At 44.8% G+C, this 48,877-nt stretch carries 44 protein-coding genes and 1 tRNA gene; 26 read left to right on the top strand and 19 right to left on the bottom strand.

From position 1 onward, the window contains the following. Nucleotides 1–304: 304 nt before the first annotated feature. The 3 genes from P5683_RS04265 to hisG all read right to left on the bottom strand — a co-directional run bounded on the left by P5683_RS04265 (nucleotide 305) and on the right by hisG (nucleotide 4,287). The gene (locus tag P5683_RS04265) at nucleotides 305–2,140 is read right to left on the bottom strand and encodes an N-acetylmuramoyl-L-alanine amidase (RefSeq protein WP_315639230.1); all 1,836 of its coding nucleotides are present in this window, start codon (nucleotides 2,138–2,140) and stop codon (nucleotides 305–307) included. Between the two features lie 183 nt (nucleotides 2,141–2,323). Further along, entirely contained in the window at nucleotides 2,324–3,286 is a 963-nt protein-coding gene (locus tag P5683_RS04260; RefSeq protein ID WP_006669026.1) for a hypothetical protein, read from the bottom strand. A gap of 356 nt (nucleotides 3,287–3,642) precedes the next feature. Further along, nucleotides 3,643–4,287 (bottom strand): ATP phosphoribosyltransferase, encoded by a 645-nt coding sequence (gene hisG / locus P5683_RS04255; protein ID WP_315639227.1) that lies wholly within the window; start codon nucleotides 4,285–4,287, stop codon nucleotides 3,643–3,645. A 256-nt stretch (nucleotides 4,288–4,543) separates the two neighbouring features. Here hisG and rppA point away from each other — a divergent pair, with 256 nt between their 5' ends. Next, nucleotides 4,544–5,227, top strand: a complete 684-nt coding sequence (rppA, locus tag P5683_RS04250) for a two-component system response regulator RppA (RefSeq protein WP_006626022.1) — start codon at nucleotides 4,544–4,546, stop codon at nucleotides 5,225–5,227. A 20-nt stretch (nucleotides 5,228–5,247) separates the two neighbouring features. On the opposite strand, the gene P5683_RS04245 is transcribed toward rppA, so the two are convergent. From P5683_RS04245 to P5683_RS04235, 3 genes are all read right to left on the bottom strand, one after another. Beyond that, entirely contained in the window at nucleotides 5,248–6,315 is a 1,068-nt protein-coding gene (locus P5683_RS04245; RefSeq protein ID WP_006669025.1) for an LOG family protein, read from the bottom strand. A 368-nt stretch (nucleotides 6,316–6,683) separates the two neighbouring features. Beyond that, on the bottom strand, nucleotides 6,684–7,007 hold the full coding sequence (trxA, locus tag P5683_RS04240) for a thioredoxin (protein WP_006626020.1): 324 nt from the start codon (nucleotides 7,005–7,007) through the stop codon (nucleotides 6,684–6,686). Between the two features lie 368 nt (nucleotides 7,008–7,375). Continuing rightward, on the bottom strand, nucleotides 7,376–8,539 hold the full coding sequence (locus tag P5683_RS04235; RefSeq protein WP_035760216.1) for a GuaB3 family IMP dehydrogenase-related protein: 1,164 nt from the start codon (nucleotides 8,537–8,539) through the stop codon (nucleotides 7,376–7,378). Between the two features lie 241 nt (nucleotides 8,540–8,780). Here P5683_RS04235 and P5683_RS04230 point away from each other — a divergent pair, with 241 nt between their 5' ends. The 10 genes from P5683_RS04230 (at nucleotide 8,781) to P5683_RS04185 (ending at nucleotide 23,399) form a co-directional block, all read left to right on the top strand. After that, nucleotides 8,781–8,957, top strand: a complete 177-nt coding sequence (locus P5683_RS04230; protein ID WP_315639221.1) for a hypothetical protein — start codon at nucleotides 8,781–8,783, stop codon at nucleotides 8,955–8,957. A 247-nt stretch (nucleotides 8,958–9,204) separates the two neighbouring features. Further along, on the top strand, nucleotides 9,205–10,149 hold the full coding sequence (locus P5683_RS04225; protein WP_315639219.1) for a ChaN family lipoprotein: 945 nt from the start codon (nucleotides 9,205–9,207) through the stop codon (nucleotides 10,147–10,149). 351 nt (nucleotides 10,150–10,500) lie between these two features. Then, nucleotides 10,501–10,911, top strand: a complete 411-nt coding sequence (locus tag P5683_RS04220) for a GPW/gp25 family protein (protein WP_006626015.1) — start codon at nucleotides 10,501–10,503, stop codon at nucleotides 10,909–10,911. Between the two features lie 6 nt (nucleotides 10,912–10,917). Next, on the top strand, nucleotides 10,918–13,095 hold the full coding sequence (locus tag P5683_RS04215) for a putative baseplate assembly protein (RefSeq protein WP_006669024.1): 2,178 nt from the start codon (nucleotides 10,918–10,920) through the stop codon (nucleotides 13,093–13,095). A 15-nt stretch (nucleotides 13,096–13,110) separates the two neighbouring features. Continuing rightward, on the top strand, nucleotides 13,111–14,148 hold the full coding sequence (locus tag P5683_RS04210; protein WP_315639218.1) for a phage tail protein: 1,038 nt from the start codon (nucleotides 13,111–13,113) through the stop codon (nucleotides 14,146–14,148). After that, nucleotides 14,145–15,506 carry a hypothetical protein gene (locus P5683_RS04205; protein ID WP_315639216.1) on the top strand — a complete coding sequence of 454 codons (1,362 nt, stop codon included), beginning with the start codon at nucleotides 14,145–14,147 and terminating at the stop codon, nucleotides 15,504–15,506. Before P5683_RS04210 ends, P5683_RS04205 begins: the two co-directional genes overlap by 4 nt. Before the next feature lie 22 nt (nucleotides 15,507–15,528). Beyond that, the gene (locus P5683_RS04200; protein WP_315639214.1) at nucleotides 15,529–16,914 is read left to right on the top strand and encodes a cache domain-containing protein; all 1,386 of its coding nucleotides are present in this window, start codon (nucleotides 15,529–15,531) and stop codon (nucleotides 16,912–16,914) included. 50 nt (nucleotides 16,915–16,964) lie between these two features. After that, entirely contained in the window at nucleotides 16,965–19,274 is a 2,310-nt protein-coding gene (locus P5683_RS04195; protein ID WP_006669021.1) for a hypothetical protein, read from the top strand. Nucleotides 19,275–19,323: 49 nt separating this feature from the next. Next, on the top strand, nucleotides 19,324–22,578 hold the full coding sequence (locus tag P5683_RS04190; RefSeq protein WP_006626009.1) for a hypothetical protein: 3,255 nt from the start codon (nucleotides 19,324–19,326) through the stop codon (nucleotides 22,576–22,578). A gap of 32 nt (nucleotides 22,579–22,610) precedes the next feature. Beyond that, on the top strand, nucleotides 22,611–23,399 hold the full coding sequence (locus P5683_RS04185) for an aspartate/glutamate racemase family protein (RefSeq protein WP_187757903.1): 789 nt from the start codon (nucleotides 22,611–22,613) through the stop codon (nucleotides 23,397–23,399). A 7-nt stretch (nucleotides 23,400–23,406) separates the two neighbouring features. Here the strand turns inward: P5683_RS04185 and P5683_RS04180 are convergent, their stop codons facing one another. Beyond that, a complete protein-coding gene (locus P5683_RS04180) occupies nucleotides 23,407–24,738 on the bottom strand; it encodes a cation:dicarboxylate symporter family transporter (RefSeq protein ID WP_315639210.1) in 1,332 nt (443 codons plus the stop codon). Nucleotides 24,739–24,760: 22 nt separating this feature from the next. Next, on the bottom strand, nucleotides 24,761–25,966 hold the full coding sequence (locus tag P5683_RS04175; RefSeq protein WP_008050416.1) for a transporter substrate-binding domain-containing protein: 1,206 nt from the start codon (nucleotides 25,964–25,966) through the stop codon (nucleotides 24,761–24,763). Between the two features lie 271 nt (nucleotides 25,967–26,237). Here P5683_RS04175 and P5683_RS04170 point away from each other — a divergent pair, with 271 nt between their 5' ends. The 6 genes from P5683_RS04170 (at nucleotide 26,238) to P5683_RS04145 (ending at nucleotide 30,603) form a co-directional block, all read left to right on the top strand. Then, the gene (locus P5683_RS04170; RefSeq protein ID WP_155839170.1) at nucleotides 26,238–26,378 is read left to right on the top strand and encodes a hypothetical protein; all 141 of its coding nucleotides are present in this window, start codon (nucleotides 26,238–26,240) and stop codon (nucleotides 26,376–26,378) included. An 87-nt stretch (nucleotides 26,379–26,465) separates the two neighbouring features. Next, a complete protein-coding gene (locus P5683_RS04165; RefSeq protein WP_006669018.1) occupies nucleotides 26,466–27,698 on the top strand; it encodes a family 10 glycosylhydrolase in 1,233 nt (410 codons plus the stop codon). A gap of 407 nt (nucleotides 27,699–28,105) precedes the next feature. After that, complete coding sequence (locus P5683_RS04160) at nucleotides 28,106–28,399, top strand: GAF domain-containing protein (protein WP_006669017.1); 294 nt, start codon at nucleotides 28,106–28,108, stop codon at nucleotides 28,397–28,399. Nucleotides 28,400–28,436: 37 nt separating this feature from the next. Further along, nucleotides 28,437–28,766, top strand: coding sequence for a PAS domain-containing protein (locus P5683_RS04155; protein ID WP_006626001.1), 330 nt, complete (start codon nucleotides 28,437–28,439; stop codon nucleotides 28,764–28,766). Continuing rightward, nucleotides 28,766–29,872, top strand: a complete 1,107-nt coding sequence (locus P5683_RS04150) for a PAS domain S-box protein (RefSeq protein ID WP_315639233.1) — start codon at nucleotides 28,766–28,768, stop codon at nucleotides 29,870–29,872. Before P5683_RS04155 ends, P5683_RS04150 begins: the two co-directional genes overlap by 1 nt. A gap of 191 nt (nucleotides 29,873–30,063) precedes the next feature. Next, nucleotides 30,064–30,603, top strand: coding sequence for a GGDEF domain-containing protein (locus P5683_RS04145; protein ID WP_396442553.1), 540 nt, complete (start codon nucleotides 30,064–30,066; stop codon nucleotides 30,601–30,603). Nucleotides 30,604–30,655: 52 nt separating this feature from the next. On the opposite strand, the gene ureC is transcribed toward P5683_RS04145, so the two are convergent. The 6 genes from ureC to P5683_RS04115 form a co-directional block, all read right to left on the bottom strand. After that, on the bottom strand, nucleotides 30,656–32,374 hold the full coding sequence (ureC, locus tag P5683_RS04140) for an urease subunit alpha (protein ID WP_006625997.1): 1,719 nt from the start codon (nucleotides 32,372–32,374) through the stop codon (nucleotides 30,656–30,658). Nucleotides 32,375–32,438: 64 nt separating this feature from the next. Then, nucleotides 32,439–32,801, bottom strand: a complete 363-nt coding sequence (locus tag P5683_RS04135) for an urease subunit beta (protein ID WP_006669016.1) — start codon at nucleotides 32,799–32,801, stop codon at nucleotides 32,439–32,441. A gap of 22 nt (nucleotides 32,802–32,823) precedes the next feature. Continuing rightward, a complete protein-coding gene (ureA, locus tag P5683_RS04130) occupies nucleotides 32,824–33,126 on the bottom strand; it encodes an urease subunit gamma (RefSeq protein ID WP_006619200.1) in 303 nt (100 codons plus the stop codon). A 27-nt stretch (nucleotides 33,127–33,153) separates the two neighbouring features. Beyond that, nucleotides 33,154–33,996, bottom strand: coding sequence for an urease accessory protein UreD (locus P5683_RS04125; protein ID WP_006625995.1), 843 nt, complete (start codon nucleotides 33,994–33,996; stop codon nucleotides 33,154–33,156). Between the two features lie 99 nt (nucleotides 33,997–34,095). Next, nucleotides 34,096–35,025 (bottom strand): N-acetylmuramic acid 6-phosphate etherase, encoded by a 930-nt coding sequence (gene murQ / locus P5683_RS04120; RefSeq protein ID WP_006625994.1) that lies wholly within the window; start codon nucleotides 35,023–35,025, stop codon nucleotides 34,096–34,098. Nucleotides 35,026–35,057: 32 nt separating this feature from the next. Next, the gene (locus tag P5683_RS04115) at nucleotides 35,058–35,444 is read right to left on the bottom strand and encodes a DUF3110 domain-containing protein (RefSeq protein ID WP_006625993.1); all 387 of its coding nucleotides are present in this window, start codon (nucleotides 35,442–35,444) and stop codon (nucleotides 35,058–35,060) included. A gap of 180 nt (nucleotides 35,445–35,624) precedes the next feature. Between P5683_RS04115 and P5683_RS04110 the strand changes: the two genes are divergently transcribed. After that, the gene (locus tag P5683_RS04110; RefSeq protein ID WP_008050433.1) at nucleotides 35,625–36,734 is read left to right on the top strand and encodes a methyltransferase; all 1,110 of its coding nucleotides are present in this window, start codon (nucleotides 35,625–35,627) and stop codon (nucleotides 36,732–36,734) included. A 204-nt stretch (nucleotides 36,735–36,938) separates the two neighbouring features. Here the strand turns inward: P5683_RS04110 and P5683_RS04105 are convergent, their stop codons facing one another. Then, entirely contained in the window at nucleotides 36,939–37,256 is a 318-nt protein-coding gene (locus P5683_RS04105; protein WP_196797686.1) for a hypothetical protein, read from the bottom strand. A 444-nt stretch (nucleotides 37,257–37,700) separates the two neighbouring features. Between P5683_RS04105 and P5683_RS04100 the strand changes: the two genes are divergently transcribed. Beyond that, entirely contained in the window at nucleotides 37,701–38,516 is an 816-nt protein-coding gene (locus P5683_RS04100; protein ID WP_006625988.1) for a calcium-binding protein, read from the top strand. A 49-nt stretch (nucleotides 38,517–38,565) separates the two neighbouring features. Here the strand turns inward: P5683_RS04100 and P5683_RS04095 are convergent, their stop codons facing one another. Further along, nucleotides 38,566–38,922, bottom strand: coding sequence for a hypothetical protein (locus tag P5683_RS04095; RefSeq protein WP_006625987.1), 357 nt, complete (start codon nucleotides 38,920–38,922; stop codon nucleotides 38,566–38,568). A 79-nt stretch (nucleotides 38,923–39,001) separates the two neighbouring features. Here P5683_RS04095 and P5683_RS04090 point away from each other — a divergent pair, with 79 nt between their 5' ends. The 5 genes from P5683_RS04090 (at nucleotide 39,002) to P5683_RS04070 (ending at nucleotide 43,224) form a co-directional block, all read left to right on the top strand. Then, a complete protein-coding gene (locus P5683_RS04090) occupies nucleotides 39,002–39,709 on the top strand; it encodes a YdcF family protein (protein ID WP_046321757.1) in 708 nt (235 codons plus the stop codon). Nucleotides 39,710–39,872: 163 nt separating this feature from the next. After that, nucleotides 39,873–39,960: transfer RNA gene (locus tag P5683_RS04085), tRNA-Ser, on the top strand. 195 nt (nucleotides 39,961–40,155) lie between these two features. Further along, nucleotides 40,156–40,584 (top strand): photosystem I reaction center subunit II PsaD, encoded by a 429-nt coding sequence (locus P5683_RS04080; protein ID WP_006616635.1) that lies wholly within the window; start codon nucleotides 40,156–40,158, stop codon nucleotides 40,582–40,584. 202 nt (nucleotides 40,585–40,786) lie between these two features. Beyond that, complete coding sequence (gene trpE / locus P5683_RS04075; RefSeq protein WP_006625985.1) at nucleotides 40,787–42,331, top strand: anthranilate synthase component I; 1,545 nt, start codon at nucleotides 40,787–40,789, stop codon at nucleotides 42,329–42,331. 5 nt (nucleotides 42,332–42,336) lie between these two features. Further along, nucleotides 42,337–43,224: a PhzF family phenazine biosynthesis protein gene (locus P5683_RS04070; protein ID WP_006625984.1), complete on the top strand. Its 888-nt coding sequence runs from the start codon at nucleotides 42,337–42,339 to the stop codon at nucleotides 43,222–43,224. Nucleotide 43,225: 1 nt separating this feature from the next. Here the strand turns inward: P5683_RS04070 and P5683_RS04065 are convergent, their stop codons facing one another. Then, entirely contained in the window at nucleotides 43,226–44,227 is a 1,002-nt protein-coding gene (locus P5683_RS04065) for an LD-carboxypeptidase (protein ID WP_035759645.1), read from the bottom strand. Between the two features lie 30 nt (nucleotides 44,228–44,257). Between P5683_RS04065 and P5683_RS04060 the strand changes: the two genes are divergently transcribed. Then, nucleotides 44,258–45,424, top strand: a complete 1,167-nt coding sequence (locus P5683_RS04060) for a pyridoxal phosphate-dependent aminotransferase (RefSeq protein ID WP_008050449.1) — start codon at nucleotides 44,258–44,260, stop codon at nucleotides 45,422–45,424. Nucleotides 45,425–45,622: 198 nt separating this feature from the next. Next, a complete protein-coding gene (locus P5683_RS04055) occupies nucleotides 45,623–47,266 on the top strand; it encodes a YcjF family protein (RefSeq protein WP_006669013.1) in 1,644 nt (547 codons plus the stop codon). A 7-nt stretch (nucleotides 47,267–47,273) separates the two neighbouring features. Here P5683_RS04055 and P5683_RS04050 read toward each other — a convergent pair whose 3' ends face one another. Both P5683_RS04050 and P5683_RS04045 read right to left on the bottom strand, forming a co-directional pair. Further along, nucleotides 47,274–47,813: a cytochrome c gene (locus tag P5683_RS04050; protein WP_006669012.1), complete on the bottom strand. Its 540-nt coding sequence runs from the start codon at nucleotides 47,811–47,813 to the stop codon at nucleotides 47,274–47,276. A gap of 15 nt (nucleotides 47,814–47,828) precedes the next feature. After that, a complete protein-coding gene (locus P5683_RS04045; protein ID WP_006625979.1) occupies nucleotides 47,829–48,740 on the bottom strand; it encodes an MBL fold metallo-hydrolase in 912 nt (303 codons plus the stop codon). Between the last annotated feature and the right edge of the window lie 137 nt (nucleotides 48,741–48,877).

The raw sequence follows: 48,877 nt of genomic DNA, 5'->3' as shown, positions 1-48,877 counted from the left end.
CTTAATCACTGGCTGGGGGCGGGTTTATTAATCCTCCGGTTGGGAGGCGATAAACTAGCAGAACCCCCCGACAATTATCAATTATTAATTAATCACCGGGTGAGGGCGAGTTGATTAATCCTCCGGTTGGGAAACGATAAACTAGCAGAACCCCCCGACAATTATCAATTATTAATTAATCACCGGGTGAGGGCGGGTTTATTAATCCTCTCCTAGGCAAACGATAAACTGGCAGAACCCGCCCCGACAATTAACAATTATTAATTATTAATTATTAATTATTAATTATTTGCGTTTTCGATTATTAAGAATCTGTTACCCTAGAGTGTACCCATTCCACAATAGCATCAGCCAAAGTAGTCGCTAATTTCCGCTGTTCAACCGGGTTAATAATCCATTCAAACTCTTCGGGATTAATCATAAACCCTAATTCCAATAATACCGAAGGGGTAACAGAAGGACGAGTTAGGGCGAGATTATTCCAAAAGACACCATAGGAAGGTCGATCCAATTTTTCCACCAAATAATTATGCAGAAAAACCGCTAAATTGTGGGCTTGGGGATGAAACCAAAACATCCCAACTCCCTTGGTATTGATGGCATCTCCATTATCCGGTAAGGCATTATAATGAATCGAAAAAGCCAGATCCGGCTTTTGTTGATTAATCATTTCCACCCGTTCATGAGGCCATAAATCATCATCACCCTCGCGGGTCATAAACACCGTTGCACCCCGTTTAATTAACTCACTTTGCAACAGAGAAGACATGATCAAAGCGACATCTTTTTCCGGGTATCCTGTCGGTCCTCTCGCGCCTAAATCCTCATCACTACCATGTCCGGGGTCTAGTAAAATTTTCACCCCGGTTAGAGGTCTTCCCCGGCGAATAGATGCCAGAAAACTCTGATCATCTAACGCACCCAATTCGGGGGGATGTTTAAGGGATAAAACCAAAGTTGTGCCAGCATAATTAACTTCATATCCCCACTGCTGAGAAGTTCTAAAATGGAAAGTATATTCAACCGCTGCTTGAGTTTCTCCCATGGGTGAGAGAACAGGTTGCCAGTCCATCCGTTCAATTAATGGGTTATCATCAAAGCGGATAGTATCAGTTTGGGCAGTTGTATTATGCAGAGTAATAGTTAAAGTTCGATCGCCCTGTTTAATACTAATCGGAACCGGAACTTGTAAAGGAAAATAAACCTTAGTCCATTGTCCATCTCGGCGCGCACTAGCGCTGCGAATCATGGAATTAGGAGGAATAGAACCGGAGAAAATCCGGGTTTCATCCGCTTTTATCCATCCGCCATAGTCCAGACGTAAATAATCTCCATCCCTACCAGTAATGCGCGACCGGGTTCCTTTGGGAAGCGGAGTTAGACGGGAATAAGTAGTGCTAGGTCCGGTTCTGGCGACCCCTGCATCGACAATTACTTCGGCGATTTCAAATTGAGTCGGAGACAAAATAGACACGGTTCCGGTGGCTGTTTGCGTGACGGTTTCACCATTGAGAATAAGTTGATATCGGGGTTGACCTAAATCGATCGCCTTCCGATTATTAGCAAAATCAGTATCTGGGGAAATAGTGGCGCATCCCCCGAACTTTCCCCCTATATTTATAGGTTCGTTGGTGCCAGTCAAAACCGCCTTATTATCAGGAAGTTGCCGACTTTCAGTTTGCTTAAATAGCGGGATAGTTTCCCCCCCAATATTCACGGAAACTTCGGCGTTAGGAGGTGCGATCGCACTAAAACAAAGAATTTCCCCTGGCAGTCGGGAAATGGGGCTAGAAGGGGTCAAGGATTCCGGCACAAACGCTATTCCATCGGGGATAGGTGGTTGATTAGAAAGGCGGGTAATAGTGCGGCGAATTTCCTGATCACCGTGGCGGAGGATAAATTCATTTTCCCCTAATTCCAGAGGAAAAGTGGGGGCGAAATGTCCCCCTTGACTGCGATCGATAACTTGACCATTGATTAATACCTCACCATGGGGGGCGGCGGTGCCAATTAGAAAAATGCGATCGGATATAGTCCTATGTTGGTTAGGAGGATACGCTACAAATAAAGGCTGTTCTGCTAATGCTGGAGTGATCATCACTAAAGCAAAGACTATTAATCCTAATATAATTTTTTTCATCAGTGCTAATTATTCTAATGGTGTCACTGCTATGGATTTTGTCAAAAGGCGATCGCCCTTTCCGGGGCTGATTAACCCCCCTGTTCATAGCAAATCCCTACTGCTATCCCAAATTCTAGCAGCAGGGAGTTAAGATGACCACTGTTTAGTTAATAGTTAATTCCGCAGAACCCCATTCCCCATTTACGCAATCGGTCGCGCATAGAATGAAACCCCTTGACCGATGAAATTGGGTAAATCATTAGCAAAGGCTGCTTGACTTGGATCAATCGTATAGAAATGACCATTAGTATCCAGATTAAAAGCTCTGAATACGGGTAATGCACCAGGCACGGGAGACGAAAAAACCCGAATCGAAGTTCCGGGATCATCCGGGACCCATTCTTCCAGAGTTTGCACAAAACTAATTTCCCCGGGATTGCTGGCATAGAAAAAACCACCCTGGGAGTTTCTAAAGCGTTGTAGGACTGTATCTCCCTCTGATACAAATTCAAACCCCTCATTCACAAATCTTTGTGGATTGCTGGCTAAGGTGTTTTTTTCCATTTGATCAGCCGTAAAAATATGGGAACCCGCCTCAGCATCCCAGAATCTAGCTACACCTGTCAAAGGATCGACATCGGGGCCAGCAAACTCATTAGGTCCTAAAATTCCCCCATTAGCAATATCTGGAGGGTTTAAACTTCCTAAATCAACACTAACCGCTAATTGATAGTCTTGGGGTAGTTCTCCAGTCGGGGGAAATGTGCTAGTATCCGGCAGAGGATCATAACTTGTTACCCGCACTAAATACCGGGAAACCCCATCGGCTCTCAGGGTACTCGGTGCCCCTAAACCTGTGCCAAATTCAATCTGACCTGGCGCAATAGTGGCGTTTCGGTTTCCCAAGGCGCGATCGTCATTGGCTGCGATCGGACTTTGACCAGGGAAAGGAGCAGTATCATTAGGCCCAAGTTGAAAAACTTTCACAATTGGGTCATATTGCATTGTATTAAATGCGTCTACAGCGATCGAAACATTCGCATTGGGAAAGGTAGGCTGAATAATATAATCATCGTAGCGGGTCAGTAAGGCTGGATTACGCAGAGAGGGACTAGCCGGATCGGTGGCGCTTAATTGTTCTCGGACAACTTGAGCATTAGTCATTTTTTACGACTCCTCATGATAAATATTGCACCGAATAATAGCCATAATACCGACACCTGTGGGGAGTTGGTAGTTTTAGGGATTCCATAAACTATGGCTTATACAATCATTTATACCATATTTTTGATCAGGTGAAGATTAAGTTTTTCTTAACTAACCTGACCCGCCAGTGGTTATGGTTTTCCCTGACTATGCACTCCCGTAGTCCCTGGGGGAAATGCACTATTGTTACTCCCAGGTAGTTAGTCAGGGTTTCTCAACAACTAATCACGATTCACTCAACCTCGTAAACCATCCCCACGTATGCGATCGCACTGTGAGTAAACTGTGAGTAAACTGTGAGTAATGCTCAGTGATTAGACAGCTACCAAAATCTGCGATCGCACTTGTGCAATCAACTCATTTAAACCATCAGAATTTAACCGATAGCTGAGGGGATGAGCAATCAGTTGAGCCGTACTTTGAAACAACACCTCAATTTCCACTAAGCCATTTTCCTGTAGCGTGCGACCCGTTGACACCAAATCCACGATCGCCTCAGACATTCCCGTAATCGGCCCTAATTCAACCGACCCATAAAGTGGTATAATCTCCACAGGTAAATCAATGCTCTCAAAATATTCACTCGCACAGTGAACAAACTTAGAAGCAACTCGGCTATGGGGGGGGAGTTGGACCGGACGACTATAGGGGCTAGATTTTTTCACAGCTACCGACATCCGACATCCTCCGAATTGGAGATCAACCACAGAAGCCACCTGAGAACCTTTTTCCCGCAGAACATCATAGCCCACAATCCCCAATTGCGCCTGACCATATTCTACATAAACAGGCACATCCTGGGCTCGTACCAGCAAAGCCTTAGCCGTTTTTGTCGGATCTTCAATCTGTAATTGGCGATTAGCCGAATCCAGAAAAGCGCTAAAATCCAGTCCAACCGCTTTGAACAAATCAATACTATCTTTCAGTAAAGCGCCTTTAGGAAGTGCAACAGTAATCATAATAACTTCGGAAATTTATTTAACCATGAGTTAGCTTAACCTTACTGGAACAATATTGATACAATCTTATTAAATCTTTCCGTTGCAGCCTCGCCCTCAAAGACCCTTTTCCTCTTCCTTCCCCATGTACTGTTTTGGGGTTGACAGGGAGACCTAGACCCGAAACCATGAGGCGAGTTGCTATGAGTCGCCCAGAATCACCGCTGCTTTAGCGCCGTGAGTACGTCAATATGTCAACAAATTTAGCTTAATATTCATGCGGATTCTACTTGTAGATGATGAAGTGGAATTAACCAATTCCCTCAGTCGCGCCCTCAGTCGAGAAGGTTATACAGTCGATAAGGCTTATGAAGGTATACAAGCCGGGACCCTCGCCCAAAACCATCACTATGACCTATTGATTCTTGATTGGATGTTACCCCATCAATCAGGATTAGAAATTTGCGCCCAATTGCGATCGCAGCAAAACCGCACCCCCATACTATTTCTCACCGCCAAAGATACCCTAGACGACCGGGTAAAAGGACTAGACGCAGGCGCAGACGACTATTTAGTTAAACCCTTTGAACTGCGGGAACTACTAGCCAGAGTCAGGGCGCTATTGCGTCGCCCTCCTATTTTAGATGTCGCAGTCACCTCTAACCGCCTAGAATTCGGTGATCTGCAATTCGATTGTGAAACTCAATTAGCCTATCGTGGACAAAGAGCGATCGAATTATCAGAAAAGGAAAGCCAATTACTAGAGTATCTCATGCGCCACCCCGGACAACTCCTCACCCACACCGAAATTCACCAACACCTATGGGGAGAAACAGATAAAAAACCCAGCAGCAACGTCCTAGCTGCTCAAATTCGCCTCCTGCGGCGCAAAATCGAACTACCCAACGAAGTCCCCCTCGTCCACACTGTCTATGGAAAAGGATATCGATTTGGGAATTAGTTTTTCTTGGCCTCCCCTGACTACTTCTGTTCAGGATGAGATGCACCTGGTAAATTTTGCCCCATCTTATTGATAGCAGCAATCATAAGATATAAACGCCCCACGTCCCGTTGATTAAAATAAAAAACTAAGCGGGGTAGATGTTCCGTTTCATCTCCTAATTCCTTGGGAAGGGCGGGGCTTTTTTCTATGCGTCCCCGCGAGAGAATATCCTGAAAATCTTGATTAAGATATTCTACCTGTTCATCACTCAGTTCACAATTTAGGCGCATCACAAATAAATCCCCCACATAGCGACTAGAGTGATACACCTGGTAAAAATCAGCGATCGCCGCCTCTGCTACAGCCAAACTATCTGTAATCGTGTAGATACTAGGGTCATCCTGGGAAATCAAACCCCGTCGCAAAAGCTGTTTTCTGACAAATTCTTGCCAATCATACCAATAATCTCCCCCCGGATGGTCAATCAAAATCACCGGAGCCGGGCCAAACTTTCCCGTTTGAGCCAAAGTCAAACCCTCAAAAGTTTCGTCCAAAGTGCCAAAACCACCCGGAAACATAGCCAAAGCGTCACTTTCGCGCAGAAAAAACAATTTGCGGGTGAAAAAATACTTAAACTTAATCAGCTTAGGATCTCCCTCAATGTAGGGATTAGAAAACTGCTCAAAGGGGAGTTTGATATTTAAACCAAACGATCGCTCTGCACCCGCGCCCAAATTAGCCGCTTCCATAATTCCGCCGCCAGCGCCTGTTAGCACCATAAATCCCTGCTGAGTCATCGAACGCGCTAACTCTACCGCCATATCATATTCTGGGGCTTTTGGTGAAGTTCTCGCCGAACCAAAAATGCAGATTTTGCGAACATGGCGATAAGGATAAAAAATCTCAAATCCCTGTTCCATATCCAACACAGCAGCCGAGAGAATTTTCCAGTCCAAGGACTCAATCTCCGATTGTGCTATACGCACCAGGCTAGAAAGCGATCGCAAAATCCATTTTTCGTGCTTTAATTCCGGTAGCTCATCAATGAGTTCGTTAATCTCTCTCTTGAGAGATGCCAGCGTATCTCCATTTCCAGAAGCATTCATAAAATCAGAACAACTGACAACAATTCGCCCTATATTCGCAGTTTGACCGGGCTATCTATCTACAAAATTCCACCAATCATAGCTGAAAATTCCAGGAAAAGGGGCAGGCGGGACAACCCGCTTGCCGACTCTCCACCTTGGACCTGACAGACAGGCTTTTTATTTATTGACACTCCCGCCGCCTTGACTAATGGTGCAGGTAGGATAGGGATAGTTTGCCTCATGGCGGGAAATTTCCGTAACACCTTACGCGCATTAATTAGGGGTCGAGATAGGTTGGAGAACCTTTAATCCCGCTCAAACCTGATTCTTTGGGAGCCTATCACATATAAAGCCCTTAATCTCAAGTTTCGGGTCTAGCCCATGGTTTAAAGGTACTTTTCTAATGTATTAGCAAGGGTACTTTTAGGAACCGCTCCCACCACCATATCGACCTTCTGGCCGCCTTTAAAGATCATTAATGTGGGAATACTGCGAATTCCATATTGGCTTGCTACCTGGGGATTTTCATCGGTATTGAGCTTAACAACTTTAATCTGTCCATCGTACTGCTCTGCAATTTCCTCAACTACAGGGGCGACCATGCGACACGGGCCACACCAGGGAGCCCAGAAATCCACCAGCACCGGAAGTTCGCTTTCCAGTACATCCTGCTCAAAGGTGCTATCAGTAACTTCTACGGCTGTTGACATTCCTTCCAATCCTTAATCTAAATCGTAAATCATTCTACCACCAAACCAACTGGGGCAGAATTAGCAATTTTGTCCCGATGGTTCTGATACCAGGCTGTACAAAAGACTACAGCATATCGAAGTTAATCATATCAGGCGATCGCCAAAAATTTTGGCTAACCTAAACGATTACCCAATTAAGAAACCGCCCGAACCGTAGGTCCAGGCGGAGTGTGGTGTGAGGAGTGAACGGAAACATTTGTCTCCGCCACTTCTATTGTGGCACTTTTTCCCAAATAATTCCAGTGGGTAACACTAAATTTTACGATACTTAATCAGACCACCCCCCGGAAAAATCAGCCAGTCGGGTACAGAAAGCCCAATAATTGCTACTTACCCATTCCCAATTGTTGTGCCTTTTGATAGACCTTACCCTCAGTCAACAGCGAGGGAGCAATCACCACCTCTACCTGCTGCATTTCTTTGATAGTCTTCGCTCCCAAAGTTCCCATACTCGTTTTTAAAGCTCCCAGCAGGTTGTGTGTCCCATCATCCAACTGAGCCGGACCCCGGAGAATTTGCTCTAATGTTCCCGTAGAACCCACCTGAATCCGTGTTCCCCTGGGAAGCACAGGACTAGGAGTAGCCATACCCCAGTGAAATCCCCGTCCTGGAGATTCTTCAGCACGAGCAAAGGGAGAGCCAATCATCACACCATCAGCACCGCAAGCAATACACTTACAGATATCGCCCCCAGTAATTAATCCTCCATCAGCAATCACAGAAACATAACGCCCAGTTTCCTGATAAAAATCATCACGAGCCGCAGCACAATCAGCCACCGCCGTCGCCTGGGGAACTCCCACCCCTAACACACCACGAGAAGTACAAGCCGCACCCGGTCCAATACCTACCAATATTCCCGCCGCTCCGGCTTTCATTAGGTTGAGCGCCACCTCTAATGTGACACAGTTACCTAAAATCACCGGGATAGGCATATTTGCACAAAACTGAGCCAAATCTAAGGGAGTCACCGATTCCGGGGACAGAAAAGCCGTTGAAACCACCGTAGCTTGTACAAAAAATAAGTCTGCTCCCGCTTCAGCAACAGTACCGCCATATTTACTGGCTCCGGCTGGAGTAGCACTAACCGCCGCAATACCGCCCTGAGCCTTAATTTCGGCAATCCGTTTTTTAATCAGTTCCGGCTTAATCGGTTCAGCATAGAGTTCTTGCATCAAGGTCACAAACTCCGTTTTTCCCACCGAGGCAATCCGATCTAAAATCGGGTTGGGATCTTCATAACGGGTCTGGATACCCTCTAAGTTCAGAACCCCCAACGCACCGATTTGGCTCAGTTTCACCGCCATATTCACGTCTACCACGCTATCCATGGCACTAGCAATAATCGGAATTTCTCGGTTAATATTGCCAATAGTCCAACTGGTATCCGCTAAACTTGGATCAAGGGTTCGATGGCCAGGAACTAGGGCAATTTCATCAATTCCGTATGCTCGACGAGCCTTTTTGCCACGCCCAATTACAATATCCACTTCTTTACAGGTTCCTAACACTATTTAGTTAGCCTATCAAATTATCAAAATTGGTGGCGCATATCAACCAGGAAATCTCACCTGACCCCGGCTCACTCCTCCTAGTCCCCCCGGCTACAACCCATCCTTACCACTCTTCACAGATTAATTTTGGGTTAAGTTTTGCATTTAGTGTTGAATATTTGGGGATATATCGCTAGGCTAATGATAAGTCAATCTTTTCTCTTGATAAGCGATCCCTATGAGTACCACCCGCACTGACCGCAACCACACGACTCTCCCTAATTCTAACCATGATCAAAATTTTGACTTTGACCAGTGGGTGAAAGCCGTCAAACCTCAGCTTATGGCTGCATTGCGCGCTAATCACCCCATTAGTGATATTCAGACAAATGGTAGATATCACCAAAAAAGGTAGCCATTGATAACAGGGTATTTTGATTAAAATTTATTCTGTTTATATGTGAAGACAAACTGACTCCCCAAACCGCAACTTATCAGTTGAAAATGGGGAGTTATACTTATGTCAAGATTATCGAAATGACGAAAATGTATTGGTAAACTATTTATTAAATACCATAAACTCAGCCTAAGTCTTTAGTGATGGGGATTTTGTAGCCTAGGCTACAGAAAAATTTTTAATATGCACTTATCACATCATCATAATGTCTAAAAAGCATAATATCCTGAAAGTCCAACTGATTACTCGATTCTGCACCTGTTCCCTGGGGCTGTTTTTGCTGTGTCCCCTACTATCAGCTATGTATCCATCGTCCCCGGCTTTAGCTGAGTTTCCGCGCGCGGCTTCTGTCAGTTCATCCGATCGCCAAAAGATTTTAGAATCTCTCAAAACGGCTAACATCATCTATCTGGGGGAAACCCACGACAACACCCTGGACCATCAAGCCCAATTCGAGATTTTGCAAATATTGCATCAGCACAATCCCCAAATAGCGATCGCCATGGAAATGTTCCAGCGTCCCTATCAGTCAGTGATAGATCAATATTTAGCGGGGGAGATCTCAGAAACCCAACTGGTCCGGGACACGGAATATCTGCAACGTTGGGGTTTTCCCTGGAAATATTACGCCCCCATTGTTAGATTTGCGCGGGAGAATCAACTTCCGGTTTTAGCCATTAATACCCCCACGGAGGTGACGCGACAAGTGGCGGCGGGGGGGTTAGCCAGCCTACAAACTGAACACAAACGCTACATTCCCCCCATTGAGGAAATCAAGACGGATAATGAAAACTATCGGCAAATGCTCTACAATGTCTATAGGCAACACCAACATCAAGGCAGTGAGGGCGGGTTCGATCGCTTTGTGGAAGCCCAAGTTCTTTGGGATGAAACGATGGCTGATGCGATCGCCAATTTTGTCCAAGCTAACCCAGACTTTACCGTGGTAGTTATTGTCGGAAAGGGTCATGTAGTCTACAACTATGGCATCCCCTCCCGCGTGGAAAGACGATTAGCTGATGCCAATATCGTTCAGCGATCGGTTTTATTTCAATCTCCCCACCAAGACAGTCTACCCACAAATATAGCTGATTTCATCTGGAAACACGATACACCACAAACCAAAACCACCCAGCGATATTATAGCTGAGGCGTTCAAGTGGACCTGGGGGGAATTTAAGGCTGTACAGGCTCAAAATTTGTAGCCCCTGGGACTATAAGCCTCTATGCTGTGGTGTTGTAAAGTTTCAATAAGGATATAGTTCAGATATAGTCATATCTGATAACATACGGACGCGGGAACTGTCAGAACCCAGAAAAGAAGCAGGAATCAGTTATCAAACTGCCTGGTGGTTAAAACCAGGAAATTTGACGATTCATCAATTGCCGTATTTTAGGATTATCATAACTTAATAGGCGATTGAAAGCCACTTGAATATACTCTACTTTTAAAAACTATTAACCCCGAAAACATTGACCCCAGGAATTTGAGACAATTCAGATGATTAATCAACCCCGTTTCCCGGCGCATATAGGTCAAGGATTGGCTTTTCCACTGTTCGTAAATCAGCAAGGCAATTGGGCTTTGAGTGCAGGCGATCGCAACGTCCGAGAGTCGATCTTACTAATTTTGATGACCAATATTGGGGAGCGAGTCAACCGGCCAGAGTTCGGCTGTCGTTTGTGGGAACTCAGCTTTGCACCAATCAACTCGGAAACCCTGATGTTAATGCGAATCTTCGTGCAAGAAGCCTTAGAACAGTGGGAACCGCGCATCATGCTGAGAGACGTAGAAGCGATTCCCGACCCCGATGGTGGGAGAGTAGATTTAGTGATTAACTATAGTCTCAAACCCAGTGAAGATAAGAGGAGCCTAGTCTATCCTTTCTATCTGCAAAAAGAGCCGGAATAAGCTGCCATGGTATTCAACTTTTTACCCAACCTTCCCAAAGCCAGCCTAGATGATCGGACCTATGAGGATCTGCTGCAAGAATGCTTGTTAAGAATCCCTCGCTATTGTCCCGAGTGGAGTAACTACAACCCCAGCGATCCAGGGATAACCTTGCTGGAACTGTTTGCATGGTTGATGGACCAGATGCTGAGTCGCTTCAACCAGCTTCCCAGGCGAAACTACGTCCTATTTTTAGAACTGCTAGGAATTCGCCTACAGCCTCCCAACCCCGCCCAAACGGAAATCACCTTTTATCTGGTATCAGATCTTCCCGAAGCCTATACCATCCCCGAAGGCATCGAAATAGCGACCACTAGGCTACCTGATGCGGAATCAATCGTATTTAGTACGGCTCGCCCGTTAGTTATTGGCAGACCCCTGATCGGACACATTCTGCACGCTGAAACCCCAGAAGAGACCCCAAAAATGTTGCGCGATCGGTTAACGAACTGGTGGACGAGGACAGAAGATGGCACATGGTCTGGCCCAGAACTGTCGTTGTTTAGCGATCGCCCCGAACCAGGGCAATGTTTTTACCTAGTCTTTCACCCTGACAGTACCATTGAAGGCAACGTCATCGCTCTCTCAGTCAGAGGCCAAGCAGCCACACCCACAGGGATAAACCCCGACCATCCCCCTCGTCGTTGGGAAGCCTGGAATGGGAGATACTGGCAATCAGTCCTACTGACAGAAGCAGACGACGAAAGCCAAGGCTTCAGTTTTCAAGATGTAGTCAAACAGGGTCGAAACCCCCAAGGCGGATCAGATATTATTTTGCATTTACCCGTAGAATTTCCCGTCGCCCAGTTCACCGCCTATCAAGGTCGCTGGCTGCGCTGCGTCTACACAGAACCCACCCCTGACGAATCCCCTTATAGTGCATCCCCCCGCATTGTCGGCATCAGTTCCCGTGCGGTCGGAGGAAGCACCATAGCCACCCAGTGTCAAGTAATCAGCGACGAATTACTAGGAGTGAGCGACGGGACTCCAGGCCTAGCATACCGACTCCAACGCACCCCGGTGCTGGCTCGCCTCCCCGGAGAATACCTAACTGTTACCCCGACCGGAGAACTACCTCAAACTTGGGAAGAAGTCCCGGACTTTTCCAATTCCCGACCGGACGATCGCCACTATGTGATCGACTCCCTAACCGGAATAGTACAATTTGGACCCCAGGTGAGCGAACCGACTCAACTAGTGCGAGAAACCGAGTATCGCGCTCTGTGGCAAACCACAGGCAACTCTAGGGCAGTTTTACCCGCCGACCATCAAAAGCGACAGTATGGTGCTATACCCCCAGCCGGAGCCGCTGTGCAAATGGTTCGCTATCGTACCGGAGGAGGAGTCAAGGGGAACGTCCAACCCGGAACCATCACCGTGATGAAAACTGCTGTACCCTACGTCGGGGCTGTGGTCAACCATATTCCAGCCCGATCTGGTTCCGATGCCGAATCCTTGGAGATGGCCGCCATTCGCGTCCCCCAAATGTTGCGAACCCGCGATCGCGCTGTCACCCCCGAAGACTTTGAAACCCTAGCAATAGTAGCAGGACAAGGAGCGATCGCCCGCTCTCGCTGTCTCAGGGCAAGTCCTGGGGAAGCGGGAACCGTTGAATTGCTGTTGATACCCCGCACCAGTTTGCTAGGTATCGAACAAGGAGTCGGCATTTCTCCCGATGAATTAGCCATCAGTTCCGAACTCAATCGCCAGGTTCTCAGCTACCTTGATGAACGTCGCCTGCTGGGGATACAAGTAAAATGTCGCGAACCAGAGTATGTGGGAGTCGTCGTCGCCGCCGAAATCACTATCGGAGCGCAATACAACAACCCCAACGCCCGGGAAGAGATGCGATCGCAATTGCAAATAGCTCTGTATCGGTTCCTTAACCCCATCATTGGCGGCGCTCAATCCCAAGGTTGGCCATTCGGTCAGCCCCTGTATACAGCCGATATCATCGCCCTACTACAGCAATTTCCTACTGTGATCAGCTTGGGGGCTGTGCAACTCTTTCCGATCCGCCGTCAGGGCGGGCGGTGGGTGCGGGGACAACCTACAGCCATCATTGACCCTGGTTCTAACGGCACTATCTGTTCCTGGTCTGATGTGGCAGGGGGTTGGAGTCACATTATCAATATTATCTATTAAGATGCTATCTGAATTATGGCCCTAGTTCCTGATCAACAATCTGTCCTATTAGATATTGTCTCGATCGACTTTCCCGAAACAGAACCCGCTCAGTTATCTGAATTTAATGGTACTTTCTCTCAACTGGAACCAGCAAGTCCCGCGCTCCAACTCATTCCTGGAGAAACCAGCCAAATCGTCATTGACCTGGAAAACTTAGATACCCAGCCATTACATCTCACCTGTAGCTTGTCGGGGAATTTTCCCCACCACTGGGGTAGGAGTGAATTTCCCGAAGCCGTGCTGTCACCCGGAGAACGGCGGTCAGTAGTTCTCTCTTTTGGAGTCGATCGCAATTTTTTCGAGACAGAGGAGCTTTCTATGAATACCGAGGGACTGCAACTCAACTATTCTGGTCGCTTTAATGTTTATGGCAGTTATGTTAATAACCAGTCGGACACCAATGAGCCACTTTTGGAATTTATCGAGTTTGACCTATTTGTGCGACCGCGATCGCCATATATCAACCTACTACCGCAAATTTATCGGGAAATCGATTTGGTCGGTCGATTCCTGAAAATTATTGAAACCACTCTCGACCCAGATTTGCAAATATTCAGCCATCTCTGGGCCTACCTAGATCCCCTCACCGCCCCTGAAAGTATGTTGCCATTTTTAGCCCACTGGGTTGGTTGGCAGAACATCCCAACTCTGAGTCTCCAACAGCAACGCCGTTTAATTCGCCACGCTTTAGAGATTTATCGGGCTTCGGGAACTAGGCGGGGGCTGCGGTTTTACCTACACCTCGTAACTGGTTTACCTCTTGATGAAGATTTGCCGGAAGAGTCCAAACACATTTCAATTCTGGAAAACTTTACCCAGGGGGCGGTCATGGGCAGCTCCTATCTGGGTATAGATACCATTTTAGGCGGTGGCAAACCTTTTCACTTTCAGGTCCGCCTGCTGTGCGATCCTGATACTATTGACGAGAAATTGGTTCGCACTGTTATTGAAGCACAGACACCAGCCTTCTGCACTTATGACCTAAAAATAGATTCGGACAATAATATATGATCATCACTGAGAGAAATTCCTCTGATTACCCGGCTCCAGAAATTTATCCCCTCCAACGTTTGATAGTTGACGATGGATTGCTGTTAAATGCCCAGCGTTGGCGACAATCGCACGAATACCACCGAGCGCGACAAAATCTCCATTATCAATCTCTTTACCAACCGGGGATAGTTAGGGGGTTAGGGGTGTGTGTAATCGATGCTCCAGAGAGTATATCTGCCCAATATCGAGATAATCGCTGGGTGCAAATTCAACCGGGAATTGCCATCGATTTGACCGGAAATCCGATTATTGTCGATCGCCCTATCGAGTTTCGGATTAGCTCCGAGTGTCGGACAGAACCAATTACTGTTTATTTAGTTCTCCGCTATGTGGATCCGGAAACCCTCTACCGTGCGTCAGAGCAAGTATTGGTGCCAGAAAGTTTTAGGATAGATGAAAAAAATACCCCCCCCTCAGCCCAGGAAATCGAACTGTGTCGGATCGCTATTTCTGCTAATTTCACCGAAATTAGACCCGCCACAGATGTTTTTTCTCCTGATGTAAATGAGTTGGATTTACGATACCGGGTGCGAGTCCGACCGCGCTCCCAAAAAACTCGGATACGGGTAGGGGTTTTACAGGGTACTGCTGAAGATTTTTATGTAGGGGAGAATCTATTTTATCTATTGCGATCGCTTTCAGTTTTAGCACCGATGACTATGGATGCTGAACCAGTTGAAGAAATCACCTTAACTTCCCAGGTGGCTGATATTCCGCGAGACTATAGCTTGCTATATATGAGATATTCTCAGATGCTGTCTTGGGGAGAAACAGAATACAATCATCTCAAATATTACAGCGATCGAGGCACCATACTGTTGATTGAAGCCTCATCGGTCGAAGTCAATATTGCTGATATTAATTCAGCGATCGGCGAACTTAAACAGGCTCTGAATGATATTCAATTTGCCCAAGTTTCCGAATTCAGAAGGGAATTATCCTCAGAATTAACTATCTGTGAATCCGAACTTCAAAACCGCCTAGAATCCTCCTTAGAGCCTCTGCAAAATATAGCCCATCAATATCTGGGGATTAATATATCGAGTATGGCAACCATATCGGCTCAAGACCCGATTAAAATCCATCCGTTTTTATTTGATGAATTACCAATAATTAATGGAGAGCCAACCCGACTGATAAATTGGGGCAAAATTATTATATCCATAGGCTGTCTGTCTTCGGGTTGGGGGTTAAATAGTCATCAGGGATTATCCCGAGAAACCATCCGCAGCGCCCAAGAATTAGGGATTAATATTCTTAATTTTGCCTCGGAAAATTATCATTTGTCCAACATTCAAAGAAATGCAATTAGCTAGTAATTTAACCCCAAGAAAAGCCATGAAAAAAATTATTTCTATCCGACATTTCATTCCCGCATTAGTAGTATTACCCTTGCTTTGGGCTACCATTACCACAGGAGTTTTAGCTTTTTATAGTGGCAGAAAAGCTGTCAATAGTCTCATGTCAGAATTGAGCCAAAAATCGATAAATTCCATTGAAAAACACATAGATAACTACCTGAAAGTTCCAGAAATAGTAAATACCATAAACCTGATCACGATTGAAAATAACTTAATTGATATCAATAATCGGGAACTATTAACCCGCTATTTTCATGCTCAGGTTGATGCGATCGATGGGTTATATTACATTTATCTAGGAACTGAAACCGGGGATTTTCTCGGTGTTCAAAAGCAGCCTGATGGAACCCAAGCATTGGTTATTGGAAATGCCGCCGAAGCTGCCGGTCGAAGTGTTTATCAGCTTGATTCAGCCGGAGTTCGTGCCGAAAAAATCAGAACCTTAGAAGCCCAGTACGATGCTAGACAGCGCCCTTGGTACAGATCATCTCTAGAAATCGGTGAAATAAGTTGGAGTCCCATTTATATTTTTGGCTCCACATTAGAACTAGGAATGACCTCAACAATTCTAGTTAAAAGTCCTGGAGGTGATACTATGGGAGTTGTGGGTATTGACTTGGGCTTGAAAGACCTCAGCAATTTTTTGAGAAGTTTGGAAATCAGCCCCCAGGGTATCGCATTTATTATGGATCGCGCCGGAAATTTAGTAGCCAGTTCTACAGACGAACAACCCTTTTTGAATGAAAATGGTCAACAACGACGATTACTCGCCCTCGAAAGTCAAGAACCGGTGATCCGCTCTACAGTCCAACACTTACTCGATACTGAGTTAAGCCTGAACCAAATTCAACAACCGATTTCCTCTCGCTTTCGATTGAATCGTGAACGCCAATTGCTACAGGTGACTCCCATGGAAAGTATGGGTTTGGATTGGCTAATTGTTGTGGTGATTCCCGAATCCGATTTTATGGAACTGATTTATAACAACCTTCGGTTTACGATGATTATCGGCTTGGGTGTGACGGTGGTAGCGATTACACTGGGGGGGATCGCCTCTTGGTGGATTATCAAACCCATCGATAATCTACACGCGGGAGCGAAAGCTATCAAAGCTAATTCCTTCGACCCAGAAATGCTTGAATCTACTATTTCGCGCTCTGATGAAATGGCCGAATTGGGTCAAGCCTTTGTGGAAATGGCAGCAATTGTCCAGGCTCGTGAGAAAAGCATGAGCGAGGAGTTAGTGGAATTGCATCGCCAGCAAGAACAATGGCGACGCGCGAGCCATCAAAACCTTGATCCTACTGTGCGCTTTCAGGAATTGATGGAGCGAGCCAGACAGGCTAGACAAAACCGCGTGTAGCAGTACGACCAGCAATTATCAATTCTTCTAGCGACCTGATAACGTGAATCATGAACACAGATATCTCTACTAAGGAATTAACCCTAGACCCTTCTGGAGAGGGTACTACATTTGATGTGGTGGTGATCAATGACAGTCAATTCATGAGTAGCTTTCAACTAGAGATATCAGCCGCAGGAGTCGAATCCGATCGCCAATGGCTTTGGTATCAAGTTACACCGGAAGTCTGTAGCAAAAAACCACCAGGGGACCAAACCAAGTTTCAGGTAAAAGTGCTACGATCGCCAATTCCCGGATTTGTGGGGTTAGTTAATCTCACAGTGAAAGTATTTTCCCTCGAACTTGGGAAGGAAGAACGTCACATTCTCAGGCTGAATGTTATGCAGGGATTGGGAGAATGTCCCTTTCGAGTGGAACTCCCCACCAGCCACATTCAGACTCTGCCCAATAACGAAGTGGAAATTTTAGTCGGTATCCACAATAACAGTCAAAAGGCGATCGCTCTAATTTTATCGGTTATTAGCCCTAAGCGGGAATGGTTGCTGTTGGATAATCAAACCCCCCTCAACCTTCCCCCCCAGCAGAGTCAGAATTACTCCTTTACCTGCAAAGTTCCCGAAATTTTACAAGCTCTAGCGGGAGTCTATCCCTTTACCATTAGGTGTGTTTCAGCTAACCATAATTCACCCGTAGGAGCCGGTTCAAGCCTCAGTCAGTTGAGCGCGAGGACAACCACAGAAGCCTCCTGTACTGGCAGTATAGAGGTTTTACCCACAGGAACCTTAGAATTTGACGCTTTTCCTAAACAGCAACGACAACCAGCACTTCGGCCATGGCTACCTCAGTGGGGTATAGATCCCGCAGTTTACCAATTGGAATTTACCAATAATTCTAATTATCCCCAAGGGGGAACCGTAGAAATTATCAACAATCCCCAGACCCAAGATCCGATTATCAATGAGTTTTCGATTATTCCCGAACAGGTAAGTTTGGAGCCTGGAGAAATCCAAACTGTGGAACTTCTCGCCTATAGCAAACGACCTTGGTGGGGTTTGGGTCGAACACAGACCATTGAAGTAGGCTGGGAAGGCAAAGTGGGGGCTGGTTCTCTGGCGGTCAGACCTACAGGGGAGTTAACCGACCCACTCCAAAGGTTAGAAACCAAAATTTCCCCTAGGGTAGGGGGAATTGATGAATTGACGACGACCAGACCTTCAGAGGATTATGGTTCCGACAGTGAGCATCCACAACCATTGCCAATTCTGGAGTTGAGACTGTTACCCATTATTCCCCGGTGGTTACAGGTGGCGATCGCACTACTGATTTTAGGTGGTATTTGGTGGTTTTTGTATGCTGCTTTCCGGCTTAACTACCATACTGCTCCCGTCAATGTGGTTAGGTTTAACGGTTTGGGGGATATGGCGATTAGCACCTCCAATGACCAGACTCTGCGGGGGTGGCGGGTTCAGGGAAATAGACTGCGACATAACGGTTGGTTGCGGAATTTGGGGAAAGCGGGGCGCACAGGTTTGTATCGCCCTGTGGATAATGATCAGGTGGCTGTGGGGTTGGAAAACGGCGAAATTCAGATTTGGGACTTGCTCCGCTCCACTGACAGCCCCCGGCGCTCCCTGTCCTATCGCCGGGATGATCGGGTCATGGCTTTGGCTTATAGTCAAAATTCCCAGTATTTATTCAGCGCCCACGGCAGCGGTTTAATCTTGCAATGGTATGTGGGACCCACGGTAAATCTCACTAATGTTGAGGAACCTCAGTTAATTCAGGAATTTGATTTCGCTATTTATGATATCGCCCCCGTAGGGCCACGACAGGAAACTCTGGCGATCGCTGGTCGCTATAACCAATTGGTGCTTTGGGATACCACCGGCGGTAATGAAGGGTTGCGAACTGTTCCCTACCCAGCAGGGGGACAAGATGAATACATCACCTCTCTAGCTACAGCAGCAGATCAACCTTTTTTGCTGGCTACAGCAGACGATCGCGGTTCCATCAGTCTCTGGAATCTCAGAGAATGCTTAACCAACCAGTCCGCCACTTGTCAAATTATAGATCAGTGGCAAGCTCACGGGGGCCAGCCCATCCGTTCTCTAGCTTTGACGGCTAATGGCTGCTATTTAGCCAGTACCGGAGATGACGGAGAGGTTATGCTGTGGCCATTGCAGCGCTCTGGAGAGCGATCTACCCAACATCTCGCGGGTGAGGCGATCGCGCGATCGCGTTACCCAAAAAACAGTCTAGATATGATTGCCATTGGCTCCTACCTCCACATGATCACAGGAAGTAGAGATCACCAAGTTAACCTTCACCGCATTCAACAACCTGCCACTCTCTGTAATTAGCACAGGTAGAACAACTATTAATTATCTATTATTCTTGATTGACTGAGCCATGAGCAGTACAGAACTTTCATATAACGGCCGACAACAACCTAACCAAATCGTCGAGGGGGTTCTGGAACCCGACCTGCCGACTTTGGGAAAATCCCTAACCCTAATTGCCAACCCATCTGGGGATTTTGCTATATCCGCAGGGGAAACCTTCGAGCTGCATATCACCGTAGTTAATCAGGGTATTATCGGTGCGATTATTGACCTTTATATTGATCAAACCTCTGCATCAGTATGGGAATGGTGTCGCACGCCTCAACAACGATTAGCCCTAAGTCCTCAGCAAAGTGCCGAAGTAGTCTTTGAATGTCCTATTCCCCCCCAGGCGACTCCCGGAATTTATAGTTACTTGCTCGTTGTAGATGCACCATTACACTACCCAGAAGATACCCCCATCCACCACCAAGCTAATCTTCAGGTACTCCCACAATTAGCGTCAGCGGTGCAACTCGATGATCCCACTTTTAGCCTGATACCACACACCACATCAACTGAACCAGCGATCGCCATACCAGGACAGCCGTTAACCGTCAGTGTAATAGTCAATAACCGCACGCGGCGAGTGGATCGGTTTCGGTTGCACTGTACCGATGTCCCCCCCGAATGGGTAGAGATCGAATACCCAGAAGGCTTGAATGATTTGGGTTTAGTAGTCGTCACTGATAGTTTAGCCCTCAATCCTGGGGCGATCGGAGAGATTAAGTTAAAGTTAAACCTACCCGTGGACGTTCATGGGGGGCGATATGCCATCACCTTGTCACTGAACTCCGAAAATCTTCCTGATTTAGCCCTGTTGGATATCCTCCACCTTCACATTAAGCCTAACTATGATTTGGTGTGGGATCTACAGACCATCGTGGGTCGCATTCGCACCGGAAGCGGACAGTTTCAACTGCAAATCCAAAACCGGGGTAATACCGATCGCCAACTGCGGTTTAATCCCAGAGAAGAGGGAGAGGTAGAAAATTGTCTGTATACTCTGATGCCAGATGAGTTTCGGCTACTCCCAGAGGAGAGTGTGGAAATGTCTGTCGAGGTCATGCCAAAACACTGGTGGTACAGACCTTGGTGGGGACGGGGACGGCTATTTGAGTTTTATTTGGAACCCCAAGATTTGCACCGCTTACCCCTCCCTCAAGATCGTATCAATGGTACTCTAATTTGGGAGCCTCGCCCCTGGTGGCAGTTGTTGGTTGCCTGTTTGCTGGGACTCGGAGCGATCGCTGCCTTGATTTTCGCGATCTGGTCCGTTTTTTTTAAGCCTCCCACCCCCCCTCGGATTTTAGAGTTTAGATCCGAGTCCCTCAACTACGCCGCCGCTAATGACGATTTTATTTATTTGGGTTGGGTAATTGGACCGCCGACTCGGGAAATCCGTGCTATAGAAATTGTTGGCAAATCTCCTGATGGTAGTATTTCCAGTGCTGCCGTTACCTATGATTTTAGTCGGGGTATTCCCGATGAGTTGGCTTCTTTGTGTACCCTAGAACAGGTATTGCGATGCTACAACATTCGCACTGATGCTCGTCGTCCCGGAGAGTATATTTTTGAGTTAAGGTTGTTTCCTAAACAGGATATTGACAATATTCAATTAGCAAAGACCAGTTTAATTAGGATTGAACCTCTACCTATTCCCCAAATTACCAATTTCACAGCCAGATTAAGTAGTCAGCAGCGCCGAGAATTGCCACCAGAACAGGTTGATAATCCGCGCGCCAACAATAACAGCCTTCCTAACAGTGGTTTTTTCTCTGACCCCGAGCCAATGATCGCACAATTGAGTTTTCAGGTTCTCCATGGCGCGCAAGTCGAAACCTTAACATTGGTGGGTCGCTCTCCTGATGGCTTCGTTAATTTTCCCCAGAAAACCTATACTGTCAGTCCTGATGAATTTTCCGAAGATTTACTCGGTCCCTGTCAGGTTGATTGGGATGGGATTTTGACCTGTCGGGGGTTATCGCTACAATTGGAAAAACCCGACACTTATATTTTTGAATTACAGGTCATTTCTTCGGACTCCCCCGCAGAGGTAGCCGACAGTCGCAAAGCTGACCCCATTGTGTGGGAACCGCCACCACCGCCACGGATTACTACTTTTGCTTCCCGCAAAGCTACTTATCGCGTTGGTGAACAGCAACAAATTGAGTTTCAATGGGTGATTGATAATGCCGCACAACTTCAACAGTTGGAGTTACGGAGTTTATCCCCGGAAGGGTTGGTTAATTTCCCCAAGATTACATATCGCTTTGATGGACAAATTCCCCAGGCCTTACAAGATAAATGCCAAGTTACCGGGAAACAATTGGTTTGCGATAATATCGCGATCTCACTACCAGACCCAGGACGCTATAATTTTGAGTTGACAGCTATTCAGCGTTCCCGCCTGGCCGAAACAGAGCCATCTCGACAAATTCATGCGATCGCTATTCAACCACCATTAGCCCCAGAAATTACCAATTTTCAGGCAGAAACATCCAACTCTCAGACGGGGACAAATCCTATTCGTTTAAATTGGAACATCAAAAATCCTCAACATTTACTAGGTGTTCGGATCATCGGGCGCTCACCAGAGGGAATTGTCACAGTTCCCGAAGTTCTCTATCCTTTTAATGGTAGTATTCCCCCAGTTCTTCAGAATAACTGCCAGTTAAATGCTGAACAGCTTACCTGTCGTAATGTTCCCACTTCCGCCCAAGAACCCGGAGATTATATCTTTGAGTTAATACCTGTTAATCAGAGTAATTTAGCCGCCAATGCCACATCTGTTAAAAGCGATCGCATTCGTATCCGACCACGCCCCGTTGCTCCTCCTCAAATCAATAATTTTCAAATTAATGGTGAGGATGCTCCCCTAAAATATGTCGTTATTATAGACCCTGAAACTTCTCCATCACCTTTGAATTTATCATGGGAAGTTAGTGGTAGTGGCGACCTACAAACCGAGTTACTCCCGGTTCCAGGTGTGGTTCCTAACCGTGGAAATTTGACCTATCCCATTGCGCCTCAGTCCGGACAAGATACCCTGACTCTCAGAGTCACTAATACTGACGGGAAACAGGTTCAACGTTCCATTTTGATTGAAAGGGTGCTTCTTCCTCAACCAGAACCTGCACCTTTGATCAGCCCCGATTCAGACACCCCCGATTCAGACACCCCCGATTCAGACACCCCATCAGGTAGACAATTAACACCCTTTTCTCCTGAACTAGAATCTAATCCTTGGGATCTGATTGATAACCCACCGCCATTTAATTAAATGTCTTTATTCCTAATTATTACATGATTTCAATGAACAATCAACCTATCTTTCAACAACAAGCTATCCCCGGAATTATTGGCGGATTGGGTCCTTTAGCACATATAGAATTTGAACGGCTATTACTGGCTTTAAATTCCACTCGCGGTGCTTGTGGCGATCGCCAACACCCGATTTGGTTTTTAATTAATGCTACAGACCTTCCCGATCGCACCCAAAGTTTACTAGGAAATCAGCCAAGTTGTGTGCCTTGGTTGGTCAAATATGGTAAAATATTAGAAGTGGCTGGGGCAGATTTTTTGGTGATTACCTGTAACACTTCCCACGGATTTTATAATCTGGTACAGCCTCAGTTAAATATTCCCTGGATTCATATTATGCAGGAGACAGTTAGATTTATTAAACTCCATTATCCTGGACTTAATCGCGTGGGAATTTTGGCTACCGATGGCACTTTACAAGCCCATCTCTATCAGGATAGTTTAACGGCGGCGGGATTGACAGCGATCGCCCCGGCTTTAAACTCAGAATTACAGCAAGATATTATGAATGCTATTTACCATCCAATTTGGGGAATTAAAGCCACAGGAGTTCAAATTTTGCCACCCCCTATTCACATATTAAAAACCGCTATAAAATGGCTGGAAAGCCAAGGTGCAGAATTATTAATTGCTGGATGTACAGAGATTTCTGTAGCCTTAAAATTACTGGATAAAACTTCATTAATAGCAATAGATCCCTTGGAAATTATGGCGAATTTGACATTAGATTTAGCATTTGGCTATGAGAATATTCCCGAAATATCAAGTCCCCTTAAATAGTTATCAATTATTCGATAGTAGTATCTTGAGAAAGCGCTAAGGTTGTGGTTTTTTCAGTTGAAAGTGGGTGAGTATCAGCGATCGCTGCTGTCGCTGCTATTCCCGTGTGTACAATAGTTAAAGTTCGGAAAGGGTCAATAATAGGGTCGATCGCAATTAATAATACCAGTATAGCTTCTAGGGGTAATCCTAAAGGTTTTAAAATTAGATCCAACAGGGTCAGCGTTAAAATTCCTGTCGCCCCCGCCGTGGCCATTCCTGCTAAAATAGAAGCGATAATGATAATTACAAAACTCGACAGGTTAAATTCATAGTTATAGAGTTGCGCCACAAACACCGAAGTTGTCGCAAAATAAGCCACCGGACCAAATCGACACACCGTTATCGCTAGGGGAATGACTAAATTAACTGTTTGTTTATCGAAGTTTAAGTGTTCATCTAAAGCCGAAATAGCAGAAGGTAAACAGGTAAAACTACTACGAGTTGCTAAAGCTAAAATTGTCGGTTCTTTTAAGACCATCAAAACCTGACCAAAACCATAGCCAGACTTATGCCAAATTACCAGGGTACTGATAATGTATATAATTATAAAAGCTACAATGGCAATCACTACAAAATTTTGCATAGCTACCAAAATCCCAAAACCAGTAGTTGCCATTTGGGAAGCCAACAGGAAACACAAACCAAAAGGGAGGAATAAAATAATCCAATCAATTAACTTTTTGGATGTATTAAATAAGGTTTCTAAAATCTTAAATACATCCTCCTTGGCGGGTGATTGTGAATATCCCATAGCGATACCAAATACAATGGAAAAAAATAGTATTTCCAGAGAATTACCCTGGCTTAGAGATGCAAAAATATTCTCAGGAATTAAGTTAAACAAAAAAGATATCAGCAGTGATTCTTCCCTATTTTCGATAATTGGACCCGTCAAAGATAACTCAAAATCTAACTCAGAAGTATTCACAACTACCCCCAAAGCTGCGAGGGTAGAATCCTCTAAATTACCCCCAGGATTAGTTAAAAATGCGGCTGTTGCGCCGATGATACTAACCCCGAATAAACTCACCGAAAATGCTATTAAAATCCGTTTCACATATTTATTGGCTTCATGACTAGAAATCAGCTTACCCACACTCATTGTTATGGCTGAAAATAACAACGGTAAAACGCACATTTTGAGGAGAATTAGATATAGTTCTCCCAACGGGGTTAACAACAAGGCAATATCTTTATGAACAATGCCAATATATAAACCCAGAAGGATAGAAGGAACAATCGACCAGGGATTTTTTAGGATTTTAATTAACTGCTTAGAGACGCTGTAAAAATTCATATTTTATCAATGGGTATTTTTGTTAATTTTGTGAGTTGAGTTGACGAGACTGAGAGGGGGACACTAACAAATCAGAATAATCTTCTAATAACTGACTAACTGTATATTGTTTTTCGTTCATTGTCAGATACAAATTCACAAACTTTAACAGGTGATTACTAGACCACGGTAAAGCGATCGCGATCGGATCTTGGGTATCTGTTAACGCGACAGTTTGAAAATTTAAAGCTACATTGGGGTAATTAATCAGAATCTTTTTAACCTCCAACTCATCCCGGTATGCTGCTAGTATATCTCCCATCATTGCACCTTTAATTAAATCGTCCCAATTGGAATATCTGATAATGGTAGCTTTGGGAAATTTGTCCATGGCAAATCTCTCATAAGAAGAGGCATTAATCACACCCATCCTTCCTTCAAAATCTCTCAAAAACTCAACTAAATCTCTATTTCTTAGCGCTTGAGTTAATTGCAGGCGATTTAATAAGAGACCATGGCGCATAGTTAAATAGGGATGAGAAAATGAAACAATTTTTGCCCTTTCTAAGGTTTGACTCAGTTTAGAAATCGCCATATCTGCCTCACCTTGAGAAACTAAATTTACCACTTCATTAAAGGTATTGGCACGACGATTAAAGGTAACTTTTACTCCTAAATTTCTGGCGATTCCTTTGGCGATCGCCACATCTAATCCGATTAATTCACCGTTGGCATCTTCCGCAAAAAAAGGCGGCGAATCTTCTTGATTTATCGCGACGATTAACTCTCCTCTATCCATGATTTTTTGCAAGTCTGGCGACATGGAGTTTAATGACTGGTTTGCCTGGGAAACTGCCGCAGAATTTCCTAGTAAAGAATCCCAGGTTTCTTGATTCACTATACCAGTGCTTTCTAAGCCTATACTGAGTTGAAAGTTAGAAATAGCTTCTCTGGTTTTTTCCCCATAAATGCCATCGATCGCCCCTAGATAATACCCCTTTTCTTGTAAGCGTTTTTGCAGTTCAATAATATCATAATCTGCCCCAGCTTCAGTCAAGTCTAAATCCCAACTATTACTATCAGGCGAAGTTTCAGCACTGCTTAATTGTGCCAGATTTACTAGAGATTCTGAAGAGACAAAAATGGGCGCATCTTGAGTTTTTACTGAGGGGGTAAAAATCAAAATACTTGCCAAGCATATAGCTACTAATATCAGAACTTTGTATTGCCAGTTAGAGAGTATTTTCATATTAAAAATAATTGCTTTGCTGTTCCTTTCACATCAATTTAGGTTGACAGTTTTCGGAAGTTGTTTTTATCCCCCCCAAACCTTCAAGACTAAATTTTGAGTATTCAGCGATTCAGTTAGTATTCCTAGCTATAGGATTATGGTACTTTACGGTTGTTGCCAATCTTTTCCGGATTAAATCCGAAGTATACAGCCCTTTCAGTAATTATGCAATACGTCTTCACTCGTCTCTCTACCCGGGTGGGAGAGGGATTGAGGGTGAGGGGAATCTTTGAAGCGAACAACCTGTAGCAGCTTCTACAACGGTCTGTATGCAGGTATCCCTAATCCGTGGACACACTTGGACCCTACCATTATACATCATGCGATCGCCATTACCATCATTTTCAGCCAACCCACAGACCCTAAGTAATATAGCCAGTTGGCAGAAATCAGGTTTTTAGGTAATAATTAAAGTATCGCCGATATTCTCAAGTAGTTTCGCACTCATTAACAAATCATGTCTAATCAAAAACGAGAACCTGGAGGCTGTGGATGTGCCAGTATTCCCTTTTCAGTAATTCTGCTGTTTTTGGGCGGCGGTTATTGGCTATTTACACAGCGAGATAACTTGGAAATTAGTAGGTTTTTCAATCATGAGATTATCGCCGATATTCCATTTTTGAATACTTGGGCAACTTCCACTGATAAATCACCGCCTACTTTACCAAATATTCCAGAAATTCCTCAGACTACCAATCCTGAACCGAAACCACAATCCCAACCACAACCGGAAGCCCAACCGGAAACGCCACCCAAATCACCAACCATCAAGCCACCTTCCCCTATACCATCATCCCCACTCAATACCTGGGAAGGTAAACCCATTAGAGGCATTTATTTAAGTCGTTATCAAGCCACAAATAACGCTAGCGAAGAAACCATTAGGGCTAGGGTTCGCTACTATCGCGATCGCGGTATTAATACCATTATTCATGGGGTATGGGGTAACGCTTGTACCATGTATGAAAGTCAAGTAATGCAGGCAAAATTTGGTTATAGTAGCTGTCAAAATTTGTTTGAAGAAGAATGGATTGATTGGTTGATTGATGAAGCCCATAAACACGGCATGGAAGTTCATGCTTACTTTGAAAAAGGCATTAAAATAGATGAAAATAGTCACGCCTTTGATTGGGCAGTCCAGAGAGGTTGGATCGTCCCAGGAGTCGATCGCACTCACCCAGGAGTTGATCATTATGTCTTGAATGTGGGTATCCCAGAAGTTGCTCAATTTTTTACTGATATTGTGGTTGAATTTGTCCAAAAATACCCCACCATTGATGCTGTACAATGGGATGATTATTTGGGTTATCATGATGAGTTACCCGGTCAAATCGATCGCACTCCTAAATTAACTAATTTTGTCCGCAATATGATTGCACAAATGAAAGCCGCTAACCCCTCAGTTAGTTTTGATATCTGCCACCATAACCCCTATTGGGCAAAACAGTATTTTGCCGCAGACCTAGAAGCATGGGGGGTCGATCGCTTTTTTATCCAGGTTTATGCTGAAGAAAATTTTGATGATGAAATGGTCTATGTCGAAGCCTCTGATGGTATTTCCATTACCGAGAGACAATTGAATCGATTGCCCGAGTTGATTGATAATCCTAACATCCCTAATATTTTGCTATTTCCTCTCTCCGGAGAACCCGAAAGACTCGCCGACAAGGTGCATGAATTGACCATTTGAATAAACTTACAAATTAGGTTAATTATCATCATTTCCTCCTGTGGCTTCCCTGCTTCTATTCTACAGTTAAATTATCTCGGGTTGATTTTTTGGTCAATTTTTTTAAAAAATAGCCCGCCGAAATCGGCCAGAGGGGTTGACAGGCGGCGGCGATTAGTGATATCATATTTACATAATCTTAAATAATGGTTATTTTCCCAAAAAAATAATTTAGTGGATATCTGTATTATCTAATATGATAGCATCAGCCGCTAAAAAAAGCAAGTATCGCCACTGAGGGAGGAGGGATTTTAATTTTTGGAGGTAATCAGTTACAATTATTACAAATATTAAAATTATTGCCATGATTGCCATTGTATAGACTTTTTTGCCACCAGGTTAGCCCTCAACGCATTTGCTAGTTATAGATGAATAATCAACCCTTCAGAGATTTAAATAGTCAATGGGCCGACCAGGTGAGGAATGGTTGTAAGGAACCGCGCGACAGCGAGGAAATCAGAGAGACTTGGGATCATATCATCGCAACTATGGCGCTACGGATTCGGCGATCGCTGAAACTCAAGGAAATTCTACAGACCACAGCGGATGAGGTGCAAAGATTACTAAAATGCGATCGCGTTTTATTGTACGAAATCGACTTGCATGGGAATGGTGGCATTGTGGTAGAGGCGGTAGAGGATGAGAGGTGGTCCTTAGAGTGAACCATGCACCTTGTAAGATGGGCCCTATCTTTGGTTAGTGGCGATCGGTTCCCTCGCCCTAGAAGCAGGTCAAATTGGGACTTGGGATTGGGATCTCAAAGATACGGTAAACTGGGATCAGCGGATGTATGAGATTTTTGGGTTGCAAGGTTGCCAGGGTAAAGTAGTCTATCAAGACTGGGCTAATCTCGTCCATCGAGATGATATTACCGAGGTTGAAAAGGCTATCAAAGCAGCCATAGCCCAAGATAATTTTTTTAATGTAGAATTTCGTATTGTTAGACCCGATGGAATCAAGCGTTGGTTGCGAGGGGCAGGCATAGTCCAGCGCGATAGTGACGGTACCCGGAGCGATGACGGGGATTAATTACGATATTACTGATCGCAAACAGGCGCTCATTAGCCCTCAAATACAGTGAAGCCAAATATCGCACCATTATTGAAACCACCCAGGAGGGAGTGTGGGTTTTAGATAAGACAGATCACACCAGCTTTGTCAATCAGCAAATGGCAAAAATGCTAGGCTATTCTGTCACGGATATGCTGGGAATGTCTTTCCTAGATTTGATCGACACAGAAGGATCTTCGATGGCTGAAATTTATCTAAACCAGCGTCATCAGGGTATAATGGGTCAACATCGCGCCAAGCTGTGCCACCGTGATGGTAAAGTGGTCTGGGCTTTGGTTTCTGCTACACCTTTGTTTGATGATATGGGGCAATATGACGGCTGCATTAAACTGGTGACAGATATCACCCACATGGTGGAAATACAGGAGGCTTTACAAACTTCTGAGGCGCAGTTGGCTAGTGTATTAAATAGTTCCCTTGATGGGATTATGGCTTTTCGTTCTCTGCGGGATGAGACTGGGGAAATAGTGGATTTTATCTGGTTGTTGACTAATCCCACGGCTGGCAAATTGGTGGGGCGATCGCCTCCCAAATTAATCGGTAAACAATTATTAGAAGAAATGCCGGGAAATCAAACTGATGGTTTATTTGATGCATTAGTCCAAGTGGTGGAGTCCGGCGAACCTTTCCAGTATGAGTTTCATTATCAACATGATGGCATTGACTGTTGGTTTGAAAATGTGGCGGTTAAATTGGGGGATGGTTTTGCGGTCACTTTCCGGGACGTGACCCGAACTAAACAGTCAGAAAAGGCTCTCCAACAAGTTAATCAAGAGTTGGAACAAAGGTTAGATGATCTCAAGCAGCGTCACCAAGAGATGGTGATTTTGGGTGAAATTAACGAATTTTTGCAGGCTTGTAACAATGTCGATGAGGCTTATGAGGCGATCGCCCGCCCAGTCGCACCTTACTCTTCCCAGAGTGTTCGGGTGGTCTGTTTAGAACCTGTAGTTCCCGCAACCGGGTTGAAAATGTGGCTCGGTGGGGGTCTGATTTGCATTCAGCAGTTGATTTTGACCCTAAGCATTGTTGGGGACTGCGCCGGGGTCGTCCCTATGAAGTAGGAAATCAACGCTCAAGTCCTCGGTGTCAGCATATCCAAAACACTACAGAATTGGCGGTTACCCTTTGTATTCCCATGGTAGCTCAGGGGGAAACTTTGGGATGATTTTATCTAGCTACCAAAACCGCCACGGCTTGATCTGAACCAAAACAGCAATTAGCCCGCACTGTATCGGAACAGTTAAGTTTAGCGATCGCTAATTTAAACCTCCGAGAAACCCTCCAAAATCAGAGTATCCGAGATCCATTAACTGGATTATTTAACCGCCGCTATTTGGAAGAATCCTTTAATCAAGAGATTCTCCGCGCCCAACGTCAACAGCACCCCATTGGTGTGATCATGCTAGATATAGACCATTTTAAGCAGTTTAACGACACCTTTGGTCATGATGCAGGGGATTATGTCTTACAGGTGGTTGCTGAAGTATTGAAAAACAGTGTGCGCGGTTCAGATATTGCTTGTCGCTATGGCGGCGAGGAAATGACTCTAATTATGCCAGAATTGTCTTTACCCGCTATCTGCGATCGGGCTGAAGCTATCCGCACTGCTATTAGCCAACTCCATCTCAACCATAACGGTCAAAATTTAAACACCCTCACCGCCTCTATAGGAGTTGCTTGTTTTCCTCAACATGGAACTACCCCAATGGCTGTAATCAAGGCGGCTGATGGGGCTTTATATCGCGCTAAGGCTAACGGACGTAACTGTGCGATCGTTGCCACCTTATCTTAATTTATTCTACCTGCTTCTGGGAGAGTTTGTCAACCTTGCCTAAAGGGTGAAGTTAGAATAAGAAATAGCGCTGCGCCATGGGTAAAACTGTGGCGGGTTCACAGGTTAGTAGTTCCCCGTCTGCCGTGACTTCGTAGGTTTCTGGATCTACTTCGATCTGGGGTAAACTATCGTTTAATTTCATGTCTAATTTGCTCAAATGGCGGGTATTAGATACGGGAACTGTTGCTTTTTTTAAACCCAGTTTTTGCATAGTTTTACCCTCTAAAGAAGCCTGGGAAACAAAGGTTAAGGATGTGGCAGATATCGCGCCTCCAAAACTAGCAAACATCGGACGCATATAAATGGGTTGGGGTGTGGGAATACTGGCGTTGGGGTCTCCCATTTGTGACCAGGCGATCGCCCCCCCTTTAATCACGATTTCCGGTTTAACTCCAAAAAATGCCGGTTTCCATAGACATAAATCTGCTAATTTACCCTCTTCAACCGAACCGACATAATCATTAATTCCATGGGCAATAGCAGGATTAATGGTATACTTAGCAATGTAGCGTTTAGCCCGGAAATTATCATGGGTTTCTGCCGCATTTTCTGGGGATGGTAATAACCCCCTTTGTACCTTCATTTTATGGGCGGTTTGCCAAGTGCGGATAATGGTTTCTCCTACCCTTCCCATAGCTTGGGAGTCCGAGGCTATCATACTAAATGCGCCTAGGTCGTGAAGGATATCTTCGGCGGCGATCGTTTCCCGACGTATGCGGGACTCGGCAAAGGCGACATCTTCGGGAATATGGCGATCGAGATGGTGACAAACCATCAACATATCTAAATGTTCTTCTAGGGTATTTGCAGTATAAGGACGGGTGGGGTTCGTCGAGGAAGGCAGGACATTTTTATAACTACAAACTTTGATGATATCTGGCGCATGACCACCCCCCGCGCCTTCCGTGTGGTAGGTGTGAATTACCCGGTCTTTAAACGCGGCTATGGTATTCTCTACAAAGCCCGCCTCATTCAGGGTATCTGTGTGAATAGCTACTTGAATATCATATTTATCCGCAACTGTTAAACAAACATCGATCGCCGCTGGTGTAGTTCCCCAATCTTCATGAAGTTTTAAACCCATTGCGCCCGCCATTACCTGTTCAACTAAGCCCTGGGGTTGGGCGCTGTTTCCCTTCCCTAAAAATCCTAAATTCATCGGGAAGGCTTCCGCCGCCTGTAGCATTCTATGAATATTCCATGGTCCGGGAGTACAGGTGGTGGCATTAGTTCCGGTGGCGGGTCCAGTCCCACCCCCTAACATGGTGGTAATTCCAGAGGCGATCGCTGTTTCAATTTGCTGGGGACAAATAAAGTGAATATGGCTATCAATTCCGCCAGCAGTTAGGATTTTACCTTCTCCAGCAATCGCCTCTGTAGACGGACCAATAATAATATCAACGTTGTCTTGAATATAGGGATTTCCCGCTTTACCAATTTTGCAGATTTTACCGTCTTTAATACCCACATCAGCTTTAATAATTCCCCACCAGTCTAAAATTAGGGCGTTAGTAATTACCACATCAACCGCGCCATCTTCCCTGGAAATGGGAGATTGTCCCATACCATCCCTAATTACTTTACCACCCCCAAATTTGACCTCATCTCCGTAGGTAGTTAAGTCTCTTTCAACTTCTATAAATAGTTCTGTATCGGCTAATCGAATGCGATCGCCTACCGTCGGTCCGAAGGTTTCCGCGTAGGCTTGTCTATCCATGCGATAACTCATTTTTGGCTCCTAATTAATCACAATATAGCTATTTTCAAGCTGGCGGCGGGTTAACTCACCAGATTTACTTAGGCTTTTTTTTAGACTTATCTTTTTTGCGTTTTTCCCGCTTAACTTCGGGTGATAATGTGCCATTAATTAACCCATTAAAACCGTAAATTTCACGACTTCCGGCTACAGTCACTAATTCGACTTCCCGGTTATCTCCGGGTTCAAATCTGATGGCTGTACCAGCGGGGATATTTAACCGCATTCCCCTAGCCGTTTCTCGGGCAAATTCTAAGGCGGGATTAACTTCGTAAAAGTGGAAATGAGAACCGACTTGGATGGGGCGATCGCCTGTATTAGCTACATGAATTTTCACAGTTTCGCGACCCGAATTAAGTTCGATTTCTCCTGGTTTAACGATTATTTCTCCGGGAATCATAGTTAATTAAATAGTGATTGTTTTATTGGATGGGATTATGAACTGTTACCAATTTCGTACCATCGGGAAACGTCGCTTCTACCTGTACCTCGTCCACCATTTCCGCTACCCCTTCCATCACATCATCTTTAGTTAATAGAGTCGTTCCATAACTCATTAAATCCGCCACAGTTCGACCATCTCGCGCCCCTTCTAAAATGGCAGCAGATAGGTAGGCGACAGCTTCGGGATAGTTTAATTTAACTCCCCTGGCTTTACGTCTTTCCGCTACTAAGGCGGCAGTAAAAATTAGTAGTTTATCTTTTTCTTGGGGTGATAGTTGCATTCACAACTCCTTAAATGAGTCCAGTTATTAAACATTCCAAACTCGCGGTTTGGTGATGTTTTTTCCTGATAAATTGGGGCGTAATAACTGCCAAATTTCAGTAAACCAGGCGATCGCTTCTTGGCTAGACGGACCACGATAACGACACAATAACCCTGATAACAGTTGAGTCGCCCCGGCTTCCCCTTCCCTTTGGTGTTCACCCCACAGCATTCTAACATGGTTTAGGGTCTCTTTGGAAACAGGTTCACCTACCCAGGTGAGGGTAGCAACCACAGGCCATCCTCCTAAGCCGTGGGGACTCTCTAAAATGGTTTCACCCCCAGGAAGCCATTGTCTATCTATCCATAGGGGTTTCTCATTTTGCCATATTTCCGTGTGCGATCGCCACTCTCCCTCCATAAATTTTTCCCCCCTGGCTGAACGACCAAACCGGGTAATTTCCCATCCTAACCAGGTCGCTTCTGGGGCTAATTCTACCCGTAAATCTTGACGATAAATAGCACCATTAAAAATGATGGTTTCTCGGGGCAGATATTCTAAATAAGCGCCTTTTTCTAGTTTAATCTTAACATTTTGGCTGGCAGTTTTTCCCGTGCTACGATAAACTCTACTCGCCGCCGCCGTAGTTAATAAAACTTTCGTATCCGCTTGTAAATGCAGGTTCTGCGATAGGCGATCGCCCCCCACCATTCCCCCCGCTGTATGTAATGCTACACTCTGGCAAATTTCCTCCCCTGGCGGATAAAAAGGGCGTTGGATTTTATAGGGCGCGATCGTATACTTATTAACTACTTGGGTAATCCCATTATTTTGGGAATATTTCAGGTTAAGAATACCATGCCATTCCGACCGGTTAAAGTCACTCATTAATTGATAATTGATAGAGGAGTTATATCAAAGTCCCCCCACTGGGGAGATGGATTGAGCGTGAGGGGAACCATTAAGTTGGAAATAGATAGTTGACTGCTAATTATTTTTGATGGTTTTTTGATGCTTTAACACCGCATCTCTCAATTGTCCTTGACATTCATCAAGCAGTTGAATTCCCCCTGAAGCATCTAAATCAGTCCAATACATTAATAGGGCTAATTTCACCGATTTATTACTGCGTTCTAATAATTCTGCCGCTTGTGAGCGAGTCATACCTGTTAAATCAATTAAAATACGCATCGCCCGATCGCGTAATTTATTATTCGTCACCGCCACATCAACCATGCGATTACCGTAGACTTTTCCTAGCCTCACCATCACACTGGTTGAGATGATATTTAATGCCATTTTGGTGACAGTTCCCGCTTTCAGACGAGTCGAACCCGCCAGGATTTCTGGACCTACTAAAAGGCGGATATCTACATCAGCATCAAAGGTCACTTGTTCCCTGGGAACACAAGCCATAAATATCGTTTTTGCCCCTCGACTTTTCGCTGCTTGTAGCGCCCCATAAACATAGGGAGTTGTGCCGCCAGCCGTAATTCCTAGGACGATATCTAACTCCGTGATTTGGCGGTGGGCGATCGCTTTTTCCCCATCTGTCGCCCTATCTTCTAATTCTTCCGAACTACGAATTAATGCCCCTGCGCCCCCCGCAATAATCCCCTGTACCAGTTCCGGGGGACTACAGAAGGTGGGCGGACATTCAGCCGCATCTAACACCCCTAAACGGCCACTCGTACCCGCCCCGACGTAAAATAACCTCCCCCCTTTTTTTAGGGATTGTGTAGTTATGTCGATGGCTAGGGCCAGGGATTCGCGGGCATGGGCGATCGCCAGTAAAGTTCTGACATCCTCGCGGTTGAACAAATCCACCAATTCTAGGGAAGTCAGGCGATCGAGGTTTTCGCTACTCGCATTAGCCTGTTCCGTCAATAAATGGCCCCGCGTTTCCAAATTAGTCATGTTTTGCTGTTGGTCCTTCACAAGTTATCAGGCTAAAGTAAACCTTCTAGGCGACGGCGAATGCTGTCGAGTTCGTCTGATGGGAATTCTGAAGATTCCTCTGAGTCCCTTTCGTCTTGGGTTTTGCCTTGCTTTTCCCACTCCAACTCCTCCACATTATTTTCTGGAGGAATCGCTAAAGCCCCAGACGGAATCAGCTCCCAATCATAATCTACACTGCGACAGAATTCTTTGATTTCATCATCATCAATTCCCTCAATACAGGGACTGGGGAAATCTTGGGCTTCCAACAAACCACCAAAGCGGATGGCATCGTCTTCCTCCTCAAACATTAACACCTTATTGCGATCGCCCATCTGAATTGTATGGATTCCCTCATTATCAGTCCCGGCATTGAACAGCAAGACATAGACTTTCATGATCTTGAATCGGGTTGTTAACAACAGCTTGATCTTATCTTACAACCTCCGATCACCTTTTTTCTCAACTCCACCATGGATCCCCATTCCAGACCCAGCCCCTTCCGGTTGAGATGTGCTAACCAGTCTGCTAGACTGTCTCCACCAGCTAAATATCACAATATTGGAGGATTATCTTGTATGAATTATACCATATCCGGTGCTGAAATGCCAGCCATTAAAACATTTGTTCACAATCAAGTTAAGTTTCCTGATCGCTTTAATTCAACCATTGACAATCAGGATGAGATGTATTTATTCGCCCTCCAAAATCAAGGCAGCCCTGAACGCGCTATAATTCGTTACTATAGCAATGGCATTCGCATTTTTGATGCCGTCAAACAAGTCGTTGATTGGCATTTTGGCAGCTTTCATAAAATCAGTGCCTTTTTAGACTTTGCTAGTGGCTATGGTCGCTCTACCAGGTTTTTTGTGCAAGAAATACCCTCAGATAAAGTCTGGATTTCTGATATTTATGCCGAGGGGGTAAAGTTTCAGGTTGAACAATTTGGCGTTAATGGTATTGTGTCTACCTCTCAGCCAAAAGACTATCTTTGTAGTCAGAGTTTTGATGTGATTTTGGCTTGTTCCTTTTTTAGCCATCTCCCTAAAGCTACCTTTTCCCAATGGTTAAAGGTGTTATATAACTTACTTAATCCCAACGGTTTATTATTATTTAGCGTCCATGATCGCAGTTTATTACCATCTCATTTAATGATTGATGATTCCGAGTTATTATTTTGTCTGAATAGTGAAAGCAGAACTTTGGACTTGGGGGAATATGGAACCAGTTATGTCGGCGAAAATTTTGTCGCTAATACCATTGCTGATATTTCCGACCATCAGGCTGTTTATCATCGCATACCGCAGGGAATTTGTCGGTATCAAGACCTATATATTTTGGCGAAAAATCCGACCATGACTTGGGAGAATTTTCGATATTATCATCATCCTATAGGAAAAATTGAACATTGTCATCTTACCGCTGATGGGGTTTTGGAATTGGGGGGTTGGGTTTCCGAAATTAACCCTGGTGGTCAGGTTTCCGAAATTTTGGTTTATCTAAATACTCTCTTAGTTTATCGGCAAACAATTACCTGCTCAGATAATTATGACCACCAATGGCATTTTAGCTTAAAGTTAGATCAGGTTAATTTGGACGATATTATTTTAGTCAAAACTATTAATAATTTTGGCTTAGAATGGGTGTTTGATTGTGCGCCACTGGAGTTTTGGTTGAGGGGTAACTAATTGCTATGATGAAAATCACACAGTCTCCAGTTTTAATTATTACCGAAATCCATAAATATGGGACTTTTGGGCATTCCTCAAAGAAGTAATGATGCCTTGTGGCGATCGATAAAATACCATTAGGCACTAATGTGATTCTGCCAACACTTGGAAAAGGACAAGGCCTTGCCTACTAAGCGAGACACTCCTTGCCTCAAGGTATTGTTAAACCCCCTTTTTTTTGAGCCTTACCTGGACTTGGCGGCGTACAGAGACATATTTCTGATTAACGTAGTTTGGCAGCCAGGGTTCAGGCACTTGGACGGCTCCTGCTATTCCAGCCTGGGGAATTCCCTCAGTCCGCAAACGGTCAATCAGAGACCGTGTTCCTTGGTGAATCACCTTTTTGGTGGGGTTTTCAACAAACTGTGGTCCACAATCACGACACTTGAACCGTTGTTGGCCGCTTTTGAATCTGTCTTCAACTTTGGTACAGATACCTAATACTAGCACCGAGATGATGATACCATTTACGGAGGTCAAGGTAATGACTCTCGTAGGTGAAACAGGTAGCGACCTGTTATTGGGTGATAGGGGGGATGATACTTAATGGGTATTAGCGATCGAGTTCCTGGTTATACATTAATTGATCACTTTGCTCTGGATGAGGATATCATCCAGTTAACGGACTTCCGAGGAACTTTTCGACTCTAACCTTCCCCCGAACAATTACCCCCCGGTACAGCAATTGTCGACCAAAATCGCCAAGGAGATTTTGACTTAATTGCCCTAGTCAAGGACGTTTTCTGCTTTGATTTAGAGGAAAATTATTTTATATTTTCTTAATAAATCGCCAGAATGTTCATGTTGTACAAGTAAATGACCATGCCGACCCAAATATCGGATTTTTAGCCAAATTTCCTGAGCTAAAATCAGGGTAGCAGAAAACATAGTCCAAGTCCGAGTTGTTGTTTATTTTTTATACCCATGGAAGACCTAATTCTAAATCTAACCAATACCGAAACCCCGTCAACCCCGTCAACCCCTGTACCTCCCCGTGTATCGACAGATGAGATAGATACCTTATTTGGTGGTCCTGGCAATAATGTTTTCCTGCTTCAGAATCATTTTGATCAATTGCCTCCCCTGAGTCCAGCCACGACTCAAATTGGTACTAACAATGACGATGAGTTATTTGGAACCAATGGGAATGATGTCATCCTAGGTCGCGGCGGTAATGATACCATTTACGGATTTATGGGTGATGATTTCATAGATGGTCAAGGGGGAGATGACCTGATTTATGGCGGTCAGGGTAATGATATCTTATCAGGGGCTGAAGGTAGAGATACCATATTCGGCGATATCGGTGATGATATCATTTACGGTGGCGCAGATGACGACCTGTTATTTGGCAACCAGGGCAATGATACAATTTATGGTGACGGCGGTAATGATACCATCTATGGCGGTCAGGGAGACGACTACCTAGTAGGCGGTAGTGGTAATGATCTGTTATTTGGTGACCAAGGAAATGATACCCTAGTGGGAATAAGTCGCGCCGGAAGAGGTTACACCCTGATCGGTGATTTTGACCCAGAGAAAGATACGGTGATGTTACGGGGACGCAGAGAAAATCATGAATTAGTTCCATCCCAGGAGCTATCTGTTGCTACCAATGTTAGTCTACCAGAAGGAACGGCAATTATTCAGACCACCCTAGATGGTACTCAGCAACTGTTAGCCGTTATTCAGGATAATTTCTTTTTGGATATTGACGCGAGTTATTTCGACTTCTTATGACGGTTTCAGGGCGCTAATGATTAGTCATAGCGCCCTTACCATCATCCCCTTAATTATTGTCCAGTTTCGCACTACAGGTTAAAGCTACATCCACCAATTCATCTGGGGCTTGTCCAGTTTCCTGAAGTTGCTGTACGATGTCCACAAACTCCTCAATCGAAAATCGATCTTGATACTCAAAAATGGTACACTGACAGATAGTTTGCGCTTGTTGGGGGGTTAGCCCTGACCTCTGCGATCGCTCACGACAATTGCTCACATAATTGCTGACAAACTCTTGAGGATAAGCATTCCTGGGTTGTTGTTGGTAACTAGGAGATTCAGCAGCAGCCATCGTAGAGACAGTCACCGTGAAACTTAGGGAACCTAAGAAAAAAAATTGTTGCCAAATTTTGGGTATGCTCATGCTATTAATTGGATTCCGTATCAGCCTGCGGAAGTCTCCACAACTTGACATTATAGCAGTAGGATTTGGTACGCCTTAGATGAGTAAGCCTCAGAACACCCCCAGGTTGATTAGACAAGGCGCGCGCCGCCGAGTCAAAATTTTGCTCATAGCAGCGTGCGCCTTAATGTTATTCATGAGTCTAGGACTGGTCAATCACCTGTTAATAATGCGATCGTCCGCTAGAGAACCCGTTGATACCTTCTTAGTATTGGGGGGAAGTATCCGCCGAGAAATCTATGTTTCCCAACTAGCCACAGAATATCCACAAATCCCCATTATCATTTCTAAAGGTTCCGACGATCCCTGCATTGTCAAGCTATTTGAGCGCAACAAAGCCCCCAGCCAAGGAGTTTGGTTAGAAAAATGTGCCAACTCCACCTTCGGGAATTATATGTTTAGTCAACCCTTACTCACCCAATGGGGTGCGCGCCATGTAAAAATCCTCACCTCAGATACCCACCTTCCCAGGGCCCAATGGATGGCTAAAATCATGTTAGGAGCCCATGGGATTTGGCCTGAAATGGAATTAGTAGAAGAATCCGGGATACCCGGGAACACAGAATCTCTGATCAAAACCATATTAGACCTCAGCAGAGCCATACTTTGGGCTTTTTTTAGCCAGATCTGGCAACCGAGTTGTTCTGATATTGTTCACCTTCCAGAAGTCGATATGGCTTCCTGGTGTGTAAATGGTTTTACCTGCGAGTATCAGGGGGGAGTTGATCCCGAATCCCTATGCAATTAGAAAATCAGCAGAAGTAACCGCCGATCTCTAAAATGGAGTCCAACCAGTTCGCAGCATTAGAGTGGGGTGCTTTTCTGTGTCTGTTGGCCAACCAAGACCTACAGCTTTTTTGTTGAAATTTCCCTGGGAAATGCTATAATGATTAATGAGCTTGGAAATGCCTGGAGAGGTGGCAGAGATGGTCGATTGCGACGGACTCGAAATTCGTTAGGGGTGCAAGCTCCTCGTGGGTTCGAATCCCACCCTCTCCGGTTTTGCTCAGGCTCAATCATGACCAGCCCTGGCGCTAATCCCTACCTGTGCGAGCGATCGCGCGCGAGGGGTTAGGGCAGGGTTTGGCTGTTTTTATGGCTGCTGTGGATATCTGTGTAACGGATCTTTACGATCGCTACTGAGAAGGTATTATCAGTGATAGGATCCCGTAAAAACCTTTGAGATAATTTTCTATGGTAGAAACACTGACAGGAAAAGCTCCCAAATTCGGTGGTAGCACAGGTGGTCTTCTCACCAAAGCCCAAGTTGAGGAGAAATATGCCATTACCTGGACCAGCACCAAAGAACAGGTGTTTGAAATGCCCACAGGTGGCGCAGCTATTATGAACGAGGGAGAAAACTTGCTCTATCTGGCTCGCAAAGAGCAGTGTCTCGCCTTGGGAACCCAACTGCGGACTAAATTCAAGCCGAAAATCGAGGATTTCAAAATCTATCGGATTTTCCCCAATGGCGAAATGGAATATCTCCACCCCAAAGATGGCGTTTTCCCTGAGAAAGTTAACGAAGGTCGGGAGTTCAACGGAAAAATCGATCGCAAGATTGGTGACAACCCCAACCCAGCTAGTGTCAAATTCAGCGGTAAAGCCACCTACGAGTCTTAGGGGTCTATGGGTAGGGGCGGGTTCACCGGACTTTTCATTCAGATAATGAGCTTTTGTAGCACCCACCCCTACAGTACAGGTAAACTCCCTATAAGATCAGGTTTGCTGGTTCCTGATTTTTCACCAAAAACCAGCATTTTCTGTTATTTTTGATACACCGTAGCATTAAATTCAGCTACCAATTTTCCCAAAAATTACAACGATGATTTTTCCAGATTTCTCCCAATTCTGCCAACTACAGGCTAGGGGTAACTTCATTCCTGTCTATCAGGAGTGGGTGGCGGACTTGGATACACCAGTTTCGGCGTGGTATCGGGTTTGTGCAGGTCAACCTTACAGCTTCCTGTTGGAGTCAGTCGAAGGTGGGGAGAAAATTGGGCGTTACAGCTTTCTGGGTTGTGATCCTCTGTGGACTTTATCCGCCCGCGGCGATCGCATGATTCAAAAATTTAGGGACGGTCAACAACAAGATTTTCAAGGCGATCCGTTTAAGGTATTAGCTGACTGTCTTAAACCCTATCAACCTGTCAAATTGCCAGAACTACCGCCGGGAATTGGGGGACTGTTCGGGTTTTGGGGTTATGAATTAATCAACTGGATTGAACCACGAGTCCCCATTTATCCCCTTACAGACGATGATTTACCCGATGGCCTATGGATGCAGCTTGATAGTTTACTAATTTTTGACCAGGTGAAGCGCAAGGTTTGGGCTATATCTTATGCTGACCTGCGGGAAACAGACCCAGAAACAGCCTATCAACAGGCTTGCGATCGCGTTACTCAATTGGTAGATAAACTGAGATCTCCCCTATCTCGTCAGAGTACCCTATTACAATGGACTCCCCCCGATAGCAACAAATCTGATGATACCGAAACATCACGCCAATACAGCAGCAATTTCTCCCGCGACCAGTTTTGTGCTGCTGTTGACCGGGCGAAGGACTATATTAGGGCGGGAGATATCTTTCAGGTCGTCATTTCCCAACGCCTGGCGGCACAATACCAAGGCGATCCTTTCTCCTTGTATAGATCCCTGCGTTTAATCAATCCTTCCCCCTATATGGCTTATTTTAACTTTGGGGATTGGCAGATGATTGGATCTAGCCCGGAAGTGATGGTCAAAGCCGAAAAAAACATTGACGGAAAGGCGCGCGCCACCGTTCGCCCCATTGCTGGAACCCGCCGCCGTGGTAAAAACTCCCAGGAGGATCAACACCTAGAGCAAGATTTGCTACAGGACCCCAAAGAAATCGCCGAGCACGTTATGCTAGTAGACCTCGGACGTAATGATTTAGGGCGCGTCTGCCAAAATGGAACCGTAATGGTTGATCAGTTGATGGTCGTCGAACGCTATTCCCATGTTATGCACATTGTTAGTAATGTGGTGGGAGACTTAGCAGATGATCAAACTGCTTGGGATTTATTAAAAGCCTGTTTTCCCGCTGGGACTGTTAGCGGTGCGCCGAAAATTCGGGCTATGGAAATTATTAATGAGTTGGAACCTAGCCGCCGAGGTCCATATTCCGGCGTTTATGGCTATTATGATTTTGAGGGACAACTAAACACGGCTATCACGATCCGCACTATGATTGTCCGTCAGGGGGAAGATGGTATAAATCAAGTTTCTGTACAAGCGGGGGCTGGACTTGTGGCTGACTCCCAACCGGAAAAGGAATATGAGGAAACCCTCAATAAGGCGCGGGGGTTATTGGAAGCCATTAGCTGTCTGAAAACTTCTCAGAGTTAGTTTTTATGAATTTCTACATCGTTGATGTTTTTGCAGAAGCTAAATATGCCGGAAATCAACTCGCTGTTTTCTTCGGTGAGGGTGTTTCCTCTCTGTCCGATGAGGAAATGTTAGAAATTGCCCAGGAAATTAATTATTCAGAAACTACTTTTATCCGTTCCGAGGGAATGGTTGATGGTGGCTATGATGTCAGGATTTTTACCCCTTCCAAAGAATTGCCTTTTGCGGGTCATCCTACCCTGGGAACTGCTTATATTATTCAACGGGAAATGATTAAAAAACCTGTTGATCAGGTGGTATTGAATTTGGGAGTCGGTCAAATTCCGGTGACTTGGAGTAATGGTAACACTGACCAAGAGTTGTTATGGATGCGCCCCAGTAATCCCGTTTTTTATAATTGTTTAAATCCGGCATATGTCGCCCCGGTTTTGGGTTTGGAAATGGCGGATTTTGACGATAACTTTCCCATTCAAGAAGTGTCAACGGGGATTCCTTTTTTAATCGTCCCTCTCAAAAATCAAAGGGCTTTAAAACAGGCTAAGGTTAATTTAGACCATTATGGTGAGTTTATTAAAAACACTAATGCTAAGGAGATTTTTGTTTTTTGTCCTGAACCCTATGACATGGAAAATGATATCAGCGCTAGGATGTTCGCCCCGGCTTTAGGAATTGCCGAAGACCCAGCCACGGGAAGCGCTAATTCTTGTCTGGCAGCTTATTTCGTGCATAATTCCTATTATAATAGGGATGAGATTAATGTGCGTGTGGAACAGGGTTATGAGATTAATCGCCCTTCTTTACTATTTTTAAAAGCCCAAAAAGTTGGGGATGAAATTGATGTCATGGTGGGGGGAAAAGTGGTGGCGATCGCTAAGGGAGAATGGTTGAATTAACTTAGCTAACTGCGGCTTCTAGCATTTGGATAGTTCCGCGATCGCTATTAATTTCTACCATACCACCTATGGCTATGGTAAATTGGTCGCGAATATGACCTATGGCTGAACCATACCAGGCGGGTATTCCTAGGGGTTGAATATGATCTACTAACACTTCCCATAAGCTAAAAGATGATTCCCCTTCCCTCCCCGGTGAACAACGGCTACATTGTCCGAAAATAAACCCCGATAATTGATCTAAAATTCCGGCTAGTTTTAATTGGGTCAATAGGCGATCGACCCGGTAAACATCCTCGTTAATATCCTCAATAAATAGAATTTTTCCCGACCAATTCGGTAGATATTCCGAACCCACCAACCCCGCTAAAACTGATAAATTACCCCCCACCAGTTGACCCCTGGCGCTACCGCTGGTAATAGTTTCTACCCGAATATTCCCAGGATTTTCAAACGTAACAGCTTCCCCTGTAAACAAAACTCGCTTTAAGTAATTCACCGAAAAACTCCGCCAATGAGAAGTGCCTAATAATCCGTGAAATGTGATAAAATTGCACTGGGAATATATCGCCAATAATAATGATGTGATATCACTATAACCAATAATCACCTTGGGATTGTTGCGGATTATGTTATAATCTAATAAGGGTAAAATACGGGCAGCCCCCCAGCCACCGGCGGCGGTAATAATTCCCCGAATATTCGGATCAGCAAACATGGTATTAACATCGGCGGCGCGGTCTCGATCTAATCCGGCTAAATAACCATATTTATCCATCAGGTGAGGTGCGGCTTTCGGATTAAGTCCTTGTTGCATTAATTGCCAAGTTACAAATTTTAACTCCTGTGTGGTAATCCATCCAGAAGGCGCAATTATTCCCACCGTATCCCCAACCCGCAAACGGGGTGGTTTAATAGGATTAGGAGAAGATGCTAATACCGGAAATCCTGTTGCTAAAAGTGTCAAACCTAACTCACTTATAAATTGGCGGCGATTTTTCATAGATCTAATTTTCATACCATTGTTAAGATGATGAACCTAGATTATTCCCGAATGCAATCAGTTCAATCCCCAATTATTCCGATTATTGGAAAACTAATTAACAATCATCCGGGGACAATTTCCCTAGGTCAAGGGGTAGTTTATTATGGCCCGCCACCTGTGGCATTTGACCATATATCCGAGTTTTTAGCTAGTCCAGAAAATCATAAATATAAACCAGTAATTGGTATCACTCCACTACTTGAGATCATCGCCGATAAACTGCAAACAGAGAATCATATTAATCTCAGCGATCGCCAGAAAATTGTCGTCACTGCTGGTAGTAATATGGGGTTTATGAATGCGATTTTAGCTATTACCTCACCTGGGGATGAAATCATTATACAATCTCCTTACTATTTTAATCATGAAATGGCGATTATGATGGCAAGTTGTCAGCCTGTAGTTATTCAGACCGATGACAATTATCAACTACGAATTGATGCCATTCAAGCCGCCATCACTGATAAAACCAGGGCGATTGTTACCATTTCTCCCAATAACCCCACCGGGGCGGTTTATTCCCCAGAAGCATTACAAGAAATTAATCAAATTTGTAGCGATCGCCACTTATACCATATCAGTGACGAAGCCTACGAATACTTTACCTATAATAACATCAAACACACCTCACCCGCCACCTTTCCTAACAGTGAATCCCACACAATTTCTCTCTTCAGTTTATCCAAAGCCTACGGTTTTGCATCCTGGCGCATTGGATATATGCTAATTCCTGAACACTTACTAATCCCCATCCAAAAAGTTCAAGATACCATCTTAATCTGTCCTCCCGTCATCTCCCAATATGTAGCTTTAGGCGCGTTAAAAGTAGGTTATGAATATTGCCAAAATCATATTAAAACCATCACGGAAGTTCGGGATATATTTCTCAATGAACTCAGCCAATTATCAGATTTTTGCACAATTCCGCAAGCTGATGGCGCGTTTTACTTTCTGCTGAAAATAGACACAGAGTTAGACTCAATGGAATTAGCCCAACAACTGATTAAACAGTTTGGGGTAGCCGTAATTCCGGGGACTACCTTTGGTATGTCACAAGGCTGTTATTTACGGGTAGCTTATGGGGCGTTAAAACCAGACACCGCCGCCGAAGGAATTGGGCGTTTAGTCAAAGGTCTGAAAACCTTAGTTATTTAGATTAACCTATCAATCATCTATCCGGGATTATCCCCCCAAGGGAAACTAATAGCCAGCCATAATTGCATTATACCAGCCCCCCAATTTTGTACCTATACCATTTTAGCCCAAATCCTAATAGCTGCATAGGTCAGTCAAAATCCCCAAATTAACCAGCTATGATAGAAAACAGACTGATTTGAGATTAACCATAAGATTATGCCTTTATACCGCCTTTTCATCATCATTGTGGGTGTTTGTGTCATCCTGGGTTTAATGATTTGGCTAGTCACATCGATTTCTTGGTTATACAGTCAAGTGGCGTGGATGGCTAACCCGATTTTAGCAAATTTGTTGCTAGTTGTGTTAATAGGTTTGCTAGGGTTATTGATGTATACGTTTTTCTACTATTTGAGGCTGTTTCAATTTGGAAGTAATGGGAGGAAAAAACGCCGCCATAACTTGCGTATCCCTTTGGATAAATCCGAGGCGGCTGAAACGTCTTTAAAAGCTATCCGACAACAGGTTAATCAAATTCAAGATGAAGTAGCACGTCAGGCGTTAATAAGTCGTTCTCAGGATATACAAGCTAACCTATCTCAAGGTAGCATTCAGGTGGTGATATTTGGCACAGGTTCCGCCGGGAAAACATCTCTGGTTAATGGGTTAATGGGGGAGATGGTCGGGCGGGTTGACGCACCCATGGGAACTACCATAAATGGGGAAACTTATCGACTCGAATTAAAGGGGTTAAATCGGGAAATTTTAATCATTGATACTCCGGGAATTGGGGAGGTTGGAGAAGGGGGAGTAACTCGTTCAGAAATGGCTAGAACCCTGGCTACCGAGGCAGATTTATTATTATTTGTGGTGGATAATGATTTGCGTCAATCCGAATTATATCCTCTGCGTAATTTGGCGGAAATGGGTAAGCGATCGCTATTAATTTTTAACAAAACCGACTTGTATACAGAAGCTGATAAAAATCAGATTTTAAATCGATTAAAGCAACGAGTGAGCGGGTTTATTTCTCCGGAAGATGTCATAGCGATCGCCGCTAATCCTCAACTAATTAATCTGGACAATGGAGATACATTTAAACCTGAGCCTGATATCATGCCACTTATTCATAAAATCGCCACAATTCTACGCGCCGAAGGGGAAGAATTAATAGCTGATAATATCCTTCTCCAGTCTCAAAGATTAGGCGAAGAAGCGCGGCGTTTAATTGATAATCAACGTCTACGCCAAGCCGAACAAATTGTCGATAGATATCAGTGGATTGGGGCTGGGGCTATTGCTGTTACGCCGCTTCCGGTGGTAGATTTATTAGCGACTGCGGCAGTTAATGCCCAAATGGTAGTAGAAATTGGCAAAATATATGGGTGTAAATTAAATATGGATAGAGGGCGAGAGTTGGCGTTATCTCTCGCGAAAACTTTAGGCAGTTTAGGCATTGTTAAAGGTGCGATTCAATTAGTAGCTACCGCCCTACATTTTCACATCGGTACTATTGTAGTTGGTAAGGCGATTCAAGGGATAACTGCCGCTTATTTAACCCGAATTGCGGGGCGTAGTTTTATCGAGTATTTTCGCCAAAATCAAGATTGGGGAGATGGGGGTATAACAGAGGTGGTGCAGCGACAATTTCAACTTAATCGGCGAGATGAGTTTGTGCGAGGATTTATTCAAGATGCGATCGCCCGCGTGATTGAACCATTGAACCTCGATCAATCATCAGCAGAGTCCGATGATGAACTAGAATTAGAATTAGACAAACCCTCAGATATTGCCCCCTATTTAGATCAAGATTCATCTCAAGATGATTGGGATAATCCCCGTCATCCTCGAGAGAATTGGTAAAAATTTACTACGGAGAATCTTCCCATTCTGGAGTCAAAAGACGGAAGTTATAATCAGATGCACCCGGATGACAGGTTTGGCAATTATGAATATTAATGGGTTCCGTAAATTCTACGCGGGGATGTAGCGCCCTAAAAAAGCGCGATCGCTCAATTCTAAAAGGGATACCCTCTTCAGCCACAGTCATAGAACGGGAAAAATGGCGGAGATAATTCCACACCAACAGGCGAGCCGGATCCACTAAAGGTTCAATTTGAGTGCCATAATGTTGACTATCCTGGAGAATTTGTTGCCAAGTCTGTCTCGGTAAAACTGACGGCGGAATAGGAATATGGCAAGTAGCGCAGTTTTCTAAATAGAGTTCCTGGCCCAGTTGAAATTCTGGCGGTACAAAATCAACAGTACCGATCGCACTAACAGAATACTGACCTATACTTGGCGTTGTAATGCCCAAGGATATCAGGACAGCAACCAGAATCAAACAGCATCGAATCAATAGAGAATATCTCCTTTCGCTGCGCCGATTGGAGAGTCTGGAATTGAACATATTATAGAAGTTAGCTTATTCTAGGGTAATGACCATACCTTCTCTGGCAACAACCCCCTGGGGGAAAGCAGCCTTAAGTTCAAGTTGGACGCGATCGAGAAAATCATCATCGTGGGATGGGTCATGTTGATACATGGCTATCTGCTTAACACCCGCTTTTTTGGCAATTTCTACCCCTACCTCCCAGGTAGAATGTCCCCACCCGATTTTGGGACACTTATGATCATGATACTCCTCATTAGTATAGGTAGCATCATAAATCAGCAAGTCGGCATTGCGAGCCAAGTGCAGAACATTATTATCAAAGCGATCGAGAAAATGCTCTGTATCACTACAGTAAACCGCTGTACGGCCTTCCCAAGTAACCCGATAGCCGACCGCCATATTAGGATGATTTAGAGGAGCCGTTTCGATTTTAATGCCATCGGACAAAGCAATCACATCCCCAGGGATCAGATCATAAAATTTCAGATCTGATTGCATGACGTGCATGGGAACCGGGAAATTAGGATGTACCATTTGATCAGACAGGCGTTCCTTAATCGTTGAGCCATCAGGAGCGATCGCCCCATAGATATGAAAGCGATTAATCGGGATAAATGCTGGCACAAAGAAAGGAAACCCCTGGATATGGTCCCAGTGGGTATGGGAAAAAAAGACAGAGGCTTCAACGGGCATTTGTTTGAGCAGATCCAAACCCAAAACTCTTAACCCAGTCCCTCCGTCAAAAATAAAACGTTGATTTCCCAGACGCATTTCGACACAGGAGGTATTCCCCCCATATCGAACAGTTTTATGGCCAGGGGTAGCAATATTTCCCCTCACCCCCCAAAACTGTACAGAAAACTCCACAGGAGCCGAATTATCATTCATCGCATTATTATCGGAAACTTGAGGATTTTTAACAGGTCGATCATAAACTGGCATTTTAACTGATACAGAGGTTGAACAGCAGTGAGATAAGCAACACTTGAGACCCAATACTCCCTAGTTACTGTTATGACTGATTGGTTATGGTCGAAAGAGAAGTCACCTTCCCCAACTCCACTTCAAAACCGTGCTTG

Origin of the sequence: Limnospira sp. PMC 1279.21 (genome assembly GCF_032349615.1) — a bacterium.
GTDB classification, from domain to species: Bacteria; Cyanobacteriota; Cyanobacteriia; order Cyanobacteriales; family Microcoleaceae; genus Limnospira; species Limnospira fusiformis.
The sequence above is the reverse complement of the archived record's forward strand: the minus strand, read 5'-3'. Positions and strand labels throughout refer to the sequence as shown.

Coding starts and splice junctions, on each gene's coding strand:
- P5683_RS04135 (WP_006669016.1), bottom strand. CDS start 32,801: ATGATTCCCGGAGAAATAATCGTTAAACCAGGAGAAATCGAACTTAAT.
- P5683_RS04175 (WP_008050416.1), bottom strand. CDS start 25,966: ATGAAAATACTCTCTAACTGGCAATACAAAGTTCTGATATTAGTAGCT.
- P5683_RS04195 (WP_006669021.1), top strand. CDS start 16,965: ATGAACACAGATATCTCTACTAAGGAATTAACCCTAGACCCTTCTGGA.
- P5683_RS04260 (WP_006669026.1), bottom strand. CDS start 3,286: ATGACTAATGCTCAAGTTGTCCGAGAACAATTAAGCGCCACCGATCCG.
- P5683_RS04190 (WP_006626009.1), top strand. CDS start 19,324: ATGAGCAGTACAGAACTTTCATATAACGGCCGACAACAACCTAACCAA.
- P5683_RS04045 (WP_006625979.1), bottom strand. CDS start 48,740: ATGCCAGTTTATGATCGACCTGTTAAAAATCCTCAAGTTTCCGATAAT.
- ureC (WP_006625997.1), bottom strand. CDS start 32,374: ATGAGTTATCGCATGGATAGACAAGCCTACGCGGAAACCTTCGGACCG.
- P5683_RS04060 (WP_008050449.1), top strand. CDS start 44,258: ATGAACCTAGATTATTCCCGAATGCAATCAGTTCAATCCCCAATTATT.
- P5683_RS04200 (WP_315639214.1), top strand. CDS start 15,529: ATGAAAAAAATTATTTCTATCCGACATTTCATTCCCGCATTAGTAGTA.
- P5683_RS04180 (WP_315639210.1), bottom strand. CDS start 24,738: ATGAATTTTTACAGCGTCTCTAAGCAGTTAATTAAAATCCTAAAAAAT.
- P5683_RS04225 (WP_315639219.1), top strand. CDS start 9,205: ATGTCTAAAAAGCATAATATCCTGAAAGTCCAACTGATTACTCGATTC.
- P5683_RS04095 (WP_006625987.1), bottom strand. CDS start 38,922: ATGAGCATACCCAAAATTTGGCAACAATTTTTTTTCTTAGGTTCCCTA.
- P5683_RS04100 (WP_006625988.1), top strand. CDS start 37,701: ATGGAAGACCTAATTCTAAATCTAACCAATACCGAAACCCCGTCAACC.
- murQ (WP_006625994.1), bottom strand. CDS start 35,025: ATGACTAATTTGGAAACGCGGGGCCATTTATTGACGGAACAGGCTAAT.
- rppA (WP_006626022.1), top strand. CDS start 4,544: ATGCGGATTCTACTTGTAGATGATGAAGTGGAATTAACCAATTCCCTC.
- P5683_RS04205 (WP_315639216.1), top strand. CDS start 14,145: ATGATCATCACTGAGAGAAATTCCTCTGATTACCCGGCTCCAGAAATT.
- P5683_RS04065 (WP_035759645.1), bottom strand. CDS start 44,227: ATGAAAAATCGCCGCCAATTTATAAGTGAGTTAGGTTTGACACTTTTA.
- P5683_RS04115 (WP_006625993.1), bottom strand. CDS start 35,444: ATGAAAGTCTATGTCTTGCTGTTCAATGCCGGGACTGATAATGAGGGA.
- P5683_RS04165 (WP_006669018.1), top strand. CDS start 26,466: ATGTCTAATCAAAAACGAGAACCTGGAGGCTGTGGATGTGCCAGTATT.
- P5683_RS04265 (WP_315639230.1), bottom strand. CDS start 2,140: ATGAAAAAAATTATATTAGGATTAATAGTCTTTGCTTTAGTGATGATC.
- P5683_RS04220 (WP_006626015.1), top strand. CDS start 10,501: ATGATTAATCAACCCCGTTTCCCGGCGCATATAGGTCAAGGATTGGCT.
- P5683_RS04230 (WP_315639221.1), top strand. CDS start 8,781: ATGAGTACCACCCGCACTGACCGCAACCACACGACTCTCCCTAATTCT.
- trpE (WP_006625985.1), top strand. CDS start 40,787: ATGATTTTTCCAGATTTCTCCCAATTCTGCCAACTACAGGCTAGGGGT.
- P5683_RS04070 (WP_006625984.1), top strand. CDS start 42,337: ATGAATTTCTACATCGTTGATGTTTTTGCAGAAGCTAAATATGCCGGA.
- P5683_RS04110 (WP_008050433.1), top strand. CDS start 35,625: ATGAATTATACCATATCCGGTGCTGAAATGCCAGCCATTAAAACATTT.
- P5683_RS04185 (WP_187757903.1), top strand. CDS start 22,611: ATGAACAATCAACCTATCTTTCAACAACAAGCTATCCCCGGAATTATT.
- ureA (WP_006619200.1), bottom strand. CDS start 33,126: ATGCAACTATCACCCCAAGAAAAAGATAAACTACTAATTTTTACTGCC.
- P5683_RS04215 (WP_006669024.1), top strand. CDS start 10,918: ATGGTATTCAACTTTTTACCCAACCTTCCCAAAGCCAGCCTAGATGAT.
- P5683_RS04090 (WP_046321757.1), top strand. CDS start 39,002: ATGAGTAAGCCTCAGAACACCCCCAGGTTGATTAGACAAGGCGCGCGC.
- P5683_RS04050 (WP_006669012.1), bottom strand. CDS start 47,813: ATGTTCAATTCCAGACTCTCCAATCGGCGCAGCGAAAGGAGATATTCT.
- trxA (WP_006626020.1), bottom strand. CDS start 7,007: ATGTCAACAGCCGTAGAAGTTACTGATAGCACCTTTGAGCAGGATGTA.
- P5683_RS04160 (WP_006669017.1), top strand. CDS start 28,106: ATGAATAATCAACCCTTCAGAGATTTAAATAGTCAATGGGCCGACCAG.
- P5683_RS04245 (WP_006669025.1), bottom strand. CDS start 6,315: ATGAATGCTTCTGGAAATGGAGATACGCTGGCATCTCTCAAGAGAGAG.
- P5683_RS04125 (WP_006625995.1), bottom strand. CDS start 33,996: ATGAGTGACTTTAACCGGTCGGAATGGCATGGTATTCTTAACCTGAAA.
- hisG (WP_315639227.1), bottom strand. CDS start 4,287: ATGATTACTGTTGCACTTCCTAAAGGCGCTTTACTGAAAGATAGTATT.
- P5683_RS04080 (WP_006616635.1), top strand. CDS start 40,156: ATGGTAGAAACACTGACAGGAAAAGCTCCCAAATTCGGTGGTAGCACA.
- P5683_RS04055 (WP_006669013.1), top strand. CDS start 45,623: ATGCCTTTATACCGCCTTTTCATCATCATTGTGGGTGTTTGTGTCATC.
- P5683_RS04210 (WP_315639218.1), top strand. CDS start 13,111: ATGGCCCTAGTTCCTGATCAACAATCTGTCCTATTAGATATTGTCTCG.